Below are 54,517 nucleotides of genomic sequence, written 5' to 3'. Positions count from 1 at the left end.
TGTGGCTGGAGGAACCGGGTTGCCGGATAACAGGCGCAGGAAGCGCCATAAGGAGGAAAATATGCGCATGATTTCGAAACTGCTCGCAGCGACCGCTCTGGCCGCAGCAATTGCAATGCCGGCAGCCGCCAAGGACCTTCAGAAGATCGGCATTTCCGTCGGTCTGCTTGGCAACCCGTTCTTCGTTGCGACCATCAAGGGCATCGAGGATCGCGCCAAGGAAATCAATCCGAACGTTCAGGTCACCTCGGTCTCGGCTGACTACGACCTCAATAAGCAGGTTTCGCAGATCGACAGCTTCATCGCTGCTGGCGTTGACATCATCATGTTGAACGCCGTCGATGCCAAGGCAATCGCCCCTGCCGTCAAGAAAGCCCAGGCTGCCGGCGTTATCGTCGCCGCCTTCGACGTTTCGGCCCCGGGCGCTGACGTCACCGTGATGACGAACAACATCAAGGCTGGTGAAGAGGCGTGCCAGTACATCGTCGATCAGCTCAAGGGTAAGGGTAACGTCGTGATCATCAACGGGCCTGCTTCTTCATCGATCCTCGACCGCGTCCAGGGTTGCAAGAACGTGCTGGCGAAGAACCCGGACATCAAGATCCTGTCCGACGACCAGAACGGTCAGGGTTCGCGTGATGGCGGTCTTGCCGTCATGCAGGGCCTGCTGACGCGCTTCGACAAGATTGACGCCGTCTTCGCCATCAACGACCCGACTGGCATCGGTGCGGAACTTGCCGCCAAGCAGCTGAACCGCAACGAGTTCTTCATCACCGCCGTCGACGGTGCTCCAGACATTGAAAAGTCGCTCGCAAGCGGCAATTCGATGATCAAGGCATCAGCTTCCCAAGACCCCTACGTCATGGCCGGCGACGCGCTCAAGATGGCTGTCGATGTTCTGAACGGCAAGAAACCAGCGGAAAACACCGTGCTTCTCGACCCGAAGCTCATCACGGCCGACAACGTCAAGGACTACAAGGGCTGGACTGCAGCTCGCTAAGGTTTCCTCCGGGAGCTCGCCGGTGCGGTCAGGCTCGGCGAGCCCTTTCTTCAATGGAATAGGATTTAGAGCCATGTCCAAAATCGGCGTCCACTCTTTCGTTTGGAGCGCTGGCTCGTCTCGCGATGAGCTTGAGCGCACGCTTGCGAGATCGCATGAACTCGGCTTCAAGCTCGTGGAGTTTTCATATCTCGATCCCAAGCTGGTCGACGTGAAGTGGCTCTCGTCTCGCATCCGGGAATTGGGTCTCGACGTCGCAGTGAGCATGGGCCTGCCGGCCGATGGCGACATCTCCAGCGATAATCCCGCGGTGGTCGCCAACGGTGAGGCCATATTGGACAGAGCGGTTGCGCTCGTTCGCGATCTTGGTGGCACAAAACTCGCCGGCATTTTGAGTTCCTCGCACGGAAAACAGGAGCGCGCACTGTCTCGCAAGGCATGGGATACCAGCGTCAGCACCCTTTCACGCGTCGCCGATCGCGCAAGGGAATCAGGCGTGACCCTCAATCTCGAGATCGTCAACCGTTTCGAAAGCAATATGCTCAATACGGCAGCTCAAGGCCTGGCCTACATCAACGACACAGGTGCTTCGAACGTCTTTCTGCATCTCGACACCTTCCACATGAATATTGAGGAAGCTGACGTCGGATTGGCAATATGCAATGCCGCCGATAAAATCGGCTATGTCCATATCGGTGAAAGCCACCGTGGATATCTTGGAACCGGCACCATCGATTTTGCGGGCATCTTCGACGCGTTGGTCGCCATTGGATGGGATGACTATGTGACCTTCGAATCTTTTTCAATGGCTATCGTGGACAAGGACCTGTCGTTGAAGACAGCGATCTGGAGAAATCTCTGGGATGACAATGTTGCGCTCGCGAGCCATGCTCTGCAATTCATTGAGCTCGGTTTGCAAACCGCGCGCCTCAAAGCCGAACTTGTAAAGAACGCTCACGCGCCATCGGCTTAGAGTTGCCGGATAGGTAATGAGCAGGGCAAAGAACGAGATGGCGGAGCCGCCCGCATCAAATACGATGCGCAGCTTCTTAGGGATTTCCGGAACAAGGGGTCAGGACAAGATTAGTGCGAAATCGTACGCCAACCGATTCGTGCATATTTTCGTAGTTTGCCTGGTGTCCTAAATATGTGCTTTGACATCGACGTTGCCCAACGTTTCTCGGGATTGAAATACGATATCACAGGAGCCGGTGAACGCGACGTCCTGAAGGGTGGCCGCGGCGATGACATCTTCAAGGGAGACGCCGGTGTTGCCTTCCTCGATGGAGGCAAGCGAGCCGACATCCTTTATGCCAATGGTACCGGCCCCGAGGTCGACGTGGAAGCGCACTATCGCCGGCGACCATCAACAATGCCAACGCCGCATTGTCGTCTTCATCGAAAGGCTACTGCTTATACAAATCCAACTCAGCACTCGGCTATCATCCTGCAGTGGAGCGGCAGTCAGATTTCGGAACCTCTCATTTGAGAAGGACTAGGCTTGCGGCGCCGATCAAACCGGCATGCCTTCCGAGTTGCGCCGGCACGACCGGCACATCGCGGTAAGCGGGCATCGCGCGCTCCTGAATGGTGCCCTCGATCCGTTCGCGAAGGAGACCGTAGCCATGGGAAATTCCACCGCCCATGACGATCATATCCGGCGAGTAGAGGTGGAGAAGATTGGTAAAGCCGATGCCCAGCCAGCGAGCCTCCTTGTCAATCAGCGCAAGGGCTGCTTCGTCACCTCCGCGCGCAGCCTCGACAACGTGTTGGCCCGTCACGTCGCCATCGTGTGACAGCGCACGTAGCACTGAACCGTCACCCGGTTTTGTCAGTGCTGTCGCACGACGTCCAAGTGCCGTGCCCGACGCCACCGCCTCGAAGCAGCCCACCGCCCCGCAAAGGCATCGTTCACTCTCGCCGGTGATGGTCATATGGCCGATTTCACCTGCGAGCCCACGACGACCGTGCACGATCCGGCCATCGGCGATCACCCCACCGCCAATGCCGGTGGACACGGTGACGAACACAAGGGAGGCCGTGCCGCGCCCGGCGCCGAAACGCCATTCGCCGAGAGCGGCGGCGTTTGCATCGTTCTCCAACCGGACAGGCAGGTTCAAGCGATCTTCAAGAAGGCGCGCGAGGGGTACTTCACGCCAGCCCGAGAGTGTCGGCGGTGCAGTCAGGATGCCCGCGGCCGGATCAAGCGGGCCGGGCGCTCCGACGCCGATACCGAGCGGCCTGGCGTCGGGAAGTTCCGAACAGGCTTCCTCCGCAAGCACTGTGATCTGCTCGATGACTGCATCCGGCCCATCCCTGGCGCGCGTCGGAGCGGATGCGAACGCCAATAACTTGCCGCCGTCGCCAACCAGTGCGGCGCGCAACTCCGTTCCACCCAGATCGAATGCGAGCGCAATTCTGCTCATTGCGGCGCGGCCTCCAGAGCACGCAGCCAGGCGATGCGCCCCGGCAGATCCATGTCGCCGAACGCCAGTGATCCGAGCACGACCGTCTCGGCACCTGCTGCCCGCAACAGCGGAACGGTCTGTTCGCGGATGCCGCCATCCGCTGCAAGGACGATCTCCTTTTCACGTCCGACGCGCTTCATCCGCGATCGCGCTTCGCGCAACCGGTCGCAGGCTTTGTCCGAAAGGCTTTGTCCCTTGACGCCGATCGAGGTCCCGAGCAGCGTGAAGAAGGCGACCTCAGTCAGGAACGGTTCTGCCGCGGCGACCGGAGTTTCCAGTCGCAAAACGACACCGGCTTCGGCCCCAAGCTCTTTTGCGAGTGCCACCGCACGCAAGCCGGCTTCCCCATTCTCGGCATGAACACTGATGAGATCGGCGCCCGCCTCGATGAACTGGCGCGTCTGCTCCTCGACGATCTCGGCCTCGACCATCAGGTGCACATGGATCGGCTTTGCCGTCAGCCTGGCGATGCGGGCGACGAAATCGGGAAAGAACAGGAAGCCCGGCGTGAAGCGCGCGTCGGCTACGTCGATATGGTGGAGATCGACATAGGGTTCGATGCGGCGAAGGTCGCGCTCCATATTGGCAAGATCTGCGGACCAGAGTGAAAACTCGCCGAGTAGCCTATGCCGTGGCAATGCGGCGAAGGCGCCGCCCGAGAGAGAGTTCGATGTCATGGCTGAGCGGCGCTCCGATGTTTGAATTCTGTGGTGAGGAATTGCTGGATCACCGTTCGGACCCCGGCGAAATGCGCTTCGGCATCCGCTGCCTTTGCCGGCACTTCGATGAAATGGGCATTTGGAAGCGTGTCAGCCAGCAATCGCGCGACGGCGAGGGGGTGAATAGCATCCTGCCCGTTGCCGAGGACGAGGGCGGGAACAGTGAGGTTTTCCGCGTCTTCCAGCGAAACGCCGGTTCCATCCGAGGCGATGTCGCAGAGGACGTCGGCGAAAGCTCGTGCATCCGGGCGTTCGAAATAGCCAAGCAGAGAGGCGAGATTGTCTGGCGCTTCCATCCGCAGACGTTCCGCCGTCGCCGACCTGGGAAAAAGTGTCTGGCCGTCGCCAGGCGAATGAGATCGAAGCAATGCCGCGATCTCGCGGATCGGCGCGAGATTGTCTGGGGCGTGGGCAAACGACCATGCCGGTCGCACCAGAATGAGACCCATGACGCGCTCGGGATACGTTTTGGCCAAATGCAGCGCGATGGCTGCGCCCATCGAGACGCCGCCGGCGATGAACCGATCTATTCCCTTTTCGTCTGCCGCGGCCAAGACGTCGGCTGCAAACATCGCAATCGAGAAGGGGCGTCGCGTTCCGAGCGTCGAGCTTCCATGCCCGCGGCACTCGGTCGTGATCCGCCGCCAGTCGCACCCTTCCGGGATAACCTGCGCGACCTGTGCCTCATTGCCTCCGAGCCCGTGTTGAAAGAGCAAGGCTTGGCCTGTCCCGCAGTCGTAGACTGAAAGGTCGGCATCGTCGCGTCTGAAGGCGACGTGCGTCTTCATTGGATCAGATCCGACAGAAATCTGGCGACAGCGGGTGCTTCTTCTGCCGCAAGACCGTGCGTGACGAGCGCACCGCTGAAACTGGTCGCGCGCAGGCCGTCGATGAAGGCGGGAAAATCGACGATACCCTGACCTGCGGTCGCGAAGCGGCCATCGGCATAACGATCCTTCGCATGGGCCATCGTCACATACCCGGCAGAGATATCGATCGCCCTAGCAACGATGTCGGACACTTCGGCCGGTGCTGCCTGCTCGAAGAGGTTTGCCGGATCGAGCACGATGCGCAGGCGCCTCGAACCTATCTCTTCGATCAGCCGCACCGCATCAGCGGCGGAGGTGACGATGTTTGCCTGTTCCGGCTCGATGCCAAGATCGATCCCGTGTCGCTCGGCAAGTTCCAGCGCCTTTTCCATTTCGGCCGCCATATCGGCCCAGGCGGACGGAAGTGCATTGTCGGGATGATGCATCCATTGGTCTTGGGCATGACGGCTGCCGGTGCAAAGCGTCACAAGCGGAATCTGCAGGGCCGCCGCCGTTTCGATCACCACTCCAAGCTGTTTGAGCCCTCTTTCGCGCACGGACCTGTCCGGATGGGCCATGTTATACGTGCCCGAAAGTGCCACGAGCGAAACGCCGGTCTCCTCAGATGCTGTCCGGATCGCGGTGATCGTTTCCGGCGCTACCGCATCGGGCATCGACGGCAGGCCGACGCAGGCGAGATTGAACTGCGTCGTCGCAAATCCGCAGTCACGCACGGCCGAGAGTACTTGCCGGGGATCGGTGCCGGGGAAGGTTTTTGCAAAGATGCCAAGCTGCATCAGACCGATCCCGTGACGGTTGCGAGTTCGATGCGTTCGCCCGTTTCTACCGAGCGGGCGATGGCGACCATGGCGCGGATGGAGGCGATGCCATCCTCTATATCGGCGCCGCGCATTGGCGCACCGTTCAGCACGGTATCGGCAAGCCCTTCCAGCTGCCGGCGGAAGAAGTGCCCGTCGGCTCCCAGCGGCTTTCGGGTCGTCGCGTCCTTTTCGTGGAAGATCTCGACTTCACTCGCCCTGAGGTACCAGGGATTGAAGGTCTTGGCGATCACCGAACCGTTTTCGCCATAGAGCTGGAAGCCCTCATGCCAGTCCATGCGGACGGCGACCGTCAGATCGAGATGACCGAGCGCGCCATTGGCAAATTCGGTTGCCACGAACCAGCAATAGGCGCCGGCACGCTCGATAAGGCGGGCTCGCACCGCGACGATCTCACCACACAGGAAACGAGCGGTATCGACGAGATGCGAGCCATGCGCCAGCATGAAATACTGGCGCAGGTCAGCCTTGGGGTTTTCTGTGGGTTTCTTGGCGAATTTGCTGGTGATCGGCAGCGGCTGGACCGCATCGGTATTGGTGTAGCGGTGGGTGGAGTCGCAGTACCATGCTTTCAACGCGAAGATCTCGCCGATATCGTCACGGACAAAATCCCGAGCAGCCTCCAGCCCCGGGTCGAAACGCTTCATGTGACCGACCTGCAGCACTTTGCCGGAGCGCTTGACGGCGTCGGCGAGCGCCCGGCCTTCCTCGACCGTAACACCAGTGGGCTTCTCGCAGAGCACATGCTTTCCAGCATCGAGCGCTTTGATCGACATCGGTACGTGATAGGCGTCCGACGTGGCGATGATGACGGCTTCGAGCTCGGGATCGGCGAGCATCGCGTCATAATCGGCGTACATCTTCTGTGGTTCGTACGTCGCACCCATGCGAGCAAGCAGGTCCGGCGCTGCATCGCAGATGGCGTAGAGGTCGGCATTCCTGGCTTTCAAGCAGGATTCGAGATGGGCGAACTGTGCGATCGGGCCACAGCCGAGCACGCCCACACGCAGCCGGCGGTCTTCCTTACGGATCATGACTTCTCCCTCAGGCGCCGTAGCGGCGCATTGTTTCACGGTTCGCCCGGACGGCTGCCACGGGATTGGCGGCGGCCGTGTCTGATTCCTCTTCCAGGACCAGCCAGCCATTGAAGCGCGGCGCAGCAGCGACGATGTCGATCACGGCGGGCCTATCGCAGACCCCCTTGCCAAGCATAGCCCATTTGCCGTTCGCATCGACGTCCTTAAGGTGCAGATAGCGGATGCGGTCCTGATAGGTTCGCAGCGTATCGAGAATATCCATATGGCCGCGCAGGATATGCCCGGTATCCGGGACCCAGCCGACGAGGTTCTTGTCGATAAGCGAAAAGATCCGGTCATAATCGGCACGGTCGAACAGCAGCGTATTGTGGTGCGAGCTTGGATGCACAGCGATATCCACGCCCGATGCCCTGCCCAGCTCGCCAGCCCGATTGTAGAATTCCGAAGCGATTTCGAATTTCGCTTCCCGCGGTCCTTCCGAAACAACCGTCGCCGAGCCGATCGAAACGAGGGCGCCGGAAAAGGCGGCCGCGAAATCGATCCAGCGCTGTGTCGTTCTGAGGTCGTTGTCGATCTCTTGCCTGACAGTAAAGCCGCTTTTCGAGCCCATCGCGAAAGACACGAGCGTCAGGCCATGTTTCTTCAGGCTTGCGGCGAAATCGTCGGGGCGGTCTGCGTAGTGGCCGATCATCGTGTCGGTGATCTCGATGCCCGCATAGCCGCCCTTCGCAATGGCATCCAGCAGATCGTCCGGGCGGCCATTCCAGTTTTTCCCGAGCATTTCCCAGGTGAATGTCTGGCAGCCGACTTTCAGGTCTCTGATGCTCATGCCTCATTCCTTGATGCGATGATATTCGATGGGTTTTCCGCATGGTTTATAAAAATTTATCGCGCGTCAAGAAATAAAATGTTCTATAGCGATTGTCGCGGCAGCAACGCCCATCGGGGGAAACATTTGAGATTGGTGGGGAGGCCAATTCATGAAAGCAAATCCGGGAACCAGGCTGGGCATCGGCGTTATCGGCTGCGGCAATATCTCGATGACTTATCTTCGTAACGCTGCCCTGTTTGCCGGAGTCCAATTGAGGGCCTGTGCCGACATCTCATCCGACATGTCGGCGCTGAGGGCGAAGGAATATGGCATCCGGGCAATGGAGGTCGACGCGCTCTTGGCAGACCCCGAAGTCGACCTTATACTGAACCTCACCATCCCGGCCGTTCATTTCGACGTGACGATGTCGGCACTTTCTGCGGGCAAGCACGTCTTCACCGAAAAGCCGCTTGCGACGTCGGCCGCCGAGGGCCGCAAGCTGGTGGCTGAAGCTGGAGGTCGCGGTCTTCTCTTGGGTTCGGCTCCCGATACATTCCTCGGCGCCGCCGGCCGGCGCGCACGAGGCCTGATGAATGCAGGTGCGATCGGTCGCCCGGTCAGCGGCACCGCCTTCATGTTCGGCCGCGGCATGGAACATTGGCATCCCAATCCGCAATTCTATTATCAACCCGGTGGCGGACCGATGTTCGACATGGGTCCCTATTATCTGACGATGCTGGTCAATCTGCTCGGGCCGGTGAAAAGTGTCATGGCGATGGCGACGAAAGGCCAGGAAGAACGGCTGATCACGGCCGATGGCCCCTTCAAGAACACGAGGTTCAAAGTGGGCACGCCGACCAACGTGCTCTCGCTCCTCGAGTTTCAATCGGGCACAACGGTGAATTTCGGCACGTCATGGGACGTCTTCCGGCACTCCAATCATCCGATCGAGCTGCACGGCACGGAAGGTTCGTTGCGCTTGCCAGATCCCGATACGTTCGGCGGAACGGTCTCGCTTTCCGAGCGTGGCGCCGAATGGAAGAATTTCGAAAGCGAAGGCGAGTTGTATGGCGCTTCGAACTGGCCATATAGCGCTCCCGACCGCGCCAATTATCGCATGCTGGGCGTTGCCGATCTCATCCGCGCGCTTGGCGAGGGCAGGGCGCCGCGGGCCTCCGGCGATTTGGCCCTTCATGTTCTCGAAATCATGGAAGCGACCCTGGTATCCAGCGAGGCTAGGAGCGCGGTTGCCATTGCGAGCACAGTCGCACAACCGCCGCTGCTCGGCGAAGACGAAGCCCGCAGCCTGCTTGCTTGAGGAGAAACGATGAACGATCGATTGGATGCCGGCGCCGCGCATGTCCTGGCGCTCGGCCGCGCCGCAAACCAGCCACCGTTTGAGCGCGGGACGGTAAACGAGGCGCGCGCCGCCTATGACGCGGGTTGCCCGACATTGCAGGGCGATCGCGAGCCGGTCGGGGCGATCGAGGACAGAACAATTGCAGGGACGGGCGGCCCGATCTCGGTCAGGATCTATCGAGGTTTGGGTGCGCCAGACGCGGATGCGCCGGCACTTCTTTACCTTCACGGTGGTGGCTGGGTCGTCGGCACGCTTGAATCCCATGACGAGATCTGCCGGTGGTTTGCAAATATCGGCGCCTGTGCGGTAATTTGTCCTGACTATCGGCTGGCCCCCGAGCACAAGTTCCCTGCGGGTTTGGAGGATTGCGTATCGGCTCTTGCCTATATCGTGGAGCAGGCAAGCGCGCTCGGTATCGATCCAGATCGCATTGCCGTCGCGGGCGACAGTGCCGGCGGCAATCTGGCTGCTGTCCTGTCGCTTCTCTCGCGGGATGGCGTTGCCCAGAAAATCTCGGTCCAACTTCTGCTCTATCCCAACACCGATGCCGGACAGACGGCTGACAGCTATGTGAGGTTTTCCGAAGGATACGGTTTGACGACCTCGACGATGCGCTGGTTCCGGGATCACTACGTCCGCGATGCGGCCGATATCGGTGACTGGCGCGTCTCACCCCTGCGTGTCGGAAATGTCGCGGGCGTGCCACCGGCCTTCGTCGCGATTGCCGGCCATGATATCCTTGCAGACGAAGGTGAGGCATATGCCCGCCGGCTTGCCGAGGCGGGTGTCCCTGTAGTCCTGCGGCATTGGCAGGACCAGATCCATGGCTTCATTTCCATGGGGCGGCACATTCCGGCGGCGCGGCGGGCGGTGGAAGAGGCGGTTGCCGGATGGCGCAGCCTCGTCGATCACGCCGACTGACGCATCACCAATGTACCGTCGAGGATGATTTTTCGCGCGACAACCTTTGTGGCGTCATTGTCTTCATCGAGCATCGACAGCAGTGTGTCGACGCTGCCGCGCGCCATGGCGGTGAAGTCTTGCGCCATTGTCGTCAATGGCGGGCAGGTATAGCGGCTGAGAGGGTGGTCGTCATGGGCGGCGATGCGAAGATCGCTGTCGCTTCGGCGGCCGACGCGAAGGCCGCGCGAGTGGGCGGCTGCCATTGCGCCGAAGGCGAGGCGATCGTTTGCGCAGAGAATCGTCCTGCCCGGGAGCGTTCCGGTCGCGATCATTGCATCGGTCTGCTCGTATCCCATACGTTCGAAATCCCAGCCATAATTCTCAGTGGCGCCAAACACGACCGGTTCGAAACCGAGCGACTTGATCGTGGCGATATAGCTTGCCAGCCTCTCCCCGGAATTGTGATTGACATGCGGAATGTCGAAATATGCGGGCGCCTCGCCCGATCGGCAGAGATAGTCGACAATCGTCGCAACGCTTTGGGCGTTATTGTTGCCAATGAAGGGCGTGTCGCCTTCGATGAACGTATCGAAGTAGACAATGGGAATGCTCTCCCGGAGTTTTTCGAAGATGCCTGGCTCGGAAGAGAGACCAAGAGGCGCGATGATCGCACCGGCAGCCTTCAAGGACAGAAGCGTGTTCACAGCCTCGGCTTCGAGATCCGGCAAGCCGTGGGACGAAATGACGATTGGCCAGTAACCTTCACCACGCACGAGCAATTCCAGACGGTTGATCATTTCGGCATAGAATGGATCTGTGATGACAGGCACGAGAATGCCAATGTTTCGTGTCCTCTTGCGATTAAGGTTGCGGGCATAGAGGTTCGGCCGGTAGTCCGATGCCGACAGCGCGTCCTCGATGCGTTTGCGCGTCCCCGGCTTTACGCTGCTCGGGTTATCGAAATACCGGGAAAGCGTTGGACGAGAAACGCCACAGGACCGGGCGAAATCGTCCATGGTTTTGATCGTCATCTTGTTCCTTGGCAATTCTGGTTGCACTGCGCCAAGGCTCGTCTGCGTCAGATATCGCAAAGGCGGAGTGTGGGGCTTTCGAATTGCGTTTGTAGCCTGAGAATATCGCATGCGCAAAATTTTTTGTTACATGAAGAACAATTGGCATTTGGCCGCCTCTACACATAGCGCACTTCGACCCCCAGCTTGTCCAGTCGACTGCGAATCCCGTGCGGCATGCCGGTGTCGGTAATGATCAGATCGACCCGGGAAAGCGAAAATGCCTTGGACGAAGCACCAATATCCCACTTGCTGGAATCCGCCACGAGAATGACGCGCCTCGCCATGCGGACCAGATTGCGTTTTGTGCGCGCAATGTCTTCCGAGACATCGACGACATCGAATGCGTGATCGATGGCATGAGCGCTGAGGAACGCCTGGTGGGCGACAAGACCGCCGACCGCCTTATCGGAATCCGAGACGATCGTGCTGACGGTGCTGGGAAAGACCCGGCCGCCTATCATGTGCACGTCCAGCCCTGGCCGATACATGAGATGCTGCGCGATATTCATGGCGGTTGTGGCCACCACGACGTTACTGACCGGCGGCATTTGCATGGCGACCTGCAGCAGTGTCGAGCCGCTGTCGAACACAATGGACTGGTTGTCGATGATCTGGCGTGCGGCCATCTGCGCGATGCGCCGCTTAGCATCGAAATTGCGGTTCATCCGTTCTTCGAAGGCTGCCGCGGGCGAGCTGGCAGGTAAAGCGATCGCGCCGCCATGCGTTTTGATGAGCAGCTTCTTGGCGTCCAGAATTTCCAGGTCGGATCTGATGGTCACCTCTGAGACACCGAAGTTTTCCGCCAGCTGCGTGGTGCGCGCTTGGCCGGTCCGCTGAAGTTCCAGCATGATCTGATGTCGCCGTTGTTCCGCAAGCATGTGTGCCTCCGAATTCCTTTCGATGACGGTACCTAGCTTTCGAAAATCGAAAATCCAGGGCAACCCTTTGTGCTCAAAAAACGCGATGAAGGGCGTGTAAGTGGATGTCCAGCCCATTTGACGTCAGTTTTAGATCAAAACGAAAGGAATCGAAATATTGAACATTCGTTTATTTTCGAGTTAGGCTCTCGGCGAGCAATCAAACTTGTGGAGGGACAGCATCGAAATGGGCCTTGGAACCAAGATTCGCCTGTCACGGCTGTTTTCACATCCGTCAGGGCATTTGTTCGGTGGCGCAGTCGACCACTTCGTTGGTTATGGCAACGTGCGAGAGGGCGGTCTGGCGGATCTGCCGGGCGCTCTAAAGCGGGTGATGGCCGGAGAGCCGGACTATATCAGCATTCAGCCTGGTGCTGCGCGCCACTTGTGGCCCGCCTATGCCGGCAAGGCCGCTTTGGTCATTCAAGCCGGCTGCTTTACGCCGGACGACCGAATCCGTCAGCTAATCGCAACCCCCGAGGATGCGGTACGCTACGGTGCCGATGCTCTGGCCGTTGCCATTCCGGTGCGCGGCAATACGGAAGGCGAATATATTCGCTGGCTCACCGATACCGTCAACGCCGCCGCTCGCTTTGAAATGCCGGTCGTTGCGCATGTCTATCCCCGCGACTATTCAAACGGCGGCAAGATCGTCTTCACTCCGGACGAAATTGCCTATGCTGTGCGGATCGGGTTTGAGACCGGCGTCGACGTGATCAAGGTCGGGTACACCGGGGACTTCGACTCTTTCAGGGAAACCGTCGCCACGTGCCCGGTTCCCATCGTTATCGCTGGCGGCCCGAAAACGGAAAATCTGCTCGGGGCTCTGACTCAGACCTTCGATGCATTGCGTGCGGGGGCAAAGGGTGCCGTGGTGGGGCGAAACCTCTGGGGGCACGGCGACACGACGATGGCGGCTCGCGCCTTCAAGTTCGTCATTCACGGCGGTATGGCACCGCAAGAGGCGCTCGCTGCCGCGGGCGGTTGACAGGTGGTACACAACCTTCAGGTTCTGGGCTTCGGCGCTCTGGCGATCGACGATATCATCTATGTCGACCGACCGCTGAGTGCCGGCAAGGGGAAGGTGACAAGTCGCACCCAGGACCACGGCGGCAATGTCGCGACGGCCCTTGTTGCGGTCGCGAAGCTTGGGGGGCGGGCCGGTTTCATCGGCTGGCTGAGCAATCAGCCTCTTACCGATATCAGCGCCCGCGAGCTTGAACGGCATGGGGTCGATATATCCTTTGCGCCGCGCCGCGCCGATGCCCGGCCAATACGGTCGGTGATCACGGTCGGACCCGAAGGTGACAGGTTTATCGCCTATGACGATGATGTGCCGCACGGAACCTCCGAGGCTGTGACCGACAAAACTCTTGCACAAGCCCAGGTGCTGTTGATCGACGGCTATGCCACCCACGCCGATACGATCGTTGCGCGCGCCCGCATGCTCGGTCTTGCGGTGGTGGCAGACATTGAATGGACGATCGGGCCTGCGACGGAACGATTGATGAGCCTGTCCAACCATCTGGTATTGCCACTGAAATTTGCTCAGACTTATTCCTGCGAAACGGATCCGACGTTGATCCTGCACGAGCTTTGGTCCGATGACCGTACCGCAGTCGTTCTGACCGACGGTGAACGAGGATCCTATGTCAGGCAGGCGAGGGACGCCGTTTTTTGGCATGTTCCGGCCTACGAGGTTAAGGCAGTCGACACCACGGGCGCCGGAGATTGCTTTCACGGCGCTTATGCTTTTGCGCTGACACAGGGAAAGCAGCCTGTCGACTGCGCCGTTTATGCAACTGCCGCAGCGGCGATCTCGGTGACTGGCCCCGGTGGCCGCATGGCGCTGCCGGATCAAAGCGCCTGTCTCGCGTGGCTGGCGAGGGAAGATGCACCCGTGCCCAGGCCGGTTGTGCCGCCAGGCTGAGAATCCGTAATACTAGTGCGCTGGACGATCGGATTTGTGCTGCGCAGATGACGGTTTCGGTTCAATCGAAACAGCGCCGGGGAGGGGCTGTCCTGACGATCGGATGGCGACGATACCAAGGAGGAAGTGCCGTGGCTGTTGTTGTACTCGATAAAATTTGCAAGACCTTTGGAACCAAAATTCCACGCGATCAAGGATCTTAGCCTGACGATAAATGATGGCGAGTTCCTCATCCTCGTCGGCCCTTCGGGATGCGGGAAATCGACGGCATTGCGCATGATCGCCGGGCTGGAGGAGATCAGCAGCGGGACCCTGAGCATCGGTGGAGAAAATGTCGAGGATCTCGCACCGAAGGACCGGGACATAGCAATGGTCTTTCAAAATTATGCGCTCTATCCGCATATGACGGTGTTCGACAACATTGCCTTCTCGATGAAGCTTGCGGGCAAGAACAAGGAAGAGCGCACGAAGCGGGTCAATGAGATCGCCAAGACACTTCAGTTGCATACGCTGCTCGACAGCAAACCGGCCTCGCTCTCCGGCGGTCAACGCCAGCGGGTCGCCATGGGACGCGCAATGGTACGGGAACCGGCAGCTTTTCTCATGGACGAGCCCCTGTCAAATCTCGATGCTAAGCTGCGCATTCGCCCAGAAGACCTTTACGACAGCGGTCTGGAACCGGGATCACGCTACGCAACGATCCCGGCCCTTGTGAAATCGATCGAGGAACTGGGCTCCGAGCTGATCGTTCATCTGAAGATCGAAGCAGTGCGGATCAGCTCCGGTGACCCCGATGCCGTCGAGGACTTGAGCGGTGCGGCAAACGCCGTCGCGAAGTTCGAAGCCGTCAGCACAGTCCAGCCGGGCGCAATGGTCAACTTGGCGATCGATGTCGCCAAGCTGCACTTCTTCGATCCCCAGACGCATCTGGCAATCTAACAAGATCCGCGGTGGCGGAGCTGGTTGGCGGGCGGTCGCAGGAGCGCCTGCTTACTCCATTGTTTACAAGTGCTCGCCGCCATCCTCGTCGCTCTTTGCCGCAGCCTTTGTGCTTTCCGCATCGGCACCACAGGACCGTCTCGGGACCCCGTGACTTTGCGGCACAGACGCCAGGCTCTCTTTTGGTGGTCGTTGGAACCGAATTGCGACTTTAAAGTGATATCTCTAGGCGTACAGCTCCGCCGAACCTGCTTTTCCCATACCGCTCACAAGCTTTCATTTGTTTTCCTTTGAACGCCTCGCCTTTCATTTGTTTACGAAAGTAAAGAAAAAATGCAACACGAGCAATATGTCGGAAAGAAAAAAACGTATCGAGATTGATAGCTAGAATCTTTGAAAATCAATATGTTAAAGGCATTTTTAGCACTCCTGGGGCCTGCTTGCTTTTTCCGATTGCAGTTCTTCATTGACAGCCAGAGGCCTCAAGGAACCTACTTTGGGCTCGGTCGGGAGGATCGAGCAAAATATCATTCCTAGGGAGGGAAACATGAACGTCAGAAGATATATCATGGCGGCTCAGTCGGCGCTGGCCGCTTGGGCACTATGCGCCACTTGCGCCTTTGCTCAGACCAATCTCGAGTTCATTCAATGGTGGGAACCAGAAATGCCCGCCGGCGCTCTGCGCAGCATCATGGACGACTTTGAAGCCAAAAACCCCGGCATCAAGGTGACGCTCGTCAGCGGTCCCTATTCCGCCACCCATGATCAGATCGTTGTCGGAGCCGCGTCGGGGACACTCAGCGATGTCGTCGGCCTGGACGGCGCATGGGTTAACGGCTTGGCAAAGCAGGGCGCAATTGCCTCGATGGACAGCCTGATGGCTGATGCCAAATATGATCAGAGCCAGATCGCCGATATCATCAAGGTCAACGGGCAAAGCGTCATGTTCCCGCTTGCCTCGTTCGTCTACCCGGTCTTTGTCAACCTCGATCTGGCGAAGGCGGCCGGTGTCGAAAAGATGCCGACAAACCGCAGCGAATTTGCCGCTGCCGCAAAGAAGATGACCAACGCGGACAAGAATCAATATGGTTGGGTGCTGCCGCTTTCGTTGCAAAATCCCGGCGGCATCCAAAATGACGTGATGTCCTGGGTTTGGGCATCGGGAGCATCCATGCTGAAGGATGGCAAGCCCGATCTCGAAAACGCCTCCGTGGTCGGCACGCTTGAATACGTCAAGTCGCTGCAGGACGCCGGCGTCATCTCGCCTGGTATTTTTGCGAAGAAGGAACAGGACAAGGTCGAAGAGTTCGTCAACGGACGTGTCGGCATGATGATCGACTCGTTGGCGCACATCAATCTCATTCGCCAGCGAAACCCCAATCTCAAGTTCGGCATCTCCGCCCTTCCAGCCGTCGACGGCTATACTGGCAAGCGCGGGCTGCCCTATGCTTCCTGGGGTATCGGCATCAGCGACAAAAGCGAGCACAAAGCGGAGGCCTGGAAGCTCGTCGAATATCTGATGAGCCCGGAAGTGAACAGCCGTCTCGTGTCGATCGCCAATGCCTTCCCGGGCAATATCCACGCCAAGCCCGACTTCTCCAAGTCAGATCCGCTGTTCGAAGAAGCTTTCAAAATCTTCCAGAGCGGAAAGCTCGCCAACGAATTCGTCGGACTGCCGGTGGCCGACGATCTGATGCGCCAGATGAACGTCGAAGTTCAAAAGATGTTCGACGGTCAGCAAGGCGCAAAGGAGGCAGCCGCCAATACGCAGAAGCAATGGTTGGCCGAATTCGCGAAGTAGTCTCCCAAGACGGCAGCGGCAGCGTGATAGACTTCAATCACGCTGCCGCTACACCGCGACCAAGCAATGCGTTACGACCAGGGAGAAATTACCTCTGATGAGCCTCGCCACAGAAACATCGATCCGCACGCGTGTTAAATTACGAAGGCCCGGCATTCTTTCCTACAAGACGCGAAAGAGGCTTTTACCCTATCTATACGTCGCACCGGCGACGTTTCTTTTCTGCCTGCTGATGCTGTTTCCCATGCTCACCGTCCTGCGCTATTCGCTGATGGACGGTGCGATCACAAAAAAGGACGCGTCCTTCGTTGGTTTGCAGAACTATGTGACGATCTTCAAAGATCCGGTTTTCTGGCAGGCGGTCGGACAGACACTCTACTTCACGATAATGAGCGTCATCTTCCATCTTCTGATCGGTCTGGCCTTCGCCCTTTTGCTCAACAGCCAGCGTGTCGACCCGTTGATCAGAAGCATTCTGCGGGTTCTCTACATTTTGCCCTGGCTCTTCACGGCGGTGATCATCGCGATCATCTGGCGGCTGCTGCTGGACCCCAATGGCGTCGTCAACAGCATTCTGATGACGCTCCATATCATTGACTTCAAGGTCGAGTGGTTTTCTTCCACCACAACCGCGCTGCACGCGCTGACCTTTGCGAATATCTGGGCGGGATACCCGCTCTACATGGTCAGCCTTCTCGCCGGTCTTCAGGGCATTCCCAAGGATCTCTACGAGGCCGCCGGCATTGACGGGGCCAATGAGTTCCAAAAATTCCGCTACATCACGATCCCGCAATTGACGCCGATCATCATCAGCATCGCCTTGCTTGATTTCATCTGGACGATGCAGGTCTTTCCCCTCGTGTGGATGACGACGGGAGGCGGTCCGATCTACGCGACCGAGGTGCTCAGCACCTACACCTACAAACTCGCTTTTTCGAGCTACGAATTTTCGCGCGCGTCGGCGAGCGCAATCTTCATTCTGATCACCTCGATGGGCGCCACGTATTTCTACATCAAACATCAGAAGGCCAGGTGACCGGCAATGGCAAAACGCTCTCTCAGTCGCACCATAGTGCCAACCCTCCTGATATATCTCGGGCTGGCGGTCGGGCTGGTCTTCGCGGGCTTTCCGATCCTGTGGATGTTCTTCACGTCCTTGAAATCGAATACCGAAATCTTTGCCCTGCCGCCGCGGCTGCTGCCGGACCATTTCACCAGCGTCGCCTATCTTGCGATCTTCAACGACCCGACTAAGGTTCGTTTCTTCATCAACAGCTATCTCGTTGCGGGAGTGGTAACGGGTCTCACGGTGCTGATCGCCATCCTGACGGCCTATGCTTTCAGCCGGTATACATTCCGGCTCAAGAAAACGCTGAACGTCTTCATCATCAGCACGCAGACCGTGCCGCCGATCACGCTTTTGATCCCCTATTTTGGCATGGTCGTCGCCCTCGGTATTTTCAACACCTATTTTGCGTTGATTTTGACCTACATGGTCTTTACCCTGCCTTACGCGATCCTTCTCATGACCGGCTATCTCAATACCTTGCCAAAGGAACTCGACGAGGCGGTGCTTGTCGACGGCGGGTCGAGCTGGACGGCGCTATGGCGTGTGATCATCCCGCTGTCTGTACCTGGCATTGTCGCGACGGCGGTCTATACCTTTCTGCTGGCATGGAACGAATTCCTCTTCGCCCTGACTTTGACGAAGTCGATGGACATGCGGACGGTTCCGATCGGTATCGAGCTTCTTATGGGTCAGCATGCGTTCGAATGGAACGAGATGATGGCGATGAGCGTGCTGGGATCGCTCCCGCTCTTGGTTCTGTATTTAATAGCTCAACGCTACTTCCTGGCGGGCATGGCGGCCGGATCGGTGAAGAGCTGAGCAGCGGTCGGAGCCACCGGTAGCGCAATTCACTCGTTGTTCATTGCCGATTTGTCTTCAAGTTGCGGTGGTCGACGATCGATGTTCTATCATCATGCCGCATAAATGTGGGGCATATCGAACGGGACGCCGTCGGAGTCGACCGGCATCGCCGACAGACCGGCTGACAAAAGGTTCTTCTATGGCATCGGTAACGATCGATCGGGTCTTGAAGCAGTATGGCGCGGCATCGGTGATTCACGGCGTATCCGTGGATATCGAAGATGGCGAATTCGTCACGCTTGTCGGCCCCTCGGCTGCGGCAAGTCCACGCTTTTGCGCATGCTGGCGGGACTGGAACATATCAGCGGCGGCGAAACTCGAATTGACGGGCGTACTGTCACGACATCGCGCCCAAGCAGCGGGACATCGCCATGGTGTTCCAGAGCTATGCGCTTTATTCGCACATGACCGTCCGGGAAAACATGGATTTTGCGCTCGAACTCGAGGGCCGAGACAAGGCGACGATCAACAGGCTCGTCAATGAGATGGCCGGCATTCTCGCCCTCGAACCCTTGCTCGATTGCCTGCCGAAACAGCTTTCCGGCGGTCAGCGCCAGCGCGTCGCCATGGGCCGCGCCATCGTGCGTCATCCGAAAGTGTTTCTCTTCGACGAGCCACTTTCCAATCTCGATGCCAAGCTGCGTGTCACCATGCGCAGCGAGATCGAGGACCTGCACTGGCGGCTCGGCACCACCATTGTCTATGTCACACACGACCAGATCGAGGCGATGACCATGGCCGACAAAATCGTCGTCATGCGCGCTGGCCGAGTCGAGCAGATCGGCAAGCCACTCGACCTCTATGATCGTCCGAACAATACGTTCGTCGCGGCCTTCATCGGTTCGCCCTCGATGCGCGGACACCCATCTATTGGTCCGGGTCGGCACGCAGACGGCAGTAATCGTGCTACACTGACGAGCAGATCTCTCGCCTGATCAGCAGACCCACCTTTCACCCAAAGCGGAGAAAATTCGCCTCTTCTCCGCCTAAGGCAATCGAGTCAGCTGATCCTTACGTCCTCCCGCTGAACTGCAAAACCCAGCGGGGCGCGGTTCAGCAGCGTTTTTACGAGCAGATGTCCTTTAATTGACGTGACCTGGTTCGACCCTCATCAAAGCGATTAAGCGGCATATCCTGAATAACGGCTGGAGCAACTCCGGCCGTTATCAGACGGGCTGGACCGATCCCACGACCATCGGTTCAATCTGGCTGCCCGAAATCTCTTATGCCCGAGTGCGGATGATCGTCTTACCTGTCCGTCGCTCTGTTGAGTTGAATGCGGCGACGGCAGTATCAAGCGTTGAGATGTTGCCGACCTTCGTTCGAAGGCCCCCGTCACGTACCCGCCAAGGGCGGTAACCACGCCGGCGAACTCATGGCCCGGGATTGATGGGGTTCGTCTTTGACCGACGCAATCGGTCCAAGTGGAGGCCAAGTCAGTTCGGTCGGCACGAAGGCCGATCGTGAACCTCAACGATAACGTCGTTTATCGCCGCCTGCAGCTGCGGCCGCTCGGCCAATGGTATGCCGGCGGTGCCGGCGGCTTCGACCGCTGCCCAACGCCTTTCTGGACGACTACCACACCAATTCGTTCCCGCCGCGTGAAAGCGACAGTACGCTAGGCGGCCGACGGTCCAGGGTCTTCCGGCTCCTCCGGCGGCCTTCCGCTGCACGCGGGTCCGACACCTTGCACCAACCTCAGGATCGGCTTGTCGCCCGAGCCCATCCTCACCGGAAAGCCGCGCGATCTGCGCATCACGCGCTCCGGCTGGTAGTTCACCGCGTCCAGCGAGATCGCTTCGAGATGGCCGTCGACGTTTTCGATGACGATGGTCTGACCCTCCCTCAGGCCAAGGAGCGCAAGTCCGCGTAGTGTGTCTACCGGAAGAAGCATTCCGACCGGCGTCGTCATTCGGTCGGTGGTAAGAACACGTGTATCGCGTCGGCCGTCGACGCTGAAAGTTACGCGACTGTTCACACTAGCAACATCCTCCGGCAGATCCTCCCTAAACAGCACAATGGCAGAAGCCTTCTTCCGCCTGACGAGGCTTAGGAGAGCGGTGTCGCGCACGAGTGGGTCGTCGTGTATCGTCTCGAGCAGGGTGTAGTCCTTCGTGGTCAGCAGGCATTGATCGTTCATCGCATTTCTCCATCGCCCGCAGAGGGGCGTTCATAACCGACATGGATGGAGTTCCCCTGGCCGCGCGCGGCACAGGGGTCAGCGTTCTGCGGTAATACACCCTCCAGGAAGACGAGGGCGATTGTAGGCGCTCATAACAGGTGCTCCGTTTCTGCGGGCTCTCGCACCGTCCCCACAGTCAGGCGATGCAACCGCCCATCGCGAGCCGTCCAGTCGATCGAGTGACCGGTTTTCAGGCCAATCAATGCGACACCGATCGGCGTAAGGATTGAAACCTTGCCTTCGGCAATGTCTGCCTCTCCGGGAAACACGAGGGTCACCTGCTTGTCTTCGCCCAAGTCACTCGTAAAGCGGATAGTGGAGCCCATCTGGACGACATCGGAAGGGACGAGGGCGTCATCGACAAGGCGCGCCCGTTCCAGTTCTTGAAGGAGGTCGTCGGACACATCAGGGTTCTTGGATGCATGGGCCTCGGCGAGCTTGGTCAGCCTTCCGCATTGTCCCTTGCCTATGATAATCGCCGGTCTTCGCGAGGTCCTGCTGCTTGCCATTCGATAACTCCTCGATGCCGCGAACCGGGTTCTGCGACGGCGAACAATTAAATCGTTGAGAAGATGTCCGGAGGCTCCCGGCCTCGGCCGCCAACGCCCCTCGGCGGTAGCTGTGCGGCCGGGCAGGGGTCAAGTTCCTGCGATGAGGAACACCCGCCTTACGACGATATCATGATGCAAGATCATGATGAACCCCCAACGAGTCAAGGATGGTGTCCTCTCCCGGCGGCGCAGGGTCAAGAGTTGCACCATTGCGCTGCTCTGGCGACCTTCAAGTTACGCAACATCCGCAAATTACGGCGCCCATCGTACAGGAGAACTAGATGCTTAGGGTGACAGCAACAAACAGCTGAGCGGCGAACGCGCGTTTGCTAACCTGCCCGCACGCGTGTGAGGCACGAAGTGGCCGAAAGGTGAGATCGAACGCAGATCCATCACTGAGCTGCCAAACTGATCGTTACTTGCTCTGAGGGCGCGGATTGGTTCCGCGCCTGTTCATTTGCCTATCGGTAACGGGGGCTTTAGTGTCGCCCAAGCGTCTACTTGGTATTCTTGTGGCTCTGCTCGCCAGCCTTGACATGCTGCTCGTGGCTGCCGCCCTGCTTGCCGGAGGAGCTAGAACTCTTTTCCGACGCGCTCTTACTGCTACTGCCCGACTTCGAGCCGCCCTTCGTCTGTGATCCACTTGTAGATGGCATGTTGCATTCCTCCGTAAGAGATCGCCTTGATCTCGAGGAGAGAACTTCCATCCCGTTAAAGTGTTCCAGGGATGGCAGGGATCATTGGAACGGGCCGCCAACTGCTCACGATGCGGAAGTCGGGAGCCGACTGTAGCTCGACTCCACCGAAACGAACCTGGCGACAGCGGCCCCGAAATATGTACTCACGAGTGCAGCTCACCAGCGGCGATTGAACTCCTGGAGTAAATTGCGAATGCTTCAAGAACCGCTTCTGACCGCGTTCGGGCTCGCTACATCGGCTATGGAGGTCGCACGCGGCTTGGACCTGAGCGGACAGGTTGTGATAGTGACCGGAGGTTCTTCCGGTCTCGGCCTCGAGACAACCCGCGCACTGGCAATGTCGGGAGCACGCGTACATGTTCCCGCTCTCGACCCAGTCGCCGCCCGCGCAGCCTTGAGAGGGATCGACAGGGTCGAGATCTGGCCACTTCATCTTGGGGTTGAGGCATCGGTCGGAGCCTTCGCGAAAGCTTTCCTCGACCGTGAGGATCGGCTCGACACCCTCGTTCTCAACGCGGGAATAATGGCGCAGCCGCTTTTCCGAGATCTGCGTGGACGTGAGGGCCATTTCTCAATCAACTTTTTGGGTCACTATCGGCTCACGGCGCTTCTGTGGCCAGCATTGGTGGCCGCCGGAATATCGCGAGTGGTCGTCATGTCGTCCCGAGCCCACCAGATGTCTGATGTCGATCTCGAGGATATTGACTTCGTTCGCCGCCCCTATGACAAGTGGATCGCCTACGCTCAATCCAAGACAGCGAACGCGCTTTTCTCGGTGGCGCTTGACAGGCGCGGGCAGGCGAACGGAGTTCGCGCCTTTTCTGTTCATCCGGGGAGCCAGCCGTCTCGCCTGAGCAGGACGTGCACGCGTCGATAACCATAACGCACCCGTGTCTGGCAGATGTCTTTGATCTTCAGCTTCAGTTCGGCCTGCTCGCCGCGCCTGGACTTGTAGACATAAAGCGACCGGTCAATCTTCAGCACCGAACATGCGCGCCGGATAGAAACCTTCCAGTCTGCCTTGATCATGTCGACAAGCGTGCGCTTGCGGGCAGGCTTCAGAGCTTTTTTGACAGCACGTCCTGAAGCATGGCTTTGTCCAGCGACAGGTCGGCGACGATCCGCTTCAGCTTGGCATTTTCCTCCTCGAGCTGCCGCAGACGCTTCATCTCCGAGGGCATCAGGCCGGCGTATTTTTTGCGCCAATTGTAAAAGGTCGCGTCCGAGATGCCGGCTTTGCGGCACACCTCACCGATCGGCGTGCCATCCTCTGCCTGCTTCAACACGAACGCGATCTGCGCTTCCGAAAACTTCGAGGCCTTCATCGAATTCTCCTCTTCTTCCCATCAGGGATCATAAGTGGAAAATTCCAGTTCCAAATGGCCTAATTCAACGGGAGCACGTCACCCATTTATGGTTCGTCCGCTGAGTTGCAGGTAATTTCATGGCACGGAGCGTCGATCACTTCCTGCGCCTTGCGTCGAGGGCGATGAGAAGCTCGTCTAGCTTTTCCGCTGCTCCGACATGCAACCCGCCATCGGGGTGCGATGGCTTCGTCGAATTAGCTTCACTAACTGACCAAGTGTCTGTTCAGGCGCCGGTAGGCGACCTAACCACAACAGCTGAACGGATCCCCTGTATCGACTGGCGATTTTTTTCGAAATCCGCGGATGATTTCGAGGACAGTGGCGTTTTTCCAAAGTGCCGGCTGAGTTCGATTGAAAGGGCGGCGGGCGAGGTCATTCCATTATTATAAAGATTGAACAGCAATTTGACGGCGATGTTGTAATATTTCGGATCTGCAAGGCTACTTGTGGGATCGTATCCGGCGTCGTCGAGGACGCCTTGCAATACAGCCAGGTCAGACGTCCGCACAGATATGTTGAGATTGGAAGACATGCTGTCCTCCTTCAAGTTGGGGCGAAGGCAACAACCGACCTCCACGCAGTAGCGCCCTGAGAAACAGCTACTGAAGACCTACCATGCGCCTAATCAACACGGCTGGCAAACTGTATATTCCGGGGGTCAGCAGAAAGTGGTCAGGCCTGTGCGTTCGAATGTAGTTATCTCGCAATCATCTTTTCCCGGTTCGATAGTCACCAGCGCCAAAAGACATTCCTCGCTGAATCGCCTCGGGCGTCATCAATTTTTCTTGTCTGCAGGCGGGTGCACAGCTCGTGTGGCGCCTCCCTCGTTTTCCCATGATGCCAAAGCCTCCGGGTCGGCATGCAGTTTCCGCCGTCTCGAAGAGGGGTAGGCGGGCGTCAGGACCGTCGCCGCCCTGGTGCGTCTTATCACCATCGCCTCTTCGTGATGGTCGCCATTTTCTGAAGCCGCGAGATCTGTCGTCGCGTAGTCCGCTCGCTTGAGGATGGACCGCAGCCGCCAATTCTCGTCGCGTGTCGCAGCAGTTCCAGTTGTGATGATTACTACCATAACCATCCTCTCAAAATTAAACTAATGATGACGGCGAAGCTCGCCAGGATGGAAGCCCTGAATAAGAAGTCACCGTAAGCCACGATATGGGAAGAGCGCTTGAAGGTGGAAGACATCTTGTCCTCCTTTGATTGGGGCGAAGGGAGCCACCCCTTGATCGGCAGCGCCCGTTTCATTGGCTGCCGATATGCGAATATGCGCCTCCATTGCGCTTTATCCAAGGCGAACTGTGCCAGGCGCCCTGTAATTTTCCGCCCCGGGCCACTCGGTCACGGGCGAGAGGCGCGGGCTCTGTCTCGGCTCGTTCAGCGACGGTAAACTACGGTCGCGACGATCGGGGGAGCCGCGAAATGAATCTCATTATCGCCGCCTGCGTGGTATAGTCTCTCATGACCTATTCCCTGCAGGACTTAGAAGTTGCGCGCCGGCGAGTGATCAAAGATCGGCAGATGATATTCGCTCAGCAGAGCCTGATCGACGGAATGCGGACGCGAGGCGAACCCGCGGGGCTGGCCAGCGAAAGGCTGGTCAAGCTGACAGAGGATTTGCGCAACCATTGCTTCCATCAGGATCTGATTCAGGCGTCGATCCGATTGGAGCGCTGAGCCAGCCGCCGCCCACGGGGGGCGGTCGGCGGGTCTAGTGCTTGTTCACACTCCGGCTTTTTCGCCAGGCTCCTTGGCACGGCTCTCGGCTTCCCGGGTGGCGATCTTCCTGCGGTGATCGGTCCGCGCCTGCTCGAGTTCTCCCATTGTAGGAAGATCCCGGACAGCCAGACTCTTATCATCGGCCTCAGTGCTTCGGCGCTTTGTGAACCGATGCCGCGGGTTCTCTGCTTCACGCAGTTCCTCAACTGCGCGCGCTTCCTCGGCCGGCACGGCGAGGTCCGTGCGTGCGGCGACGGCATGGGCGATCAATTCCTTCGCGGAGGGATTGCCGTTCGGACGCTTTGCGTTAGCGCCGAAGTCGTGACGGTCACTGGCGGTAAGGAGCTTGGCGTTGTTATGTCTCGACATTGAATGCCTCTTTTTTCATGAAGTCATGAGCCTGCCGTTCGCGCGGGACGCGCTTTCGCGGCCGGCCTCCTGCTTGTCGAACAGGCTGGCGAAGGTTGTGTATATTTCTGCAAAATCTGGTCTTTGGTCTTGCGGTATCTTGTATTTCACGAAAATAGCGCAATAAAAAGGCGGATACGCTTTTATTGCATGGCTAGTTTAATTTATCTTCCCTACTAATAATATTTTAAATTTGATCAATGGAGTCTGAATAAAACCTTCATTTTAAGATTTTGTCCCAGTTGCGACGCAATTGGGGTGTAGGAGTCTCGTATCGTCGTTTGGCCCTGTGGCTCTCGTCCGTGTCAGAGACTTGAGGACCATCATCGCTCCGAATTCCGATCGCCATGCCAATGCCCTGAAGGAAGTATTCAGCGGGTCTTGGCTAACCGCCTTCAACTGGAGCCTTTCACCATGTCCGACCTATCATCCACAGCACGACGGACACTATCGTTCACTTCTCCGCCCCTTTCGCGCTTCCCGATCTTGTTGGTGAGGTGCATCCGGCCGGCGATTACAAGATCGCGCAGGATGAGGAGCGGATCGAAGGCCTGTCGTGGCTTGCCTACCGCCGCACCGCAACCTACATTCATCTGCCGTCGATTGCGCAGGGCAACCGCTTGCGCAGGATCGTCCGGATCGAGCCGACGGCGCTCGCTGATCTCTTGGCGGCGACGAATGCGACGCAGGAGCCGTCCCGTGAACGCCATCGAAAACCGTGAGAAAGCGCTGGAGCAGATCTATTTCCTGAACTCGGAAATGGCCTTCAAGGTGCGATCGCGCCGCGACCGTCTACTGGCGGTCTGGGTCTGCGGCATAACAGGCGCTGCCGATGTCAAAGCCTATGTCGGAGAGATCGTCGATCTCAGGATGCCAGGGGCTGACGATGAAGCCGTGATTGCCAAAATCCTTGCAGATTTGCGCTCGACCGGAAATGATCTCGATGAAAGAGCCTTGCGGGAGCGCATGGAGGCTTTGAGCGCTGCCGCCACGCAGGATATCGCCCGGCAACCCTCTTTATTGAGGGAGATCCATCTGCCGCTAGCGAAAGCTGTCCCGGGTTTGGCTAGGTCCCGGGTTTGGTTAGCGGCCGGCCGGAATACGACGCAGCCGCGCCATGGAAATAGTGCCGGAAGGACTTGCCTTACAAATCCGGCGACAGTTCATTGTGCACCTTGCGCGCGCCGTTGGTTCTCAGTGTAATCTCCTCGGCCCGTGACACCTCCGCTTTCAAATGCACCCATCCGGCCAGCGTGATGTCGCGGCCGCGCGCGGTGACGAAGATATAGCTGGGGTCGAGATCGCCGGCATGGGCGAGCGCGCTGTAGACGGCCGATTCAAGATCGCCCTGGTCGGGACAGCGGCTCGCCACGCGGGCCCGCGACACTGAGATGTTTTCTGTCGGCTGACATTGGGTTCGGCTCCTGCACGGCCTTTCCGGGTGTAAAAGTCTACCGGCGGATATCCTGCGCCGTCAGGGTATATGACTTTGCCGCTGCGGCCGTAGGCACGGGTCGCCGCTTCCAGAATGATCTCGCGCGCCATGTCGAAGGCTCTCAGGCACTCGTCCTCGGAGTGGCCGGGCTGGCTTGCGGTCCGCAAGGCGTTAGCTTCGACCAAAAACCGCACTTCGAACATGCCGTCATAACCGGAGAAGCGGACCGCATTCCGGCTCTCATCAAAACTGCGGCTTTTATTGGGAAAGGTCAGTGTCACGCATTCTCTCCCGGAGGATCAGTAATGCCCAATCCATTCGGACTGTAGCAAGAACATGCTGTTGGGGACGGAGTAGCCCGGTCTCGCCCCAGGCGCGGCAGGGCTGGCCTGCCCGGGCGCCCGCGACCGTGAGTGCGGATGTGTAGAACTATCTCGAGTGGGAAGGTCTTTTCCTCAGTGATGAATTCATCCCGAACGAATGTAATGGTGGTTTCAATCTCACTGCATATAGCGAAGGTTTCTTGGCGCTGAAGTTTTCGCTCATCTCATCTGCTCCAATTGCAGCAGCACCCTAGTCCCAGCCTATCCCGATACCTAGTGCCATTTGTCCCTGCGGTTTGTTGGCCGTGCTCGCTCGCGGCCGGGCGCCGCCGCAATGTCACCTATGGTACCTCGGGGCGAAAAAAGCCGGATGCGCCGCCGCCATAATTGTCGCGGTGATGAAATAGTTAGCACGGGTTTGATGCCTGTCGCGGCTGTTTGCTCTGTGTTGCTCATGCAGCATTGGGGTCGGCCGTCGTAGTGACCGAATGGGCAGCGATGAGACGCCGGCTGAGATGGCCTTAAGGCACGTACTGGAGGGCGAGAAGCACATCGCTGACCAGATCGCTTTGATTGAGCGGTTGCGCCTCATGGGTTTACCGACCGAAGACGCTGAGGATTTATTGGAACGCTTCCACCTGTTGCAGGCCAGCACGAGGAGCATCTGCGCAGGATCTCAGACGAGTGCGAGCTCGGGCTCCGGGACAAACAAGGGCATCTCCTCCCAGCAGCGCTTTTACGAGGCGCGGAAAGTCATCCAAAAGAATGACGCCTCGCACGCATGAAGCTTCCCGACGAACCGATATTGGCTCTAGCGGTCAGTCGAAATCCGCTTCAGCCCACGACGCCTTCCTACGTCGCTGGCACGGAGAGAGATCTCGAGGCCAGCGGCCGGCTTGTTGCTATGGGGTTCACGATTTGGGCCAAAGCTCGCATAATGGATCGATCGGAACTGCCCGGAACAAAGAAGATAGGTGTTGCACAGCATATACACCGACCCATGCCAACCTTGTCTGGGCTGAGGCAGGCGGGAGAATTCGAGAGATTGTAATAAAACGTGATAGTGAGCTGGCGCTGACCGTTCGGCTTTTGCTTAACACCCTGTGTCACAAGCCTCCAAGCGTGTTTTTTTGTCCCACCTGACTCAACAAGGCGTTTAGGCGCTGCACGTTGCGCGCAAGACGGCTGCGCCGATGCTCGCGACTCCAATACCAATGAATAAGGCACTGTTTTTAGGACGATTTCATTTAAGGCGCGCTCGATCGAATAGCGGTCTTCCGCCGCGCTCGATGTTTTCCGGAAGAGAACCGCTATAGTCCAAGGCTGCTTGACAACATTTTGAGGTTGCAATAGCGTTTCAAGTACACTTGGGGCGCCTCGGAAAGAGGCTGAGATACCGCCGCTGCCCGTCTGGGCGTCGCGTTAACCCGTTGAACCTGATCCAGCTAATACTGGTGTAGGAAGAGTGGCTATGGAGAAAGAACGACTTCATCCTAGTGCGGCACATACTTTCGATTTCGGCTGCATCTAAAGAGCGAATTCTATCGGCCCTTTAATTGCGGGTGTTTGTCAAGCGCCTGCAACATCCTTGCCGGGGTCATGGTCCTTTCCGAGGTCGTTGCCTCATGATGTTGTTCGGGTCGAGTGCTTCAACGTGTCCATCGATGTGCCTGTTGGGCCATCAGCCGATTGACCGAAGTCACCGCAACCACCGTCCCGGCGGGGATATTGCAGACCCCGTCTAGGGCCTGCAAACTCGGGTTTAGTTCAAGCGGTTTTCTGAGCACTCCATTCAAAGGTGGTGCCGTCGACCCAGATGCAGTGAAGAATGACAGCGAGCTTTCGGGCAACGGCGACCTTGGCCTTTTTCATCCCGATGCGCTTCGCAAGCCGCAGCCCCCACGCCTTCAATGTGCACCATTTCTTCGTCCTGTGCAGCAGGACCGACGCGGCCTCGAACAGATACGTTCTTAACAGTCGATCGCCCCACTTCGATGTCTTGCCGTTCGTGTCGCTCTCCCCAGATTGCTTTCGCCTGGGTGTCAGACCGAGATATGCGCCAACCGTCGCGGCCGATCGGAACCGACTCGGATCGTCGATGGTGTGACGGAACGTCAGACGCCGATGGCTGGCACGGTCATCAGACGACGGCTTGTTTCGTCGGCGCGTACAAGAGCGGCTATCCGCTTGTCGAGCTTTTCCTGTTCGCCGCAAACTTGTTCATGAATGGAAAGCAGCGGGGCGATGACATCTTTGAGAGGGTGTTCGGCATCAACCAATTCCGCCACCTTACGCCGGAACATCGACCCAATGGCGCGATCGAAGAGCAGTCCATACTCCTTCACCATCGCTCGTATCTGGTTTTCTATCGCTCGTCTTATTTCGATCAGGCGCGAGCGGGTTACGAGCAGGGAGCGAACCTGCTGGCTCTCTGCACTCTTGACCTTCACCTCCCTGTACCAACCGATGCGAACCAGCTCCGCTAAGCCTCGGGCATCATTCTCGTCGCTCTTGTTCATGCGTACCGATAATGCGGCTTTCGCGTGCCGTGCGTCGATGCAGACGACAGGTAGGTCGATACGCCTGAGCTCATGCCACAGCCAGCTCGACATAACTCACGTTTCAAAGCCAATGCGTTCCGCAAACGGCGCTTTCCTCCGGATCAGCTCTGCCAGGGCTCCGGGATTCGACTTAGCCCTACCTTCAAAGATCGGTCTTCCGGTCTCGTCCACGACACAAACGGCTGTTTCCCGTTGCGATATGTCCAGGCCAACATAGTGTTTCATGCGAGTCTCCTTCGAGGATGGGGCTCAAATATTGAGCGTCATTCGAAGAACGAAGGCGAGCAATTACGTCATCGTGTCCAAAATTCACCCCTTATCGGCATCCAGTTTTGACCCCCCTGATGTTGTAGATCAGCGCTTGGCCTGCCCGGAGCCGGCCGGGGTTGCAGAGGGTAGGCCAAGTGCGGGTGATGTCGTTCTTCGGCTTTAGGTTTGAGAGCGGTTCTTGAAGCGCCAGGACTCGTTTCCAGTAACCTCGCGATGATGGGTCAGACGGTCGAGAAGCGGCGACAGCGATAGCAGGACGACGCGGTCGAGTGGCCACCAGACGATGGATTGCGAATGGCGGTGAGACCGCCGGCTGGGCAAAGGCCGGGACGGCAGGCAGACCGCAGCCGTTGACACAGCGCCGCCGAGGAGGCCAAGCAAAAAGATTGAGCGCCCGAGCCGATCTCGTCGTTCATGCTGACGGGCTATTGGCCAATCCCGCTCGTGGCAGCATCGTTCAGCAGAGTGGTTAATGCCGTGACGAGCTGGGCATGGACGAAAGGCTTCTGAAGCAGAACGCTATTGGGAACGCCTTGAGCTGCCCATTCCTTGGCGCTGTCGCCTGTCATATAGATCACTGGCATAAGCGGCTGCAATTCTCGCGCTCGGCGAGCCAAATCCCAACCGTCTCTTTGTCCTGGCATCCTCACGTCGGTTATCAAGGCGCAAAAGCGAGCAGAGTCCTCTTCCAAAGCAAGAATAGCCTCATCCGCATCCGATACGGCGCGGTGCTCGAAGCCTGCTTCCGTCACGACGTCTTCGAGACTTAGTTTGATGAGTAATTCATCTTCAGCGATGAGAACAAGCAGCTTGCTACTGTCTTCGCTGATGATTTTCTGAAAAGTCTCGGCGCAATCGACCACGAGCGCGTCCTGCATTGGCAGGCGGGAGCTCTTAGCCCTCAGCCGCCAGCGCCTACGAATTCATTGCTGACGATGAGGGACACATAGAGCTTTCCTGTAGTAAGTCCATCCTTAATCCATGGAGGACGGAGATATTAGTCAGGGCAAGAGGCAGCGTCCTGAGCCGCACATTCTTCCGGCACCAGTGTTCGACACGCGCGGGTGAACAGGGGAGATGTTCATCGAGAAGGCGGCTGATGGTTCTCACCCCTTCGAGATCGAAGAAGCACCACAACGTGACAATTGAGCCACCTCAGTCCGATCGTTCTATAGCCTCGCGGCTTCGGCTGGGTCCGCTGCTTTGACCTCTGCCCAGCCATGCGTCGATTCTTTCCGCCAGCCGCAGGGATGGCGTCTCAGCATCTTCGCGAAGGCAGGTATCTTCGCTATTTTTATTCTTCTCCGGGAACACGACCCGTGCCTCACGCTCGGGACCGAACGGCTGCTGGTTCAAGAAAGCATCGACCGACGAACTTGTGTCGTGGCCGCCAGAGGCTGCGTTCCCCCGGTGGAGGACGAAAAGCCTGCTGGTCGCAGCGTCTTTTCCAAAGAACCACTTGTCTCCATTCGAACTCGAAGCAAATTCTTGCAAATCGGTCATGTCGTAGTCCTCTTTTTCAGCTGTCAGCTCATAGGACACGGAAAGCCACGGCCTATCGGATCAGCCTTGTCGCGACGGTGACCGCGGATCTCTGAGCGTCGCAGATCAAAGCTTAAGCCGGCGTCCCAAGAGTCCGTCAGACCTGTCGCCGTTCAGGCGAGCGGCGTGAAAGTGGGTAGCCTGGCGCGTCATAGAGCGCGCGAATCTGGTTCTGATCAAAACGCGCCTCGTCAATCTCCAACATAGAGCCACGCTGCTGACTGTTTGGCATGTCCTCTACGGCGAAACGCAGGGCTTCGGCAGCTGTCTCGAACCGCCGATAGCGAGGGCCGCTTGTTCCAGCTTTCGACTTGCCGGCGTAAAGTCCAGCTCCGCCCGTATAATCGAACCGGGTCACATTTGAGCCCTCGCGGTTGCGACAGGATGACGGAGGCGACGGGCGGCATCTCGGACGGTCCGTTCGCTATCGCGCAGTTGGCGCTGGCGCAGCTGCATCCCTTTTCGAAGGTTGAAGAGCTTTTCGGCACTGGAACCGGCTTCGGCGGCAGGTGCACGAAACAGCCCTTCTGCGGATTTTCGGGTGGTGTATTTTGTCATTTTGTCCTCGAAGAATGAGCGCGTTATCGCGCCCTTTGCGATGGTATTGGCGTGACAATGACGAGCTATTTCTTGCTGACACTCGCGGTGTGTCCGCCCGTGAGCTTGACCTGCGAGCCAGAGGGCGCGGGTGTCACTGTTGCGGTCTTGTCTTTTTTCGGTTTACGGATTTCGCGGTTGCTACGCGTTTGGCCCTTGGCCATGGGTTTATCCTTCGGCGCCCGGATAAATGTCGGCGCTGTTTGAGCTGGAGTGATTTGGGTCCGCGTTTGTCTCGAAGCAAATTTGCTAAACTGGGAGGGGCGTCCTGCCTTGAAGTATCGTCCGCATGCGGGTTTTTCCGTCGATGCCGAAATTTAGAAAGGCACTCGTCGCCGCCAGGGGCAGGTCTCGCTGAGCGGCTCGGGTGACCGCGGTCTCGAGAAGCGCGCGAAGGGTCGCTTGTTCATGATATCCGAATGGACTCGAACGGGCCAGATTTTGTGAAACGTAGCCGGAATACTCGTTGGAAGACATTGTGTCCTCCTCTCGTTTTGGTAAGGCCGTCGGAAAGACAGCGATGCCTATGATGCGGCTATTGCGTCTGCCACATGCCTGCCTCGCCGTTTGGGCAGGCTATTGTCATTTGTGCCTGCGATGCCGCTCGGGCCGGATGTTGCAGCGGTCGAAACCGGACCCGTCCTTGCGGACGCTTCGGAGATTAAAATTGCCAATCTCTGTGGCGGGAAAAACAAAAGGCCGGGCATGAACTCTCACAGTCATTCAGCTTTGCTGCCAGTACATCCGTGGTCAGCGGTCGAATGACCTTATCACGCCGCTTGAAGGTTGTCGGCAGAGCTCTTGCCGGACTTGCGGTCCTGGACGATGTCATAAGTGATCTTCTGACCATCCGAGAGCGAACGCATGCCGGACCGCTCGACGGCAGACACGTGCACGAACACATCCGTGCTGCCATTGTCAGGCTGAATGAAGCCGAAGCCTTTGGTGGAGTTAAACCACTTTACAGTACCAGTGTTCATAACGATTTCCTTTCGAAGCAATCGTTGTGGTTCCCGCGATGCCTTGCGGGTAAGATCGATTATTTGAGAGGAAATCCGACGGGAGCATAACGCTCTGGAACGACGTCACAAGCATTGGTCGATATTCAACATATAAGCTCAATTTTTGGTTTTGCAATACCTATCTGGTTTTTGTTCTAACCTCCTGCTGTGTTGGTCGTATCGAACCTGTGTCGCGCAACCAGCCTCTCGTGCGGTCGACAAAATTCCGGCCTCCAGCGTGCGACCCTGAATTTTCCAAAGGAGCTTTCGCTGGCGATCACCATCACCGCGATATTGGTAGCTATCGTCGACATCCATGGAAGCACGCCTTCGCGCATCATCCCCATCGGCAGCCGTTGCTGAAACAGGAAGAGCCAGGCAGGGCCTATTCCAAACATCACCAGCGGATGCCGATAAAGGCGATATCCAATCTGTCTCCACCGGGACCGACCATAGTATTCCGTGACGGTAAGAGTGGTAATATCCCCGACGCCGCGCTCATCGAGATTGCCGGCCGACGCGTGGTGCGTAGCATGCGCCCTGCGCCAATAGTCATAAGGCGTCAGGGTAAGGACGCCGAGAACGCGTCCTGTCCAGTCATCGAAGCGCGAAGCCGAAATGAACCGCGAGCCAAGTCAGCGTCCAGAAGGCGACGAAAGGGATCGCTGTGACGGTCAACTCGAACACGCTGCGGCCCGCATGCGGCTTGCGATATTTGGCAAGGATTTTGAGCCAGGCTTTTTCGTCCGAACCTCGTTCCATGGATGACTTTGTTTCCGCGATCATCGTTGCGTGCCGGCTTTCTCCAGGGCTGCCGCGCGATAGAAGTGTTCAGCGTGCTGATCAAGGTTCTACGCCTCGACCCGGTACCGGCTTGGGCGGCTTCTCGGGCTGAAACCATATATTGCTCATATCGTCTCATTAAGTTCTGCGGGCTCGATATTACTTTTTTATCTGCGGTGGCTCGAGCACGGCTGCTGGCAGACGGAGTAGAATTTCGGCGTGGTGATTTCAAAACAACAATTCAAGCCTGCATGAGGCCTGCTCCATAAAGGTCGCAATTTCGGGAATGATTGACGGCGACTAATCTAGGCGAACTCGCCAATGGTATCGCCCCCTCGGGGGCGGCATCGCAGCTGAAGGTAGCATACCGCGGCATTACGGCCGTTTGATGTTGCTGGTCTCCCGGTGTCGGCACCAAACAGTTGAAGGCGGCTTAGATTCGAAGGGCGAGTTCCCAATGCGATATCTTGGCTCGGGCTGTTTGTTGCCCGACTGAAGCGGTACCCGTAAACAGGCCTCATGCTGCAGGGGTATTCCGGATAGGAGGGCACAGCGGCTATGGCTTGGCTTCGGCCGGCTTTAACCTTCAATCATTTGACACCGCGTTGCTGATGATAACCCAAAGCAGAGAGTCAGCCGATCAACGTGTCCAGCAGATCGGCAATCTTGATGGTCGAGAAGTTCGAGAACGTGTCGCAGATGGCGTATGGTAGCACGATCTGATCGTTGTGGCGCATGGCGCCACATGTGTAGACGACGTTCGGTACATATCCCTCGCGTTCCGACGGCTCCGGGTGAACGAGCGGCTCTTTCGAGCGGGCGAGAACCTTGGACGGATCACGTTTGTCGAGAAGGGCTGCGCCGATTGCGTATCTTCGCACGGGTCCGACGCCGTGCGTGAGAAGCAACCAGCCTTCGTCGAGTTCGATCGGCGATCCGCAATTGCCCATTTGTACGAATTCCCACGGAAATTTCGGGCCAAGAATGATCTCGCCGCCATTCCAGACGTGGAGATCGTTGGAGCGGATGAGATAAAGGTTTTCATTGTCCTGGCGACCGATCATCGCATATTGGTCGTCGATCTTTCGCGGGAATAAAGCCATTCCCTTGTTCTTGGCGGCTGTCCCGGCGAGAGGCGTCATCCGAAACGACAGAAAATCTTTGGTCTCGAGGAGCTCGGAGCGAATGTCTCTGCCATTATACGCCGTATATGTGGCGTAGTAGGTTTTCTGACCAGCCTCTTCGAACTCGACGAAGCGAGCATCCTCGATGCCGTTCGACTGCGCGGCGGTCATCGGAAATATCACCCGTTCGCTGATTGGCTGTTCGGAGGAAAATTTCAGTTCCAAAGGCTCGTCGGGCGATGAAGGTGAGGGATTGTCGAACGAGGGAATGGACGCAAGCCGCGCCGTGGGTTCGATGTCCACGGTGCCATTCTGATCGACAATTCCCGATCTGAAGGTGAGAGACGAAACATGTCCTTCGCCGACCGCACGCAGGCTTAAGATAAAGCGCTTGCTGCCGCGCGGCACGCCCGACTGATCCGCGTGGGCGACTATGCTCGGGTTGAACAAAGCGGATGCCTCGAAGGAGTATTCGTGCATGAAGTATGCGCCGACGAGTTGGCGTTGCACCTTGTTGAAAGCAATGTGGGGCGCGAACGCTTCCTCCATTTCGATAGCGCGCTTTTCGAACGTCGCCAGCAGATTACGGTGTCGGCCCTCGAAATTTTCGAGAACCTCGGCCAGTTGCTGCTCTGCGACCTCAAGGTCGAGGCCGAGCACGCGATCCACGATGTGATTGGCCCGCGTCTTGTCCGTCGGTTTGAAGTCTCGCGGTTCCGTAGCGGGTTTGAAGCGCCGCACCACGACGCGTGTGGGATCGGGTCGTAGGAAAAGTGCTTGGCGGTTGAGAAATGCTGTCTGTGACAAGATGATCTCGATCTGAGTTGAGGCTGCGATGCATTACGCGGTGAGCGCGCGAAGCGGAGCGAGTGTCGAAGGATGACCGCTGGCACGCGAAAGCTTACGAAACTCCACAAGGCCGAGGAGATAGCAGACCACGGATTCGCCGCCTCTGTTTTCATTGAGACGCGTGGGATGCAGACCGTCGCGGCAACTGCCCGTTTCGAGATCCACGACCGATAATAAGAGATCGTTGCTGCCGAGGAACCAGGCGAAAGCCTTTGCAGCCTCTTCTTTCCATGTGATGTCGTGGCCGACCCGCCATGCCGCATGACAAGCAGCGATCGTCGCCGTCGCTTCCAGAGGCTGTTGATCGAAGAGCTTCACCTCTCCCGTCCGATCTGCAAAGCCATCCGTGCCGATAGGCCTAAATAGTCCGGCAGGACTTGTTTGCACGGTGATCAGCCAGCGTAGAGACTTCACGCCTACCGCCACATAATCGGGACGTTCGGTACTCAGTCCCGTCGTGATCAGCGCTTCAGACAGTCGGGCATTGTCGTAGGATAGGCTTTCCTCGAACCAGATCCATCCCGTTCTCTCGACACGATGGAAGATATCCACCAGCCTGTCGGCCAGTGTCGAACGGATTTGATGGGCGAACATGTCTTGAGGGGAGGTTGCGCAATAGCCGTCCAGGCCCAAAAGCGCAAAGGCCCAGGCGCGCGGCGAGCCGAAACCTTCAACGGTCGGCAATGCCTGCGCAAATAGGCTCGCAGCCCACGCGCGCCGGGATGGGGTTGCGTCGCTACGGGCGCATTCTCCAAGAGCCCAGAGCGTTCGGCCGTGGCTGTCTTCCGATCCCTTGTCTTCCAGCCAACGTCGGTCGAAACCCATGAAGTTTCGGAAATGTTTTTTTTCGGGGTTCCAAGCGTGCTGCACGAAGGACGCGAAGCATGAGGCGAGTGTTTCCGGCAGTAGCCTTTCGCCGGGTTCGTTGAGAGCAACCGACAACAGAAGCGCCCGGGCATTATCATCGACACAGTAACCATGCAAACGATCTGGCACAGAATAGACCGCATGCTGGAATAGCCCTGTATCGTCGCACATCGACATGAAGTAGCCGAGCTGCGGCTCGGGAAGGGCGGGGGCCTTGCGCCTCCCATCAGTCGTTGGTGCTGCGAGCTGCCGTGCGGGGTTTTGAAACGCCACCAGTGAAAACAATGCGATATAGCGCTCGGCGGTCTTTTGCCATGTCATCGGTCGACTGATTTGGTATGCCCGGCGGCGCATTGCGTCGCGTCTTCCGTCGTCCGTGAGAAGCGAAGCGATCTCGCGTCCGATCGCTGTCGCGTCGCCGAATGGGACTAGCACGCCGCGTCCCTTGGCCAATAGTTCTCGCGCATGCCAGTAAGGTGTAGAGACGACGGCTTTCCCGAGACCGAAGCTGTAAGCCAGAGTGCCCGATGTCATCTGGCCCGCATTGAGATAAGGCGTGGCATAGACATCGCACATGGAGATGAACTCCAGAAGCGTTGCCTTGTCGACGAAGCGATCGAGAAGCACCACGCTGTCCTCGATGCCCAGGTCGTTTACCCGCGTCACCAGGCTTTCGCGATAGGCTTCGCCTTGGTCGCGTACGAGATTGGGATGGGTTGCTCCGAGGATAACGTAAACCGCATCGGGCCGACTTTCCAAGATCAAGGGCATGGCATCGATCATGACCTCGATGCCTTTGTTTGGTGAAAGAAGCCCGAACGTCAGGATCACCGAGCGCCCGTCGAAGCCAAGGCCAGCTTTCGCGACTGCCGGTTCCGAAAACGGCATGTCGGGAATTCCATGGGGAACGACTTCTATCTTGTCGGCCGGCACATGATAGACCTCCGACAACAAAGTCCTGCCCTTTTCCGCCATGACCACCAGTTTGTCGGACAGGTCGATGATTTTGTTCAGGACTCGACGCTGGCCGGAGCTCGGTTCAGCAAGAACCGTGTGCAGCGTGGTGACGACCGGCATCTTCAACCTCGACAGCAGCGCAACGATATGCTCCCCGTCCTCGCCGCCAAATATTCCGAACTCGTGCTGCAGGCAGGCTACGTCGAAATTGCCGGAGTTCAGCACATCTGCGGCACGAATATAATCATCGCGATTTTCATCGGCTATCGAGAGGCGGACCTCCGGCGGGTAATCGTAGACATGACCGTGGTCCGTCATGGCCACGATTGCCGTGGCAACATGCGCTGGAGATTTGGAAACGGCATGCTGCAGATCAGTTGTGAAAGTCGCGATACCACAGCGGCGCGGCAGGGAGTTGCCGATGAAAGCTACATTTTTGAGCTGGTTCATAGCGAAGCTCCCGACGGGCTGGATGGAGTGACGTCGACTCCCGCAGGACCGCTGTTCGCGTCCGCAAAATCGGATTGCAGTCTATCTTTTACCACCTCGCGCAGGAGCCCGATCGCAGGCGCGCTCGCTGCGGTGGCGATGAGCAAAACGATTCCGTCAGGCCCGACACGGATGTCGGCACGATCAGCTTCTGCGAAAAACCCTTCGCCAATCGTGGCCGTCAAAGTTCCTATCGTTCCGTCTCCCGCGACGACCAGCGCCCAGCTCTCTCGGCTCGCGGTCAACTCCCAAACGGTGTCGGCAGGGAGGTCCAACCGTTCGAGGGTGAAGAACGGGCAGGACATGAGCTCGGCGCGCTCGACGGTGATATGGCGTGGCAGCTTTCTGCTGCTCGCTGGTTCCAGCCGTGCCACGGCTATGGCTTGTTCGATGTGAAGTTCTCTCGAGCGTCCATGATCCCAGATGCGAAACGTCGTCTCGTTGCGTTGTTGGATCTCAGCAATGACCAGACCCGCACCGATGGCATGCACGGTGCCAGCCGGAACATAAAACACATCACCGGCCGCGGCCTCCTGCCAGTCGAGAAGGCCGTCAATTGATCCGTCGAGCGCGGCCTTCCTAAATTCGAGCTGTGTCAGTGGCCACTTAAGGCCCACGGCGACCTGCGCCCCGTCGTCCGCTGCCAACACATACCAGGCTTCGCTCTTGCCGCTTTCCATCCCCATCGACTTGGCGGCAGCATCATCGGGATGAACCTGTATCGACAGTGTTTCCCCTGTGAAGAGGAGCTTCAGGAGGAGCAGACGATCCCGCTCCCCCGCTTCGCCATAGTCAAACGAGATTTCGCCGACGGGGCTGTCCTGATGGTTATTCGATGCCCATGGCCTGAGATCAAGACGACCCCATGGCTTGAGAATTGTTCTCACACTGGCGCGGTCGATTGTCATATGGTCTCCTTGATCTCGCCGCTAAGATCGGGGTGACCTGAGATCGGAGTGTGTCAGTGTCGTTGCTGCGCTGTCGGTACGGTCCTGAGGAGCCGCAAGGCTGGGAACGTGTCTGCGGCGCCAGCGTTTTTTCGAATTCCTCCCTCGACACGGGCCACGCCTCGGTGCGCCCGTTGGAGCTAAGGAGCAAGGTCATTGTCGTATGATAAGCCTCCCATGTTACGTCGATGGGCTCCTCGTCAATCTGAAGCTCGAAGACGCCTGGTGGATGAGGTTGCGCCATCCCGGGAAGCTGGAACGGTCGCACGATAGTGATGCGTTTCACTGATGTATTCATGACGGCACCGTTCCTGTCTGGAGATTGCTGAATGCTCTGTGGCGGGCCAACCCCTCTATCTGCCGGCATTTCGGAGGAGGTCTATTTCCTTCGCGATGGGTCCCAGGAGCTTCCGCAATCGGTTCTCCTCCACCTGACCGAGGCGAAATCTTTTCGCAAATTCGCTCACAAGCACAGTTTTCGCTGTTCCTGGTTGGAGCGGTGGAACTGATTTGGCTGGATGATGCACGATCGTATCCTTTCCGGATCACGGTATGCTCAACGAAAATGCGCGAGATCCAGCGTAATCGCGCTGGATCGAACTTTGGAATAAGCAGAGGCCGCAGCTTTCAGAATTCTTGGCCGCAACGCATCGAACGCCGTCAGGTAGTCTGCCTCGCTGGTATTTCGATGCGATTTCTCGCAGGCCAAGACTTCGGTCGCCAAATAGAATTTGATCTCGAACATCCCGTCGTATCCGGTGAAACGGACACAGCGATTTCTGTCGTCAAAGCTTCGAGCTTCGTTTGGGAAGGAGATCCCCATCAGCGTCCACCCTCATCTTGCAACCGATCAACAGCGCTACTCTTTGGTTGAGGATCAAGGCTTGCTCGCGTCGACGACTGTATCCGGTTGGCGAGAGAATTCAGGAGAGCCGATTTTGTCCTGACACCCCTGCGGAACTCAGTTGAGAGAAAGAGCGAGGCGTCACGTTTCATGTCGGAACTCGCGTCCGACTGAGATCCCCGGTGTCCGGCGGACCTTAAGACTTCCCTGACCAACTTGAAGCCGGCGGGTTCGACATGCGATGCTGCTGGATTGGAAGACATCACATCCTCCTTTGTTGGGGCAAGGTTTTGCACCCTTGATGACAGCGCCCTGAAGACGAGCCGTCACTACCATCTAAATCGTGCTGAAATACTGGATTACAAGGGGAAGGTCGGGCAAAGACGTCCGGAGCCATAACCGAGGACCGTTAAGAACTAAGCTCGAAGACCAAAGAGGGAAAAGGATTTCTGGCATCGACGTGAACAAATAGCTGGCCGGAAGTTCAGCTCCCTTCAAGAGCCAAACGTAACGCCCGGAGCTTCTGGAAAGGTATCGCGGCTTTTCGAAACGAACCCCATGCTGTCAAGGGACACGCCGCCGACGCATCTGGGGCTGCTGTTATTCAGAGCCGGATTAGCTCCGTCCAGGTTTGAGCCTCACCGTAACAATCTTCGGATGATCGCCAACCCACTCCACATCAAGGATCCCGGACGCTTCTGCGAGATCGCTCAGCCGGGCGAAGCCGTAGTTCCGGGCGTCGAAATCTGGTGGCTGTTTGGCGAGATGAGCACCGACTCGTCCGAGATGAGCGCGACCATCGTCATCTTCCGACGCGGCCACCGTCTTCTCCGGCTCCGCTTTCTGAGGAATGAGGGCCTTCTTCCCGGCTCGAACTGCGGCGACCCCGCGCTCTGGTGCCGAGCCAGCTGCTACCCCGTCAACCTTGGTCATCTTCTCGGTGAAGGACAAGTGTCGGAACGTCGATTGCTTTCAGGTCTCTGTCGAGTCGGTTTCTTGGTCGATGACGCGGAAGCCTTTTGACAGGAAGACAGCATCTGGGCATCCCAGTTGTCTGAGCTCAGCGGCCACCCATGGTGGAACATGATCGGCTGAGCTTCCTTTGGACCCCAGCCTTGAAAAAGATCTCCGTACCGTCGTTTGTTGTTACGTAGCCCATATCTAGCTCTCCGTTGAAACGTTCCTAGTTCTGGCAAGAGTGACCGCAAGCGCGAAACCCGTCGAGTTCGTGACAGAAGCGGCTAGGTAAGCCGCTCAGGCGAACAGGTCTCGCGACACGTGATGGTCGGATATAGTCGTTGGGATTTACTTGCCGTATGCCTTGGCGACCTGGCCGACAAGAGTGGCCCAGGGCATGTCGAGGGCGGCGTAGACGGCTCCGGCTTCCGGGCGGCCGTTATCCTTGAGGATCTCCACCGTGAGGGTGGCGTAGTCGGACAGGATGACGCCCGCCTGCTGCATGCGAAGGAGGCCCGCTTGTCGCTTGGTTTCGCTGAAGGTGCCCGAAGCATCCACCGCAACATAAGCGTCGAGGCCGCGAGCGACTGCCGTCATGGCCGGGAAAGCCGCGCAGACTTCCAGAGAAATGCCCGCGAAGATCAACTTCTTGCGGCCGGTTGCCTCAATTGCCTTGGCGACGCGTTCGTCGTCATAAGCATTGACCGAGGAACGGTCGATGATCTCGATGCCCGGCAGCGCTTCGACGAGTTCGGGAATGGTCGGCCCCCACATGCTGTCGCGAGCCGTGGTGACGACGACACCACCGACCTGCGCACCACTTACGAAGCGTTCATCTCGGCAAGCCCACTCGTCGACAATGTGACCGTCGAAGCTGTCGATCAAGAGGCTGCACAAGGATGGTGGGTTCGCCCGGAACAGGCAAACAGCGCACAGGCGATCCTCTATATCCACGGTGGCGGCTACGTACTCGGTTCATCTCAGGCCTATCGTGGTTTTGTTAGCCAAATCGTTTGCCGCACCGGGGTTCCGGCTTTCATTCTCGAATATCCACTTGCGCCTGAAGCATCCTTGCCGGTGGCGCCGAACACAGCACTGGCTGCCTGGGACTGGCTTGTCGCTCAGGGCTTCACAGAAATCGCGATCGTCGGCGATTCTGCCGGCGGCGGTCTTTCGCTGGTGACGTTGACGCAACTCAGCAACTGGAACCCGGACGTGAAGCCAGTCGCTGGCGTCGTGTTTTCTCCCTGGGTCGATCTGACCTTCTCTGGCGCTTCGATGGTGGATCATTCCGTTGTCGATCCGCTGATCGGTTATGACTACCTCAAGGACTGCGCCCAAAAATATATCGGCTCGTTCAGCGCCTCCGATCCGCTGGCGTCGCCTCTGTTGGGTGATCTTCAAAAACTGCCGCCATTGCTGATCCAGGTCGGCACCGATGAGCGCCTGCTCGATGACTCCCGGCAATTCGCCAACCGCGCAGCTCAATCTGGCGTCCCTGTCCAGCTCGAGATCTGGGAGGGCATGCACCACGTCTTCCAGCTCGACGTCGAGCATATCGAGAGCGCCAAAACAGCACTCGACCGCGCAGCACAGTTCCTCCTGGCCGCTTTTATCAGGGGCTGAGACGACATCTTAGACCCGCTGACAGAGGAGATTTGATATGACAAACGCGACCACACACGACGTCATCATCGTAGGAGGAGGTTCTGCCGGCGCAGTCCTGGCGAACCGGTTGAGCGAAGAGGCCAGCAGAAAGGTCCTGCTTATCGAAGCCGGCTCGGCCTACGCGGCTGCGGACTTTCCCGACGTCATCGCCAATGCGAACCGCGTGGGTGGCGATGCGGCGCATGACTGGGGCTACCGCACGCAGGATCACCTTGGTCTCGGCCATGATGTGAGGGCATTGCGCGGTAAGGTTCTCGGCGGTGGCTCCGCTGCGCGCCTGAGCGCAAAACCCACAGGCAGCCATTGATAAACACGCGGTTGTCCGAGCCAGTCCGGCCCGGATCACCAGCCTTGCCGGGCAACAAGGACGCAATCTTCGCCCACTGCCCATCGCTCAGCTCATACCGTTTAAACGCCATGCCAGACCTCCGTGTTCAACACGGTGGCCCATGAATCACCGATCAAGCAATTTGGGAATCCTAAATGTCGATCCGACCTAAACCGTCGTACGAATAGCGCGTCTGTTTGCTCGGTTGTGACGCATATTCAATCCTGACAAGCCTATTGTTAGCATCCCAGCTATAAGTACGCTCGCCATCGGAGATCAGGTTGCCATTGGCATCGTAGCTGTAGGCCTGGCCGGAGACGTCAGTAATCTGATTGAGGTTATTAGGCGCCGCGGTTTGAGCGGATGGTGTGGGCTCGGCGACCGTCACATCTGCTGGAACCGCATGCCGAAAACTTTAGTATTCACGAAAATAAAAAAATATTTTAGGAAAAACTGTGATACTGTGCATCTGTAGAATAAATTTTTAAGGAGAAAATTTATGCGATATTATTTTCCGGGCCTCACAGGAAGGCAAATCGCTATGTTTCTCATCGAGACATCGGTCCTTGCAGCTGCGCTAGCTGGCGTCCTGGTTGTTACCATACCTATGATTTGAGCCAGATGAGGACCGTTGCGGCCTGTCAGCATGAGCAAAATGTCCCGGCAATCATTCGGCCGAATTCACTTGCTCGAATCCTCATCACGGATCGATTTCATTTTCGATCCAGCAACTGGTGTGGAAAATATGCCAGATAAAGAGCTAGACCGGCTGCTCTTTGACCGGATTTGGGCTTTGGGCGCCAAGGCAGTGCACGAAAATCACATTTCTGCGCTCGCTGATGCCGCCCTCAGTACGCCTACCTTGGAAGAATACCAGAATAGCCACGGCGAGCGGATGAGCGATTTTATCAAGGTCATCAAACTCGGAATCGCGCAGCTCCGCTGACCCATTGCTGATGCTGGTCGCTGTGTGGATCAGCCGAATTCGTTCGCCGACGTCGCGATGTCGTACTTGGTGGCTAGTCTGCCTGTTCTGGAACCGCATCGCCAACTCATTCGAAACAAAACGGAAAGTTTTTCAGATGGATGACCGCAGTCAGATGGCTTTCTCGCCACTCAAGCAGATAAAAAATTCCAGTTCCCGAAAGAAAAACCTGCGGTTCGCCGAAAACAGGGTCGACAAGATTACCCAGCTGCTTGTCAGTCAGACGGCGGTTGTCAGAGCGCGGCGGGCCAACTGCGCTTCAGCCGACACCGATAAGTCGCTCCTCGCGAGGATTTGTGACAGGAGGCGCCGCGCGATGGATTACCTGCTGCGTGTTCAGGCGTTCTGCTGAGCGCCAATCGATTTTAGGTCCGGGATGGTGATGGAGCTGGCGATTTCCCTTGCTGTTTGTCTTGACTATACACGCCGGGGGACATCATGTTGAAATTCAACTGGGTATTGTTGGCCGCATTAGCCCTCGCCCAACCCATCGGCGCGCGCGCCGAGCCACTCGAAACCTTTCATCTCGTAGACCGCATTGATGTGGCTGGGCAATCGTTGGGAACTAGTCGCTCCTACAAAATCACCACTGGTACATCGCGGACTATACTGATCTCCGTCTCTGTCGATGCATTCTGTCGCTACACGCTGCAGAAGGGAGGGCTAAGAAACCTCCAGCCAAGCGGCGAAACGGTTCCGATCGAATATTCGGACAAGGCTTCAATTGCTGAATTTTATATTCTCTCTTTTTCTCAAACTCGCTCCGCCTGGCAGGCAAGCAGACCTTGCGCGTATTCATTCTCGCTCAAATGAAGGCGACCTTCGAGGATCAGCCGAATTGACTCGCTAATACACACGCTCTGTGAGCCTACTGCCTAGCTTGGCCGTTTGGTACCTGTTCCGGCATCTAGGCTTCTTGGAGCCCGCCCACACCCCTGGGAGGGCTCCTTTTGATATGGGGCGGTCGGGTGCGGCGAGGTAACAAGCTCATCCGGAGAATGGTTGTCGCCACTTCTCGGTCATCTTTCGGACAGGCCCCTAATAGGAGCGTGTTATGTCCATCACCAGATCGACCCTAGGGCGCATGAGCGCTGAACGGCGGGAGTCAGTCCTGCGTTCGCTCGCATCGATGCTGCAATACTCTGCGGGAGTAGCTAAGCTTCAACAGTATCCGAGTTGGAACGAGATGGAAGTGTTGGCTTCAGAGTTATTGCAAAACGCGGCCGCCGCTGCGCAGGAGAGCCCGGAGGCCACGGAAACAATCGTCGCGCAGGCGATCAGGCTCTTGAGTGATTTCGAGTTGCGTCATCCCTCCGGTGATTTTAGTTATCACTAAAGGATCGGGCGTGGGGTTAAGCTCGATGGGCGACTTGTCCCGATGAACTCGCCCGTATCATATTCCCGCGCCGGCTCCGCCCTGTGACCAGCCAACCTCACACCCAACGGTCGCCTGGATGATGCGGGGCCGGCGCCTTTCAACGATGTTGTGGCGGGACCCGAAAGCCGCAAGACTTGACTAGAGATGTCCTTTCAAAGCAGCCAGGCTCAAGTCACGCGCGTAAACCCCGAGCGGTGTTCCCCAGCCTCTTACGACGATACGGCTGCCTGGTGAAATGGTTGATCTGATGCTCTCATGAACATTGCACACCCGAGCGACAAGAAAAGGCATGTCTTCCAAGTGCACAGGAGCGCGGCAGATCCCTCCACCGTAATCGGTTGCTTTTTGTACAGTAAAAGGAAGCGCAACTTCACGGCCAGCGAAAATTGGGAGCAGCATCGGCCAAATTAATAGCATATTGCCTCCCACAAAGTAACCGACAAACGGACCGGCTATGATGGTGACGAGGCACTTCAGTTTGCTCACCCCAAGCCGTCTGCCGCCCTTCCAAAAAACCCAAACAAAAAGCGTGCCTCCGGCGTTGATCACAAGCTGATCGTGTGCGAGCTGCCTCAACGCCGGACATCGCTTGGCTAAGGCCGCCACCGCCAGTGTCGATCCATCACAGGTCCACAAGCGGCATGCCAATCTGTCCCCGCTGGCCGGTCAGCAGCGGGTAGGATCATGACATCGCGGACATGCCAGACGCGACATCGGCGGCCTGCCTTCTGGCGAACCGGCCCGGGGAGCAACCGAGCCTTTTGCTGAACGCCGTGCTGAAGGCGCTGGCGGATTCATAACCTATTTCGTCTGCGATCCGGTCGAGCGACTTTGTGCCGCTCAGCAGGGCCTGCTTGGCAATGGCGATGCGCCAGCGCGCCAGATATTCAATCGGCGCACAGCCAACAACCTCGTTGAATCGTGCGGCGAAGCCCGATCGCGACATGCCAGCTATTCCTGCAAGACCGGCGACCGTCCATCTCGCTCGAAGGTCTTCGTGGATGGCACGCAGGACACGGGCCATTGCGGCATCACGCAGCCCGTTCAATAAACCCGCCGACGCTGCGTTGTTTCCGACAATGTCCCACCTCAACGCTTCGACCAGCAGCGTCTCCAGCAAGCGCTGGATAATCAGCTCTTTGCCGGGATAGTCCGCAACGCACTCCTCGGACAGCAGTTCGATCACGCGGCCAAATCGCGTCCCGCGCCCGGCCGAAGCGGGAATATGAATTGCGTCGGGCAGTAACGCGAGCAGCAGCGGCGCGTTGACACTCTCGATCGAGAAGCTCCCGCCCAGCGCCTCGAAATCCGGTTCCCCTTCCTGCTCGCCGTGGCGAACAGCCTCACGCAGAGGTTCAGCGGCAATGCAGGCTGCGCCGGGTTCGCTGCATAGGGAGAACGCCGGCGTCGTCGGCAAGAGCAGGAAGTCGCCTTCGCCAATCCGAAGCGGTTTCCGATCACCCAACGTTACCCATGCTTCTCCGGTGAGCACGATCGTAAACCCAGGTGCGTCGTAGGATCTGTAGCGAACGCCCCATTGGCCGCGCCCGGAGATGGGCTTCGCTATCGCCGCTCTGGGGCGCAAGAGAGTGACAATATCACTGAGAGGGTCCATTTTGGACGATCCGTAAATATTGGTGGACACTGAATTATAGATGGTCCTCGGTTGAGTGTCTATTCCTATCGGGCAGCAACCAAGGAGACTGACATGACCAAGACGATCCTTATTACCGGGACATCATCCGGCTATGGCAAGGCCACTGCCGAACACTTCCTATCTCACGGGTGGAACGTCGTCGCGACCATGCGGCGTCCTGACCCTTCGCTGTTCGCCGAAAGCGACCATCTGCGCGTGCTGCCGCTTGATGTCACCAACGCCGACAGCATCGCCAGCCTTTTCGCATCGGCCGGCCCAATCGACGTGCTGGCGAACAATGCCGGTCTCGGCGGTGTCGGTGCATTCGAGGCGATGCCAATGTCCCTCATCCGACAGCTCTTCGAGACCAACACGATCGGCGTTATGGCGATGTGCCAAGCCATTATCCCGCAGATGCGCGAGCGTCGGTCGGGAACCATCATCAATGTCACATCGAGCGTCGCCCTGGGAGAATTTCCGCTCGCCGCAGCCTATACCGCGACCAAACAGGCCGTCGAAGGCTTCTCGGCTTCGCTCGCGCATGAGCTTGGTTATTTCGGGGTGCGCGTGAAGCTCGTCGAGCCCGGCTATGCGCCAACCACCCGGTTCGGGGCTAATGCCATCGTTCCTGTCTCGGACCTCCTTCCGGGCGGCTATGCAGACTTCGCACGGCCGATCCTTGAGGCATTCGCAAAACCTGCATTGACCACCAAGGAGAGCGATGTTGCGGAAGCAATTTGGCAAGCCGTTCACGATACCGAGAACCAGCTCCGCTTTCCCGCCGGAGCCGACGCTGTCTCGCTGGCTCAGGCACGCTAACGGGGGAGGGGGGCACACATGCGCTAACTGCTTTAGCTGCGGCCGCTCAAGGGATGATGATTAAGTTTGCTTCGCGCGCGCTTCGAGCCATTTTCGATCGATTGCTGCGGTGCCTGCGGCATTCTCAGGACAAAAGCCGCGAGACCGTCTCGATTAGCTTCTTCTCGTTGTAAGGTTTGTCGAGAACCGCATCGAACATGTCCGGGTGAGCTCGGCCTATGCTCCCCTGTGCGCCGCTGGTAAGGATCACGGGGATGTGGGCCAACTCCTCATCCGCGCGCATGGCCCGCGCCAGTTCCAGACCGGTCATCAGCGGCATCATGAAGTCGGTAACGACAAGCGACGGCCGCTTCTCTCGCACGAGAGCAAGTGCTGCCCTGCCGTGCGAAGCCGTGGCGACTTCATAACCGGCATCTTCCAGCATGATGGCCAGGACATCGGCGATCAGAAACTCATCCTCGGCGATTACGATCAGCGGCATCTGGTTCGGCTCATGCTCTCTCTCAAGCTTGTGGTTGCGGAACGACGAGGGTAGCTACGCCGGTTGTTGCTCCTGTCACGGGCTCGAGGGCGGTGATGACCGATAGCCCCTTCGACCCGAAAGCGACTTCACGGATGACGGGCTCATACTCCCTGTCCCTCACCTTCAACACCGAGATCGTGCGTTTGTAGCGGGATCCGAGTTCTACGTGGCGCAGCATCACCAGATTATCCAGGAGGCTTGAGATTTCCGAACCGGGGGCTGTCACCGTCGGGCCGAACAGGTCCCGCAATTCCCAGGTCGCAATGGTAGTAACCCCCAAAGCCCGGATTTCGTTCGTCAGCGCTGCGAAAAATTCAACGAGACGGGAGGGATGGACGGCCGCGCGCTCGAAGCCGCCGAGACCGTCGATCAGAAGCCGTTTGACACCGCGCGACCGGATCGCATCGAGGAGCCGATGACCGAGCTTGTCGAGCAGGTTTTCCGTCATTGGATTCCAGATCACCTCCAGGGCCCCAGACTTCATCGGCGTTTCCAGATCGATCCCAAGAGCGCCGGCCTTTCTCAACAAGCGGGCAGGGGTCTCGTAGAACCCAAAATGCAACGCCGGCTCGTCCACGCTCGCCTTGCTGAGGAAGTTCAGCCCCAATGAGGTCTTGCCGCTTCCGGACGGGCCAAACACGAGCGACACGGAACTCTCAGGCAAACCTCCCCCCAGCATTGCGTCAAAGCCCGCAGTTCCCGATGCCATCAGCGCTGATCCAGGGGCGTCCTCAACCGTGGTAGTCGAGAGAATGGCTTCCAGACGGGGATAGGCAATCAATCCTGCAGAAGTGATCTCGAACTGGTGGTAGCCGCCAAGCGCCGCACTTCCCCTCGATTTCCTGACCTGCAGACGACGGACGGAGCGCACGCCGACAAGTTCGTTGTGAAGCTCAATGACACCGTCGACCATGGTGTGCTCGGGACTGTCTTCGGCAATGCGCGTGCTGGTCAAGAAGAGCACGGTGCAGCCGGCGAAGGCAGCCTGGCTCTGGACCTCGGCCACGAATGTCTTCACATCGAGATTGGTATCGGCGCGGTCGCTGGCGTTGAGCAGGCCGTCAAAGACCAGCAGGGTCGCGCCCTGCCTGGCGATCTCCTGGCGGATGAGAGTGACAACCGCCGAAAGTCCTTCGTCGCGTAGCGTCTGGAACACGCTGACGTAGGAGATGCTCATACCAAGTTGCGCCCGATCGAAGAAGTCGAGGGTGCCGAGCGCCTGAAACAGTCGGTCATGGGTCTCTGCTAGCAATGTGACGTAAAGGACCTTGCCGCCCCGAGCGACGTTGGCGAACGCTACCTGGTTGGAGAAGATCGTCTTGCCCGCGCCAGGATGACCCTGGACGATATAGGACGCCCCTTCGACGAGGCCGCCGCCGAGAATGGTGTCGAGGCGGGGGATACCAGTGGACAGTCTTGGAAGGTCATGCATGGAATGGTCATCCGGAAGCAGAAGTGGTGGCACCTAGGTCCAGCCGACGATATTGCAATGGCTGCCGCCGGACAAAGGCTTTATTTCCACAAACAGGGCGCTATTATTCAAGCGAAGGGTGCGAACCCTCTCGTTCAGGTTCTTTTCGATTCACATCCTGGGGTTCGTGGACGTTAATGGCAGACAATGACTTCAAGGGTGAGGGCGGTAGCGCCGAAGACCGTCTTCAGCAGCTTGAGGCAGGAGTGAGGGCAGCGCAGCCCGGACATGATGCGGCGGCTTTCCTCGCGGCAATCGTTGAATCCTCTGACGACGCCATCATCAGCAAATCCCTCCAGGGGATCATTACGACCTGGAACAAGAGCGCAGAGCGGGTTTTCGGCTACACGGCCGAGGAAGCCGTCGGACGGCCGATCACCATGCTGATCCCTCAGGACCGGATGGACGAAGAGCCGACCATCCTGGCGCGGATCAGCGCAGGCGAGCGGGTCGACCATTTCGAGACGATCCGCCGTCGCAAGGACGGCACCTTAATCGACATCTCCCTGACGATTTCGCCGATCCGCGACGGTAACGGCAGGATCATCGGCGCATCGAAGATCGCCCGCGATATCTCGGATCGCAGACGGGCGGCGCAGCATCAGGATCTGCTGCTTCGGGAGATGCACCACCGGGTAAAGAACCTGTTTGCGATCACCGGCAGCATCATCACGTTGGCGGCGAGGACGGCGCAGACGCCGGCAGAGCTCGCCACCGGCATGAAGGATCGGCTTGTGGCTCTCTCCAGGGCGCACGAGATGACCCTGCCGAGCTTCACCGGCGGCGAAGCCTTCGTCGAGCAATCGACAACCCTCTTCACCCTCCTCTCCAGCCTGCTGTCTCCCTTCGAAGACGAGGGAAGTCGGCGATGGCAGTTGCATGGCGAAGATGCGCAGATCAGCGCCGACAGGGTCACGAGCCTGGCACTGCTGTTTCATGAATATGCCACCAACGCGGTCAAATACGGCGCGCTTTCCGTGCCGGAAGGGCGGCTGGACGTTACCTTGACCTCCAGACCCGACAGTTTCGAAGTCGCCTGGCGGGAAACGAACGCTGCACCAGGCTCAGAAACAAAAGACACGGAGAAGGGCTTCGGAACGACGCTCGAACAGATGGTGGTTCGGACGTTGAATGCGCAGGTATCTCGGGATTGGCATCCTGATGGGCTTCTCATCAGGTTAACCGTCCCGCGGGATGCCTTCGCATCTCCATCTTAGGTGAGGCTACTGCCGGGGAACGCAAATGCCTCGCCGGCATTCTTTTTGCTCGGCAAGGGCGACTTGGGCTTCCCGCGACGATGGTGCTGGCACTACAATACGGGCGATGCCGAGCGACGAAATGCCGGGAGCGCGATATTACGGAAGAAGACGGCCGATGATGTTGGAGGACCTTTACCGCCTGTTGAGGAGCGGCCACGTCCAGGCGCAGGGTGTGGTCGACACCATGAGCCAGCCCGTTATCGTCCTCGACCATCGGTTCTATGTCACGACCGCCAACAACGCCTTCATCAAGACCTTCCAGGTCAAGCGGGACGATCTGCTGGGAGAAAGCCTGTTCGATCTGGGCGACGGGCAGTGGGATATTCCGGAACTTCGTGAACTGATCGCCGGGGTCATCCCAAAATCTGTCGCCGTCATCGGCTTCGAGGTGAAACACGATTTCCCGGGAATTGGTCAGCTCACCTTCCTGGTCGACGCGCGGCGCCTTGTCCATCCTGACGACAGCAGTACCAATCTTGGTGATGTTCGAGGATGTCACCGAGCGTAAGCGCCACGACGCGGAGATGGATTTTATCCTTTCCGAAACCCGTCATCGGATGAAGAACCTGTTCGCGGTCGTGCGAGCGCTGGCCTTGCAGACCGAGGTGGAAGGCCACACCGCCGCCGAATATCGCCAGGCGTTCCTTGGCCGCCTTGATGTCACGCTGCGTGCTCAGGAAATCGCCGCCCGCAACGAAGGGGCGGACCTTCAGGACCTGTTGCAGCAGGCGGTGGGCGAGGCCTGGAGCGAACGGATCAGCCGTAGGGGACCAGCCGTTCATCTCGGCCCCTCGAAGATCCTTGCCGCCAGCATGATTTTCCACGAGCTTGCCACCAATGCCGCGAAATACGGAGCGCTGTCAGCAAGTGAAGGCAGCGTCCTGGTGTCCTGGACTTTGGAACAGGGGCTGACGGGCAGAAACGACCTGAATTGCCGATGGTTGGAACGGGGTGGTCCCGTCGTCGAGCCCCCCAAGCGCAAAGGCTATGGAACCGAGATGATCGAAGGCACCGCAGCCCATCTTGGCGGTCGCGTGGAACTTTCCTATGACGCGGAAGGTTTGAGCGCGACGATCAGGATCCCGTTGTGAGCTTTATGAACCAACCCGACGCTTCCTCAGTATATCCCCGCACCATTCTCGTCGTCGAGGACGAGTTCTTTATTGCTTTGGAAATCAAGACCGCGCTGACGTCAGCGGGATTTAATGTGCTGGGGCCGGCCGCCTCCGTCGATCATGCGCTCGAACTGCTGCATGACACGAAGCCCAATGCGGCCGTTCTCGATGTCGATCTCGGGGGTGAGCGGGTGACGCCGGTTGCGCTACAGCTGAAGGCTCTCGGTATTCCGTTTGTGCTCGCAAGTGCGGCTGACGCGGCCGCACTTGCCCAGAATGCGGCCTTGGCGGGTGTCCGCAACCTTGGCAAGCCGGCCGACATGCGACAGCTCGCAGCGGCAGTAGCGGACATCGCCATGGCGTGAGAACGACCACGCTCGCTCGTCAGGCCCATTCAGGGGTGTTAGCGAGTGATGAACCCGGTCGGTTTCGCTGAAACCTTCGTCCGGCTTCGACGTTCTGACAATCAAGTCAGCAAACAGGGTGAGCCGTGATTGAAGCCAAGCCGTCAGACATTCATGGGGACAAGCCTGCCGCGGCGTCGACACAAGGGATGGTCGATCACAAGGAACTCGCCGCCTTCGCGTTTCAGCGTACCCGGATGCCGATCGTGGTCGCCGATGCCCGTCAGCCCGATTACCCGATCGTCCTCGCAAACGACGCTTTCCTTCACCTGACCGGGTATTCTGCCGACGAGCTCGTCGGTCGGAACTGCCGGCTCCTGCAGGGAGAAGATACATCGAGAGAGGCTGTCGCGGAGATACGCGCCATCATCGCCGCGGAGCGCGAGGGCACAGTCGAAATCCTCAACTATCGGAAAGACGGCAGTGCCTTCTGGAACCAGCTTCATCTGAGCCCCATCAGGGACGACGATGGTCGCCTGGCCTATTATTTCGCGTCGCAAATCGATGTCACCGAATATCGGAAGGTCCAGACGCTCGAAGAGGCGGAGCACCGTTTGCTGCTGGAGGTGGACCACAGGACGAAGAACGTTCTGGCGATCGTCGACAGCATCGTGCGCCTGACCCGCTCCGACAATGCCGCCACGTACGCTGCCTCCGTGCAGCAGCGGGTCCAGGCGCTTGCCAGAACGCACATGCTGCTGGCCGAGAACGGCTGGCAGCAGGCCTCGCTCCACGACATCATATCGCTGCAGGTTAGCATCTACGGGGATAAGCACGTCGAGATCAGCGGCCCGTCGGTCATGGTTCCCGCGCCGTCGGTCCAGCCACTCGGACTGGCAGTGCATGAGCTTGCCGCAAACGCGGCAGTCCATGGAGCGCTTTCGCATCCTGACGGCAGCCTGACGATCACCTGGCGGCACGCGGAAGACAACGGCCTTACTATCGAATGGCGCGAGCAGGGCATCAGGGAGAAGGACGATGCGCCGCGGAAGGGCTTCGGTACCGTTCTGGTTGGTGCCGTGCTGGAGAAGCAACTCGGCGGCACAATAAGCCGGGAGTGGGGCGACCAGGGCCTTCGCGTCGCGGTCAAGCTGCCGTCGCTGAACCGTGTCGGCGCCAGCCTCAGATCCAAACCCTGAAAGCACGTATTTCAATGTAACGCCCCATCGCGGAGAACGATGTTGAACACTGAAGTCCCGAAGCTACGAGAACTCGGTGAACCCGAGCGACAGGCTGTTCTCGAACGCCTTGCCGTCACGCTGGAGCGAACCGCGAAATGGGCGGGTGACGAAGGAGACGAGGCACTGGAAATGGTCATGGCTTCGGTGGGTCGGGCCCTGCTGTCTGTCGCGAACGACATCTCTTCCAGCGAAGACATCCTTCTTGCCGAAGATGTGGCGATCCGCGTGCTCGGTCTGATGACAACGTTCCATTGCAGACACCCCCACTATCCCCTCGGGCCGGCGCTGCATTGATGAAGGTATTTATCTACGGCACCCTCAAACGCGGCTTTCCGCTCTTTGAAAAGGGGCTTGTCGGTGCGCGATACCTTGATGACGTCGAGACTGTTGAGCCCTATCCCCTTTACATCGCAGCATCATTTTATGGCCCGATGATGCTGAACCGCCGGGGGGCTGCGTGTTCGCGGCGAGTTGTTCGAAATGGAGGAGGATCGTCTACACGTTCTCGACGAGCTTGAGGACGTCGACGACAAAACCAGCTTTCGCAGCGGCATTGAAGTCGCATCGGTCGGGGGCGGGATATTACGACGGCGATTGGCTTTATGAAAACCGACAAGTGGCTTGATCCGCTTCACTCCAGCTATCTTGCGGACTATCAGGACAGGCGGTTCGTGCCACCCTGGGAGCGGTAGCTTTAAGGTCTGGAAGAATTGGATGTGTTTCACGTCAGGCGCAAGAAGTCGTTG

At 58.2% G+C, this 54,517-nt stretch carries 61 protein-coding genes, 10 pseudogenes and 1 riboswitch; of the genes and pseudogenes, 31 read left to right on the top strand and 40 right to left on the bottom strand.

Going from position 1 to position 54,517, the window contains the following annotated elements; all coding sequences use genetic code 11:
• The first annotated feature begins 61 nt into the window (after positions 1-61).
• A complete protein-coding gene (locus FHX15_RS26845) occupies positions 62-1,000 on the top strand; it encodes an ABC transporter substrate-binding protein (RefSeq protein ID WP_183749985.1) in 939 nt (312 codons plus the stop codon).
• A 73-nt stretch (positions 1,001-1,073) separates the two neighbouring features.
• The gene (locus FHX15_RS26840) at positions 1,074-1,973 is read left to right on the top strand and encodes a sugar phosphate isomerase/epimerase (RefSeq protein WP_184401377.1); all 900 of its coding nucleotides are present in this window, start codon (positions 1,074-1,076) and stop codon (positions 1,971-1,973) included.
• A gap of 168 nt (positions 1,974-2,141) precedes the next feature.
• Here FHX15_RS26840 and FHX15_RS26835 read toward each other — a convergent pair whose 3' ends face one another.
• From FHX15_RS26835 to FHX15_RS26805, 7 genes are all read right to left on the bottom strand, one after another.
• Complete coding sequence (locus FHX15_RS26835) at positions 2,142-2,351, bottom strand: hypothetical protein (RefSeq protein WP_184401376.1); 210 nt, start codon at positions 2,349-2,351, stop codon at positions 2,142-2,144.
• 130 nt (positions 2,352-2,481) lie between these two features.
• Entirely contained in the window at positions 2,482-3,426 is a 945-nt protein-coding gene (locus FHX15_RS26830) for an ROK family protein (protein WP_184401375.1), read from the bottom strand.
• Positions 3,423-4,145 carry a ribulose-phosphate 3-epimerase gene (locus FHX15_RS26825; RefSeq protein ID WP_184401374.1) on the bottom strand — a complete coding sequence of 241 codons (723 nt, stop codon included), beginning with the start codon at positions 4,143-4,145 and terminating at the stop codon, positions 3,423-3,425. The genes FHX15_RS26830 and FHX15_RS26825 overlap by 4 nt, the downstream gene beginning before the upstream one ends.
• Positions 4,142-4,975: an alpha/beta fold hydrolase gene (locus FHX15_RS26820; protein WP_184401373.1), complete on the bottom strand. Its 834-nt coding sequence runs from the start codon at positions 4,973-4,975 to the stop codon at positions 4,142-4,144. Before FHX15_RS26820 ends, FHX15_RS26825 begins: the two co-directional genes overlap by 4 nt.
• On the bottom strand, positions 4,972-5,793 hold the full coding sequence (locus tag FHX15_RS26815; protein WP_184401372.1) for a sugar phosphate isomerase/epimerase family protein: 822 nt from the start codon (positions 5,791-5,793) through the stop codon (positions 4,972-4,974). Before FHX15_RS26815 ends, FHX15_RS26820 begins: the two co-directional genes overlap by 4 nt.
• Positions 5,793-6,869: a Gfo/Idh/MocA family protein gene (locus FHX15_RS26810; protein WP_184401371.1), complete on the bottom strand. Its 1,077-nt coding sequence runs from the start codon at positions 6,867-6,869 to the stop codon at positions 5,793-5,795. The genes FHX15_RS26815 and FHX15_RS26810 overlap by 1 nt, the downstream gene beginning before the upstream one ends.
• 10 nt (positions 6,870-6,879) lie before the next feature.
• Positions 6,880-7,701, bottom strand: coding sequence for a sugar phosphate isomerase/epimerase (locus FHX15_RS26805; protein WP_184401370.1), 822 nt, complete (start codon positions 7,699-7,701; stop codon positions 6,880-6,882).
• 151 nt (positions 7,702-7,852) lie between these two features.
• On the opposite strand from FHX15_RS26805, the gene FHX15_RS26800 reads away from it, so the two are divergent.
• Entirely contained in the window at positions 7,853-9,001 is a 1,149-nt protein-coding gene (locus FHX15_RS26800; RefSeq protein ID WP_184401369.1) for a Gfo/Idh/MocA family protein, read from the top strand.
• 9 nt (positions 9,002-9,010) lie between these two features.
• Positions 9,011-9,964, top strand: coding sequence for an alpha/beta hydrolase (locus FHX15_RS26795; protein ID WP_184401368.1), 954 nt, complete (start codon positions 9,011-9,013; stop codon positions 9,962-9,964).
• Here the strand turns inward: FHX15_RS26795 and FHX15_RS26790 are convergent.
• Positions 9,952-10,977 carry a LacI family DNA-binding transcriptional regulator gene (locus FHX15_RS26790; protein ID WP_184401367.1) on the bottom strand — a complete coding sequence of 342 codons (1,026 nt, stop codon included), beginning with the start codon at positions 10,975-10,977 and terminating at the stop codon, positions 9,952-9,954. The two genes, FHX15_RS26795 and FHX15_RS26790, sit on opposite strands and share 13 nt — an antisense overlap.
• A gap of 158 nt (positions 10,978-11,135) precedes the next feature.
• Positions 11,136-11,897 carry a DeoR/GlpR family DNA-binding transcription regulator gene (locus tag FHX15_RS26785; protein ID WP_184401402.1) on the bottom strand — a complete coding sequence of 254 codons (762 nt, stop codon included), beginning with the start codon at positions 11,895-11,897 and terminating at the stop codon, positions 11,136-11,138.
• A 226-nt stretch (positions 11,898-12,123) separates the two neighbouring features.
• Here FHX15_RS26785 and FHX15_RS26780 point away from each other — a divergent pair, with 226 nt between their 5' ends.
• From FHX15_RS26780 to FHX15_RS26755, 6 genes and pseudogenes are all read left to right on the top strand, one after another.
• Positions 12,124-12,924, top strand: coding sequence for a class I fructose-bisphosphate aldolase (locus FHX15_RS26780; RefSeq protein ID WP_184401366.1), 801 nt, complete (start codon positions 12,124-12,126; stop codon positions 12,922-12,924).
• A gap of 3 nt (positions 12,925-12,927) precedes the next feature.
• Complete coding sequence (locus FHX15_RS26775) at positions 12,928-13,866, top strand: PfkB family carbohydrate kinase (RefSeq protein WP_184401365.1); 939 nt, start codon at positions 12,928-12,930, stop codon at positions 13,864-13,866.
• Positions 13,867-13,997: 131 nt separating this feature from the next.
• Positions 13,998-14,805 (top strand): annotated as a pseudogene (locus FHX15_RS31190) (ABC transporter ATP-binding protein).
• A 547-nt stretch (positions 14,806-15,352) separates the two neighbouring features.
• The gene (locus FHX15_RS26765) at positions 15,353-16,606 is read left to right on the top strand and encodes a sugar ABC transporter substrate-binding protein (RefSeq protein ID WP_184401364.1); all 1,254 of its coding nucleotides are present in this window, start codon (positions 15,353-15,355) and stop codon (positions 16,604-16,606) included.
• A 97-nt stretch (positions 16,607-16,703) separates the two neighbouring features.
• Positions 16,704-17,642, top strand: coding sequence for a carbohydrate ABC transporter permease (locus FHX15_RS26760; protein ID WP_184401363.1), 939 nt, complete (start codon positions 16,704-16,706; stop codon positions 17,640-17,642).
• Positions 17,643-17,648: 6 nt separating this feature from the next.
• Complete coding sequence (locus tag FHX15_RS26755; protein ID WP_184401362.1) at positions 17,649-18,494, top strand: carbohydrate ABC transporter permease; 846 nt, start codon at positions 17,649-17,651, stop codon at positions 18,492-18,494.
• 95 nt (positions 18,495-18,589) lie between these two features.
• Here FHX15_RS26755 and FHX15_RS31850 read toward each other — a convergent pair.
• Positions 18,590-18,673: pseudogene (locus FHX15_RS31850) on the bottom strand (catalase); the annotation flags it as partial.
• Positions 18,674-18,675: 2 nt separating this feature from the next.
• On the opposite strand from FHX15_RS31850, the pseudogene FHX15_RS26750 reads away from it, so the two are divergent.
• Positions 18,676-19,526, top strand: a pseudogene (locus FHX15_RS26750) (ABC transporter ATP-binding protein).
• Positions 19,527-19,866: 340 nt separating this feature from the next.
• Here FHX15_RS26750 and FHX15_RS31180 read toward each other — a convergent pair.
• Positions 19,867-20,062: pseudogene (locus FHX15_RS31180) on the bottom strand (alcohol dehydrogenase catalytic domain-containing protein); the annotation flags it as partial.
• Between FHX15_RS31180 and FHX15_RS26745 the strand changes: the two are divergent.
• Positions 20,000-20,158 carry a hypothetical protein gene (locus FHX15_RS26745; RefSeq protein WP_184401361.1) on the top strand — a complete coding sequence of 53 codons (159 nt, stop codon included), beginning with the start codon at positions 20,000-20,002 and terminating at the stop codon, positions 20,156-20,158. The pseudogene FHX15_RS31180 and the gene FHX15_RS26745 sit on opposite strands and share 63 nt — an antisense overlap.
• Here FHX15_RS26745 and FHX15_RS26740 read toward each other — a convergent pair.
• From FHX15_RS26740 to FHX15_RS26730, 3 genes are all read right to left on the bottom strand, one after another.
• Positions 20,155-20,676, bottom strand: a complete 522-nt coding sequence (locus FHX15_RS26740) for a nucleoside-diphosphate kinase (RefSeq protein ID WP_184401360.1) — start codon at positions 20,674-20,676, stop codon at positions 20,155-20,157. The genes FHX15_RS26745 and FHX15_RS26740 overlap by 4 nt on opposite strands.
• Positions 20,677-20,807: 131 nt before the next feature.
• The gene (gene rnk, locus FHX15_RS26735) at positions 20,808-21,227 is read right to left on the bottom strand and encodes a nucleoside diphosphate kinase regulator (protein ID WP_184401359.1); all 420 of its coding nucleotides are present in this window, start codon (positions 21,225-21,227) and stop codon (positions 20,808-20,810) included.
• 539 nt (positions 21,228-21,766) lie between these two features.
• Entirely contained in the window at positions 21,767-21,925 is a 159-nt protein-coding gene (locus tag FHX15_RS26730) for a hypothetical protein (protein WP_184401358.1), read from the bottom strand.
• A gap of 235 nt (positions 21,926-22,160) precedes the next feature.
• Here FHX15_RS26730 and FHX15_RS26725 point away from each other — a divergent pair, with 235 nt between their 5' ends.
• The gene (locus tag FHX15_RS26725) at positions 22,161-22,844 is read left to right on the top strand and encodes an SDR family NAD(P)-dependent oxidoreductase (protein ID WP_312861921.1); all 684 of its coding nucleotides are present in this window, start codon (positions 22,161-22,163) and stop codon (positions 22,842-22,844) included.
• Here FHX15_RS26725 and FHX15_RS26720 read toward each other — a convergent pair.
• Positions 22,805-23,292, bottom strand: a pseudogene (locus FHX15_RS26720) (transposase); the annotation flags it as partial. The gene FHX15_RS26725 and the pseudogene FHX15_RS26720 sit on opposite strands and share 40 nt — an antisense overlap.
• Before the next feature lie 265 nt (positions 23,293-23,557).
• Entirely contained in the window at positions 23,558-23,866 is a 309-nt protein-coding gene (locus FHX15_RS26715; RefSeq protein WP_184401357.1) for a hypothetical protein, read from the bottom strand.
• A gap of 926 nt (positions 23,867-24,792) precedes the next feature.
• Here FHX15_RS26715 and FHX15_RS26710 point away from each other — a divergent pair.
• Positions 24,793-25,008: a hypothetical protein gene (locus FHX15_RS26710; protein WP_184401356.1), complete on the top strand. Its 216-nt coding sequence runs from the start codon at positions 24,793-24,795 to the stop codon at positions 25,006-25,008.
• 45 nt (positions 25,009-25,053) lie between these two features.
• Here FHX15_RS26710 and FHX15_RS26705 read toward each other — a convergent pair whose 3' ends face one another.
• Entirely contained in the window at positions 25,054-25,419 is a 366-nt protein-coding gene (locus FHX15_RS26705; RefSeq protein WP_184401355.1) for a hypothetical protein, read from the bottom strand.
• Between the two features lie 536 nt (positions 25,420-25,955).
• Here FHX15_RS26705 and FHX15_RS26700 point away from each other — a divergent pair.
• Positions 25,956-26,180 carry a hypothetical protein gene (locus FHX15_RS26700; protein WP_246779105.1) on the top strand — a complete coding sequence of 75 codons (225 nt, stop codon included), beginning with the start codon at positions 25,956-25,958 and terminating at the stop codon, positions 26,178-26,180.
• Positions 26,137-26,661, top strand: coding sequence for a DUF1476 domain-containing protein (locus FHX15_RS26695; RefSeq protein WP_210290861.1), 525 nt, complete (start codon positions 26,137-26,139; stop codon positions 26,659-26,661). The genes FHX15_RS26700 and FHX15_RS26695 overlap by 44 nt, the downstream gene beginning before the upstream one ends.
• On the opposite strand, the gene FHX15_RS31650 is transcribed toward FHX15_RS26695, so the two are convergent.
• Positions 26,603-26,845: a BON domain-containing protein gene (locus FHX15_RS31650; RefSeq protein ID WP_312861919.1), complete on the bottom strand. Its 243-nt coding sequence runs from the start codon at positions 26,843-26,845 to the stop codon at positions 26,603-26,605. The genes FHX15_RS26695 and FHX15_RS31650 overlap by 59 nt on opposite strands.
• Before the next feature lie 64 nt (positions 26,846-26,909).
• Positions 26,910-27,174: pseudogene (locus tag FHX15_RS26685) on the bottom strand (DUF1488 domain-containing protein).
• Between the two features lie 530 nt (positions 27,175-27,704).
• Between FHX15_RS26685 and FHX15_RS26680 the strand changes: the two are divergent.
• The gene (locus FHX15_RS26680) at positions 27,705-28,001 is read left to right on the top strand and encodes a hypothetical protein (RefSeq protein WP_246779098.1); all 297 of its coding nucleotides are present in this window, start codon (positions 27,705-27,707) and stop codon (positions 27,999-28,001) included.
• A gap of 573 nt (positions 28,002-28,574) precedes the next feature.
• Positions 28,575-28,697: riboswitch (TPP riboswitch) on the top strand.
• Positions 28,698-28,983: 286 nt separating this feature from the next.
• Here FHX15_RS26680 and FHX15_RS31645 read toward each other — a convergent pair.
• From FHX15_RS31645 to FHX15_RS26620, 16 genes and pseudogenes are all read right to left on the bottom strand, one after another.
• Complete coding sequence (locus FHX15_RS31645) at positions 28,984-29,430, bottom strand: transposase (RefSeq protein WP_312861918.1); 447 nt, start codon at positions 29,428-29,430, stop codon at positions 28,984-28,986.
• Positions 29,331-29,828: a transposase gene (locus FHX15_RS31640; RefSeq protein ID WP_312861917.1), complete on the bottom strand. Its 498-nt coding sequence runs from the start codon at positions 29,826-29,828 to the stop codon at positions 29,331-29,333. The genes FHX15_RS31645 and FHX15_RS31640 overlap by 100 nt, the downstream gene beginning before the upstream one ends.
• Before the next feature lie 3 nt (positions 29,829-29,831).
• The gene (locus FHX15_RS31635) at positions 29,832-30,002 is read right to left on the bottom strand and encodes a hypothetical protein (protein WP_312861916.1); all 171 of its coding nucleotides are present in this window, start codon (positions 30,000-30,002) and stop codon (positions 29,832-29,834) included.
• Between the two features lie 204 nt (positions 30,003-30,206).
• Positions 30,207-30,284, bottom strand: a pseudogene (locus FHX15_RS30805) (IS21-like element helper ATPase IstB); the annotation flags it as partial.
• A 188-nt stretch (positions 30,285-30,472) separates the two neighbouring features.
• Positions 30,473-30,925 carry a response regulator gene (locus FHX15_RS26670; RefSeq protein WP_184401353.1) on the bottom strand — a complete coding sequence of 151 codons (453 nt, stop codon included), beginning with the start codon at positions 30,923-30,925 and terminating at the stop codon, positions 30,473-30,475.
• A gap of 277 nt (positions 30,926-31,202) precedes the next feature.
• The gene (locus FHX15_RS26665) at positions 31,203-31,589 is read right to left on the bottom strand and encodes a hypothetical protein (protein ID WP_184401352.1); all 387 of its coding nucleotides are present in this window, start codon (positions 31,587-31,589) and stop codon (positions 31,203-31,205) included.
• Positions 31,590-31,686: 97 nt separating this feature from the next.
• Complete coding sequence (locus FHX15_RS26660; protein WP_184401351.1) at positions 31,687-31,947, bottom strand: hypothetical protein; 261 nt, start codon at positions 31,945-31,947, stop codon at positions 31,687-31,689.
• Between the two features lie 1,009 nt (positions 31,948-32,956).
• Positions 32,957-33,166, bottom strand: coding sequence for a cold-shock protein (locus FHX15_RS26655; RefSeq protein ID WP_183749878.1), 210 nt, complete (start codon positions 33,164-33,166; stop codon positions 32,957-32,959).
• Between the two features lie 290 nt (positions 33,167-33,456).
• A pseudogene (locus tag FHX15_RS26650) lies at positions 33,457-33,973 on the bottom strand (fatty acid desaturase); the annotation flags it as partial.
• A 629-nt stretch (positions 33,974-34,602) separates the two neighbouring features.
• Positions 34,603-35,901: a glycoside hydrolase family 130 protein gene (locus FHX15_RS26645; RefSeq protein ID WP_184401350.1), complete on the bottom strand. Its 1,299-nt coding sequence runs from the start codon at positions 35,899-35,901 to the stop codon at positions 34,603-34,605.
• Between the two features lie 33 nt (positions 35,902-35,934).
• Complete coding sequence (locus FHX15_RS26640) at positions 35,935-38,217, bottom strand: glycosyltransferase family 4 protein (RefSeq protein WP_184401349.1); 2,283 nt, start codon at positions 38,215-38,217, stop codon at positions 35,935-35,937.
• On the bottom strand, positions 38,214-39,164 hold the full coding sequence (locus FHX15_RS26635; RefSeq protein ID WP_184401348.1) for a class I mannose-6-phosphate isomerase: 951 nt from the start codon (positions 39,162-39,164) through the stop codon (positions 38,214-38,216). Before FHX15_RS26635 ends, FHX15_RS26640 begins: the two co-directional genes overlap by 4 nt.
• A 595-nt stretch (positions 39,165-39,759) precedes the next feature.
• Positions 39,760-40,026 carry a DUF1488 domain-containing protein gene (locus tag FHX15_RS26630; RefSeq protein ID WP_184401347.1) on the bottom strand — a complete coding sequence of 89 codons (267 nt, stop codon included), beginning with the start codon at positions 40,024-40,026 and terminating at the stop codon, positions 39,760-39,762.
• Between the two features lie 636 nt (positions 40,027-40,662).
• Positions 40,663-40,980, bottom strand: a complete 318-nt coding sequence (locus FHX15_RS26625; RefSeq protein ID WP_184401346.1) for an OST-HTH/LOTUS domain-containing protein — start codon at positions 40,978-40,980, stop codon at positions 40,663-40,665.
• 69 nt (positions 40,981-41,049) lie between these two features.
• Positions 41,050-41,206, bottom strand: a pseudogene (locus FHX15_RS31170) (alpha/beta fold hydrolase); the annotation flags it as partial.
• A gap of 146 nt (positions 41,207-41,352) precedes the next feature.
• Positions 41,353-41,889 carry an isochorismatase family protein gene (locus tag FHX15_RS26620; RefSeq protein WP_246779102.1) on the bottom strand — a complete coding sequence of 179 codons (537 nt, stop codon included), beginning with the start codon at positions 41,887-41,889 and terminating at the stop codon, positions 41,353-41,355.
• Between FHX15_RS26620 and FHX15_RS26615 the strand changes: the two genes are divergently transcribed.
• Positions 41,866-42,630: an alpha/beta hydrolase gene (locus tag FHX15_RS26615; protein WP_210290872.1), complete on the top strand. Its 765-nt coding sequence runs from the start codon at positions 41,866-41,868 to the stop codon at positions 42,628-42,630. The genes FHX15_RS26620 and FHX15_RS26615 overlap by 24 nt on opposite strands.
• Before the next feature lie 37 nt (positions 42,631-42,667).
• Positions 42,668-42,979, top strand: coding sequence for a lycopene cyclase family protein (locus FHX15_RS26610; protein ID WP_184401345.1), 312 nt, complete (start codon positions 42,668-42,670; stop codon positions 42,977-42,979).
• A gap of 22 nt (positions 42,980-43,001) precedes the next feature.
• Here FHX15_RS26610 and FHX15_RS31845 read toward each other — a convergent pair.
• Positions 43,002-43,091: pseudogene (locus FHX15_RS31845) on the bottom strand (IS5/IS1182 family transposase); the annotation flags it as partial.
• Positions 43,092-43,646: 555 nt separating this feature from the next.
• On the opposite strand from FHX15_RS31845, the gene FHX15_RS26600 reads away from it, so the two are divergent.
• The 4 genes from FHX15_RS26600 (at position 43,647) to FHX15_RS26585 (ending at position 45,321) form a co-directional block, all read left to right on the top strand.
• Positions 43,647-43,946 (top strand): hypothetical protein, encoded by a 300-nt coding sequence (locus FHX15_RS26600; RefSeq protein WP_184401343.1) that lies wholly within the window; start codon positions 43,647-43,649, stop codon positions 43,944-43,946.
• Between the two features lie 136 nt (positions 43,947-44,082).
• Positions 44,083-44,337: a hypothetical protein gene (locus FHX15_RS26595; RefSeq protein ID WP_184401342.1), complete on the top strand. Its 255-nt coding sequence runs from the start codon at positions 44,083-44,085 to the stop codon at positions 44,335-44,337.
• A gap of 86 nt (positions 44,338-44,423) precedes the next feature.
• Positions 44,424-44,798: a hypothetical protein gene (locus FHX15_RS26590; protein WP_184401341.1), complete on the top strand. Its 375-nt coding sequence runs from the start codon at positions 44,424-44,426 to the stop codon at positions 44,796-44,798.
• A 241-nt stretch (positions 44,799-45,039) separates the two neighbouring features.
• Positions 45,040-45,321, top strand: coding sequence for a hypothetical protein (locus tag FHX15_RS26585; RefSeq protein ID WP_184401340.1), 282 nt, complete (start codon positions 45,040-45,042; stop codon positions 45,319-45,321).
• A 180-nt stretch (positions 45,322-45,501) separates the two neighbouring features.
• On the opposite strand, the gene FHX15_RS26580 is transcribed toward FHX15_RS26585, so the two are convergent.
• Together FHX15_RS26580 and FHX15_RS26575 are read right to left on the bottom strand one after the other, a co-directional pair.
• Positions 45,502-45,939: a hypothetical protein gene (locus tag FHX15_RS26580; protein ID WP_184401339.1), complete on the bottom strand. Its 438-nt coding sequence runs from the start codon at positions 45,937-45,939 to the stop codon at positions 45,502-45,504.
• 106 nt (positions 45,940-46,045) lie between these two features.
• The gene (locus FHX15_RS26575) at positions 46,046-46,978 is read right to left on the bottom strand and encodes an AraC family transcriptional regulator (protein WP_184401338.1); all 933 of its coding nucleotides are present in this window, start codon (positions 46,976-46,978) and stop codon (positions 46,046-46,048) included.
• A 93-nt stretch (positions 46,979-47,071) separates the two neighbouring features.
• On the opposite strand from FHX15_RS26575, the gene FHX15_RS26570 reads away from it, so the two are divergent.
• Positions 47,072-47,818, top strand: a complete 747-nt coding sequence (locus FHX15_RS26570; protein ID WP_184401337.1) for an SDR family oxidoreductase — start codon at positions 47,072-47,074, stop codon at positions 47,816-47,818.
• Positions 47,819-47,942: 124 nt separating this feature from the next.
• Here the strand turns inward: FHX15_RS26570 and FHX15_RS26565 are convergent, their stop codons facing one another.
• Complete coding sequence (locus tag FHX15_RS26565; RefSeq protein WP_184401336.1) at positions 47,943-48,299, bottom strand: response regulator; 357 nt, start codon at positions 48,297-48,299, stop codon at positions 47,943-47,945.
• A 22-nt stretch (positions 48,300-48,321) separates the two neighbouring features.
• On the bottom strand, positions 48,322-49,773 hold the full coding sequence (locus tag FHX15_RS26560) for an ATPase domain-containing protein (protein ID WP_184401335.1): 1,452 nt from the start codon (positions 49,771-49,773) through the stop codon (positions 48,322-48,324).
• Positions 49,774-49,949: 176 nt separating this feature from the next.
• On the opposite strand from FHX15_RS26560, the gene FHX15_RS26555 reads away from it, so the two are divergent.
• From FHX15_RS26555 to FHX15_RS31840, 7 genes are all read left to right on the top strand, one after another.
• The gene (locus FHX15_RS26555) at positions 49,950-51,029 is read left to right on the top strand and encodes a PAS domain S-box protein (RefSeq protein ID WP_184401334.1); all 1,080 of its coding nucleotides are present in this window, start codon (positions 49,950-49,952) and stop codon (positions 51,027-51,029) included.
• Between the two features lie 157 nt (positions 51,030-51,186).
• Positions 51,187-51,579 carry a PAS domain-containing protein gene (locus tag FHX15_RS31625; RefSeq protein WP_312861915.1) on the top strand — a complete coding sequence of 131 codons (393 nt, stop codon included), beginning with the start codon at positions 51,187-51,189 and terminating at the stop codon, positions 51,577-51,579.
• Positions 51,554-52,162 (top strand): sensor histidine kinase, encoded by a 609-nt coding sequence (locus FHX15_RS31620; RefSeq protein ID WP_312861923.1) that lies wholly within the window; start codon positions 51,554-51,556, stop codon positions 52,160-52,162. Before FHX15_RS31625 ends, FHX15_RS31620 begins: the two co-directional genes overlap by 26 nt.
• Positions 52,163-52,167: 5 nt before the next feature.
• Positions 52,168-52,551 carry a response regulator gene (locus FHX15_RS26545; RefSeq protein WP_184401398.1) on the top strand — a complete coding sequence of 128 codons (384 nt, stop codon included), beginning with the start codon at positions 52,168-52,170 and terminating at the stop codon, positions 52,549-52,551.
• Positions 52,552-52,676: 125 nt separating this feature from the next.
• Positions 52,677-53,729, top strand: coding sequence for a PAS domain-containing protein (locus FHX15_RS26540; protein ID WP_184401333.1), 1,053 nt, complete (start codon positions 52,677-52,679; stop codon positions 53,727-53,729).
• Positions 53,730-53,768: 39 nt separating this feature from the next.
• Complete coding sequence (locus tag FHX15_RS26535) at positions 53,769-54,065, top strand: hypothetical protein (RefSeq protein ID WP_184401332.1); 297 nt, start codon at positions 53,769-53,771, stop codon at positions 54,063-54,065.
• A complete protein-coding gene (locus FHX15_RS31840) occupies positions 54,065-54,289 on the top strand; it encodes a gamma-glutamylcyclotransferase (RefSeq protein ID WP_184401331.1) in 225 nt (74 codons plus the stop codon). The genes FHX15_RS26535 and FHX15_RS31840 overlap by 1 nt, the downstream gene beginning before the upstream one ends.
• Positions 54,290-54,517: the final 228 nt, after the last annotated feature.

It is taken from the genome of Rhizobium sp. BK650, from assembly GCF_014195325.1.
Lineage (GTDB): Bacteria > Pseudomonadota > Alphaproteobacteria > Rhizobiales > Rhizobiaceae > Rhizobium.
The sequence above is the reverse complement of the archived record's forward strand: the minus strand, read 5'-3'. Positions and strand labels throughout refer to the sequence as shown.

Bases quoted from the DNA above. Each gene is read 5' to 3' on its own strand.
- FHX15_RS26845 (WP_183749985.1), top strand. From the start codon at position 62: ATGCGCATGATTTCGAAACTGCTCGCAGCGACCGCTCTGGCCGCAGCA.
- FHX15_RS26840 (WP_184401377.1), top strand. From the start codon at position 1,074: ATGTCCAAAATCGGCGTCCACTCTTTCGTTTGGAGCGCTGGCTCGTCT.
- FHX15_RS26830 (WP_184401375.1), bottom strand. From the start codon at position 3,426: ATGAGCAGAATTGCGCTCGCATTCGATCTGGGTGGAACGGAGTTGCGC.
- FHX15_RS26825 (WP_184401374.1), bottom strand. From the start codon at position 4,145: ATGACATCGAACTCTCTCTCGGGCGGCGCCTTCGCCGCATTGCCACGG.
- FHX15_RS26820 (WP_184401373.1), bottom strand. From the start codon at position 4,975: ATGAAGACGCACGTCGCCTTCAGACGCGACGATGCCGACCTTTCAGTC.
- FHX15_RS26815 (WP_184401372.1), bottom strand. From the start codon at position 5,793: ATGCAGCTTGGCATCTTTGCAAAAACCTTCCCCGGCACCGATCCCCGG.
- FHX15_RS26810 (WP_184401371.1), bottom strand. From the start codon at position 6,869: ATGATCCGTAAGGAAGACCGCCGGCTGCGTGTGGGCGTGCTCGGCTGT.
- FHX15_RS26805 (WP_184401370.1), bottom strand. From the start codon at position 7,701: ATGAGCATCAGAGACCTGAAAGTCGGCTGCCAGACATTCACCTGGGAA.
- FHX15_RS26800 (WP_184401369.1), top strand. From the start codon at position 7,853: ATGAAAGCAAATCCGGGAACCAGGCTGGGCATCGGCGTTATCGGCTGC.
- FHX15_RS26795 (WP_184401368.1), top strand. From the start codon at position 9,011: ATGAACGATCGATTGGATGCCGGCGCCGCGCATGTCCTGGCGCTCGGC.
- FHX15_RS26790 (WP_184401367.1), bottom strand. From the start codon at position 10,977: ATGACGATCAAAACCATGGACGATTTCGCCCGGTCCTGTGGCGTTTCT.
- FHX15_RS26785 (WP_184401402.1), bottom strand. From the start codon at position 11,897: ATGCTTGCGGAACAACGGCGACATCAGATCATGCTGGAACTTCAGCGG.
- FHX15_RS26780 (WP_184401366.1), top strand. From the start codon at position 12,124: ATGGGCCTTGGAACCAAGATTCGCCTGTCACGGCTGTTTTCACATCCG.
- FHX15_RS26765 (WP_184401364.1), top strand. From the start codon at position 15,353: ATGAACGTCAGAAGATATATCATGGCGGCTCAGTCGGCGCTGGCCGCT.
- FHX15_RS26760 (WP_184401363.1), top strand. From the start codon at position 16,704: ATGAGCCTCGCCACAGAAACATCGATCCGCACGCGTGTTAAATTACGA.
- FHX15_RS26755 (WP_184401362.1), top strand. From the start codon at position 17,649: ATGGCAAAACGCTCTCTCAGTCGCACCATAGTGCCAACCCTCCTGATA.
- FHX15_RS26740 (WP_184401360.1), bottom strand. From the start codon at position 20,676: ATGAACGATCAATGCCTGCTGACCACGAAGGACTACACCCTGCTCGAG.
- rnk (WP_184401359.1), bottom strand. From the start codon at position 21,227: ATGGCAAGCAGCAGGACCTCGCGAAGACCGGCGATTATCATAGGCAAG.
- FHX15_RS26730 (WP_184401358.1), bottom strand. From the start codon at position 21,925: ATGCCATCTACAAGTGGATCACAGACGAAGGGCGGCTCGAAGTCGGGC.
- FHX15_RS26725 (WP_312861921.1), top strand. From the start codon at position 22,161: ATGCTTCAAGAACCGCTTCTGACCGCGTTCGGGCTCGCTACATCGGCT.
- FHX15_RS26715 (WP_184401357.1), bottom strand. From the start codon at position 23,866: ATGTCTTCCAATCTCAACATATCTGTGCGGACGTCTGACCTGGCTGTA.
- FHX15_RS26710 (WP_184401356.1), top strand. From the start codon at position 24,793: ATGACCTATTCCCTGCAGGACTTAGAAGTTGCGCGCCGGCGAGTGATC.
- FHX15_RS26705 (WP_184401355.1), bottom strand. From the start codon at position 25,419: ATGTCGAGACATAACAACGCCAAGCTCCTTACCGCCAGTGACCGTCAC.
- FHX15_RS26695 (WP_210290861.1), top strand. From the start codon at position 26,137: ATGCGACGCAGGAGCCGTCCCGTGAACGCCATCGAAAACCGTGAGAAA.
- FHX15_RS26680 (WP_246779098.1), top strand. From the start codon at position 27,705: ATGGGCAGCGATGAGACGCCGGCTGAGATGGCCTTAAGGCACGTACTG.
- FHX15_RS31640 (WP_312861917.1), bottom strand. From the start codon at position 29,828: ATGTCGAGCTGGCTGTGGCATGAGCTCAGGCGTATCGACCTACCTGTC.
- FHX15_RS31635 (WP_312861916.1), bottom strand. From the start codon at position 30,002: ATGAAACACTATGTTGGCCTGGACATATCGCAACGGGAAACAGCCGTT.
- FHX15_RS26670 (WP_184401353.1), bottom strand. From the start codon at position 30,925: ATGCAGGACGCGCTCGTGGTCGATTGCGCCGAGACTTTTCAGAAAATC.
- FHX15_RS26655 (WP_183749878.1), bottom strand. From the start codon at position 33,166: ATGAACACTGGTACTGTAAAGTGGTTTAACTCCACCAAAGGCTTCGGC.
- FHX15_RS26640 (WP_184401349.1), bottom strand. From the start codon at position 38,217: ATGAACCAGCTCAAAAATGTAGCTTTCATCGGCAACTCCCTGCCGCGC.
- FHX15_RS26635 (WP_184401348.1), bottom strand. From the start codon at position 39,164: ATGACAATCGACCGCGCCAGTGTGAGAACAATTCTCAAGCCATGGGGT.
- FHX15_RS26630 (WP_184401347.1), bottom strand. From the start codon at position 40,026: ATGGGGATCTCCTTCCCAAACGAAGCTCGAAGCTTTGACGACAGAAAT.
- FHX15_RS26625 (WP_184401346.1), bottom strand. From the start codon at position 40,980: ATGACCAAGGTTGACGGGGTAGCAGCTGGCTCGGCACCAGAGCGCGGG.
- FHX15_RS26610 (WP_184401345.1), top strand. From the start codon at position 42,668: ATGACAAACGCGACCACACACGACGTCATCATCGTAGGAGGAGGTTCT.
- FHX15_RS26600 (WP_184401343.1), top strand. From the start codon at position 43,647: ATGAGCAAAATGTCCCGGCAATCATTCGGCCGAATTCACTTGCTCGAA.
- FHX15_RS26595 (WP_184401342.1), top strand. From the start codon at position 44,083: ATGGATGACCGCAGTCAGATGGCTTTCTCGCCACTCAAGCAGATAAAA.
- FHX15_RS26590 (WP_184401341.1), top strand. From the start codon at position 44,424: ATGTTGAAATTCAACTGGGTATTGTTGGCCGCATTAGCCCTCGCCCAA.
- FHX15_RS26585 (WP_184401340.1), top strand. From the start codon at position 45,040: ATGTCCATCACCAGATCGACCCTAGGGCGCATGAGCGCTGAACGGCGG.
- FHX15_RS26575 (WP_184401338.1), bottom strand. From the start codon at position 46,978: ATGGACCCTCTCAGTGATATTGTCACTCTCTTGCGCCCCAGAGCGGCG.
- FHX15_RS26570 (WP_184401337.1), top strand. From the start codon at position 47,072: ATGACCAAGACGATCCTTATTACCGGGACATCATCCGGCTATGGCAAG.
- FHX15_RS26565 (WP_184401336.1), bottom strand. From the start codon at position 48,299: ATGCCGCTGATCGTAATCGCCGAGGATGAGTTTCTGATCGCCGATGTC.
- FHX15_RS26560 (WP_184401335.1), bottom strand. From the start codon at position 49,773: ATGCATGACCTTCCAAGACTGTCCACTGGTATCCCCCGCCTCGACACC.
- FHX15_RS26555 (WP_184401334.1), top strand. From the start codon at position 49,950: ATGGCAGACAATGACTTCAAGGGTGAGGGCGGTAGCGCCGAAGACCGT.
- FHX15_RS31625 (WP_312861915.1), top strand. From the start codon at position 51,187: ATGATGTTGGAGGACCTTTACCGCCTGTTGAGGAGCGGCCACGTCCAG.
- FHX15_RS31620 (WP_312861923.1), top strand. From the start codon at position 51,554: ATGTTCGAGGATGTCACCGAGCGTAAGCGCCACGACGCGGAGATGGAT.
- FHX15_RS26545 (WP_184401398.1), top strand. From the start codon at position 52,168: ATGAACCAACCCGACGCTTCCTCAGTATATCCCCGCACCATTCTCGTC.
- FHX15_RS26535 (WP_184401332.1), top strand. From the start codon at position 53,769: ATGTTGAACACTGAAGTCCCGAAGCTACGAGAACTCGGTGAACCCGAG.
- FHX15_RS31840 (WP_184401331.1), top strand. From the start codon at position 54,065: ATGAAGGTATTTATCTACGGCACCCTCAAACGCGGCTTTCCGCTCTTT.